The following is a 56587-nucleotide window of genomic DNA, read 5'->3' as shown; positions in this document are numbered from 1 at the left end:
AGGCCCAGCCTTCCAACTTTGAGACAATTCCCTCTTGCCAAAGAATGTCGTCTTCGCGCGCATCCGGCCAGCTGTCTTCAACCAACAGAGGGAAACCTAAGTGCTTCAGGACGCCAACAATAAATGTTGCACACGTAAAACCCTGCCCGATGGGCGGCGCGACGAAGTCGCTGGTTTCTTCGACGTACGGACTGCCATCAGTCCGAAAACCGTATGGAATCAAATCCGGATTGGCTCGACGGTCATCGAGCCATGAGGCTACGACCAACCGATTCGACTCGTCCAAGTTTATCTCGCTCCAAAGGTAGGAGTCGTCCGGTTCATCGTCACGTTGTATTTCGTGCCAAGCAAAATGAGCAACACGTGGCTGATTATCCTCTAGTTGATAGAGGAAGCCCACATGAATGCCGAATTCATGTCCCTCGTAAATTGGATCAACCTTCTTGGCGACGATGCCAAGAAAGTTCACTTCTGCAAACGGATGCTCGGCATTCGAACGCAGGGGCATATTTGTCAGATCAAGCCAACGAGAATCTTCTTGGCCGGAAGTCCGCGCGCATCGAGCTCTGCTCTCACCTTCGTGAGGAGCGCGTACCAAGTTGGAATCCGCTCTTTCACTTGAAACGTTGTTCTAAGCAGGGCCAACATAATCTCGGGCGAGAGTACTTTCGGCGGAATCACGCCATATATACGACTAATGTCGTCGAACCTTCTGTCTTTTAGAAGCTTGTTTACGCCTGCGATGGCGGCCTTCACTTGAGTAGTATTGCTACGTTCCGGTCCGGCCACGATAGCGTCGCTGAGCCATGACAGATCGAGCGGCTTCTTTCTTTGGGTTTGCCAGATCTCTGGCAATGATGGGCGCGCCCAACGGCCGCTGTAATTTACGCGCCAGTTTTTGCAAATAGACGTAGCCAAACGAAGTGTGTCCTCATGGGCGAGGACTAGTCGCGAAGGTTCGTCTGTATGGTCGCAAATCCACATTCCGACGACCATACACTCGTCTTCCGCAAGCCTCCGCGGCTCAGGAAACTGGTCGAGGATTGAGGGCGTCATGTAGCCGTGGCCGGATACACCACTGAAATACGCAGCCGCTTTCGGCATTGAAAGCGCTGAGACGATCGAGGCTTTGTTGTTCATCGGCGTCAATTGCTTTCGCAGAGAGGAAAAGATTATCAATCAGGAAACGTTGCTTCTCTTCGGGTTCGTCAGGCGTAGCAGTACCTACTGCGATTCTGACCGTGCCCTCAGCGATCGGAAAATTTATCACAGAGGCGTAGCTCTCAACTTCGGCTTCGGGAATGTCCTCCCGAGCAAAAGGCCCGATCAACTCTGGTGCTATCAGTTCGCGCCACGGCACGCCCTCGAGTCCAAGTTTGCTCCGCTCGACGGAGTTCACGTAATTTAGCGAGAGCCGAGTGAACACCTTTGGCGAGTAGTGCTTCAGCAACGTCGATACCGCCAGACGAATATGGTCTCGGAATTTTTCCCAGCGTTCGTATTCGAGGACTCGAATGCCCACGAAATCTGCTCCAAGCGCGATCGTAACGTTTCGATCGGAAGAGTAGAATTCGTATATCGTCGAACGCGGCGCCTTCTCTTCCGCACGCTCCGTAGCGCCTGTCACAATTGGCGCTTCCTGCGTTTCGAGGAAAGGAAACGCCTCAATCAAGTCTTGTTGAAAGCCGACCGGCAGTTCGTGATCAATCGCCAGTATTCGAGGGAATGAGACGTTGCAGACGACTTGGATGAGCGGGTTAGGGTCATAAAGCACCCTGTCCCTAGCTGGAAACTTCATCGCCAAGCCCTTTGCATCCCCGAATCGGCACCCTAGGAGGTCGGTGCCGGTTCGTCCAGCGGTTTAGCTGTACGGCCGCCACAACGACAGGCGTAGTTACGAGGCAAACTCAGCCTCAGGTATGATCCCAGATAATCGTTGATGGTCGCTTTCGATCCTTCTGGACTGCTTGGGCGTGCAAGACGCGTTTTTGCGAGTCCGAGCGGCGCAGCGCCGCCCTGGGCGCAGAGAGCCGGGAAGCTTTTCCGGCGACAAGCGCAGCCTCAACTTACCCCAAGCTTACCCGAGGCAGTTTTCGACAGATTGGAATTGGATCTAAGTACTGGTGCCGCAAGAGGGATTCGAACCCCCGACCCCGTCATTACGAATGACGTGCTCTACCGACTGAGCTATTGCGGCGAACCCTGCCGGAGCCCGAACGGATGTTGGCTCCAATACGCGGGCCCCTGATATCGGGCATGGCCCGAATTGGCAAGAACAAGCGGCGGCCGAAATGCGCCTCACGCGCCCCAGCGGGACCAGAATCCGCGCCAGCCGCCGGCCTGAGCCTTGGGCGTGCCGATTTGTTCCGTAAATTCATCGCTCGGGCCCTCGTCATCAATCCCGGGATCATCCGGCGCGCGGACGATCGGGATCACGGCGGGGATTGGGGCCGGTCCGGGCTTGCCGAGATCGGCACGGCTTCGGAACACCGGCGTGGCCGGCGGCGGCGATGATTCGGCCGGCGCCGGTGCCGGATCGGCCGGATCGGCGGGCGTGACCGCCGGCTCTTCTGTGGCAGCTTCGTTGGCGGCTTTGGGGGCTTCCTTGGCGGCCTCTTTGGCCTGTGGGGGCGAATTGTCCTGAGCGGCCGGGGCTGGGGCCGGAGCCGCCACCGGCGGTTCCATCGGAGCTTCGCTGGCTGCCGCCGTCACCCGCTTCGGGGGCGGGGCCGCCAGCATGGCTTCCTCGAACGCCGAGGACTCGATCGTGGTGCTCCTGTCCGAGGGCAGGCTTGCGACCGGGGTCTGCCATTGGAAGGCGTCGAGGCGCCCGGTGACCGGGGAGACCGGCCGCCAGCCGTCGCTGACATAGCCGTCCGCCGTCCAGGCGGGATCGTGGCGGGCGCGTACCGCGCGCAAGGTCCAGGCACGGGCACGGCCGCCGTCGCCATGCTCGGTGCGCTCGATCTCGGCCATCAGCAGCGCGACGCGCTGCGTCGGGTCCTTGAGATATGGCGCGAGCACCTCGCGCGCGCGGGCGAACTCGGAGGCATCGATCGCGGCGCGCGCGATCGCGAGCTGGCCCTCGACATGACCGGGCTTGTCGGCCGGTGTCTTGGCCGCGAGCGTCTCGACCCGCTGCAGGCGGTGCCACGCGGTATCGCCGAGCTTCACGTGGGCATAGGCATCGGCAAGATCGGGATGCGGGTTTGCGAGCCAGGCGGCCTCGACCAGCTTCATGGCGCGGCGCACCTGATGCGCCTCGCTCTCGAATTTCGCGGCGAGCACCGCGGCTGGCACCAGGGTCGGTGCGAGCTTGACCGCCTCCATCGCGCTCTCGCGCGCGACGTCGCGGTCCATGGTTTCCAATTCCAGCGCACGCGCGGTGAGCAGGACGCCGCGTTGGCGGCGATAGGTCGGCTTGTCGATCTGCCCCGCAGACAGATTGGAATCGAGGATCGCGAGCGCACCGCTCCAGTCGCCGCGCGCGCAGCGGAAGCCGAGCACCGCATGCGAAGCCCAGGCCGAGGACGGCGACAGCTTGATCGCTTCTTCGGCGATCATCACGGCGCCGACCGCATCGTCGGCGCGCTGCGCCTCGATGAACAGGCCGCGCAGGCCGAGCAGGCGCGTGTCCTCGCGCTCGGCCATGGCGCGGAAGGCGCGCTGCGCCTCATCGCGATTGCCGTCGAGCTGCGCCGACTGCGCATGCAGCAGCAGCGCGAGCGGATCGTTCGGCGCATGCCGCCGCGCCGCCACCGCGTGCCGACGGGCAAGCGCGGTGTCACCGTGACCGATCGCGAGCAGGCCGTGGGTGATGGCGTGGCGGCCGCGCGCATGGCGTTTCTCGTGACGACGGCGGCGCAAACGCCCCGGCGTGCGCCAGATCATGGTCACGATGCTCCAGAGCAGGACGACAGCAACGGCGAAGATGCCGAGAAGGAGCACGAACACTGGAATGGTTGGCGAGGCCCGCCAACCGCCCCAGGTCAGGACCACTTCGCCGGGCTGGTCGGCAACCCAGGCGCCGCCGGCCGCCGCCAGCGCGATCAGAATGAGAAAGAGCACGATGCGAAGCATGACAGTCCCTATACGCGCTGATTGTTGCGCGAACCTTATTGAGCGGGCTTGACTGAATCGGATTTGGCGAGATCCGCCATGGCATCGTCGGCGAATTTGCGAGATGCGGCGAGCGCGGCATCGCGGGCATCGGCCTTGTCGAGCCAAGCCCGCGCCGCGGTGCGATCGGCCTCCGGCAGCGATTTCAACTCGCGACGCGCCTCGACGAAATCGTTGCGCAGCGCCGCCGCCGTGACGCGCGCCACGATCGCACCGCGGTCATTGCCGACGCCGTCGGTGCGCTCGATGCGGACGAGCTTCGATGCGCCCGCCTGGAGACGCTCGACGATACCGGCGCCACCGGCCTGGGCTTCCGCCGGCGGCGACAGCTTCGGAACGATGGTGAGCAGCTCGCGGCTCAGCGCGACCGGCGTCGGAATGCCCGATGATGCGAACGTATCGAGCGGCTTCAGCGTATCGGGCTTGGCCGCCAGCGACCGCGCCGCCGCCAACTGCTGCTGATAGGGATCGCCATGGCGAACCGCGACGTCGAGCAGAGCGGCGGCCACCACGTGGCGCAGCGGCCTGTCGTCCATTGCCTTGACGTCGGCAATCTTCTCGCCCTGCTGCGCGATCTCGGCCCGTTCGGCCTTGCTGGCGCGTTCGAGCTGCGCGATGCGGTCGTTGAGCGCGGAAAGATCGGGCGCGGGCTTCACGTCATTCAGTGCGCTCGCTGTCTTGTCGGATTGCGCGCGCAGATTGGCGAGGTCGCTACGCAGGCTGCCGACGGTTTTCTCCAGCGCATCGATTCGCGCCGCCGTCGCCGGATCGGCGACGGGCTTGCCCGCCTTGGCTTCGACTGCGCTGACACGCCCGCTGAGCGCGTCGACCGTCGCGCTCGTGACTTGTGGTGCGGCAGGCGGCGCCTGCACCGCGGGCCAGCCCAGCATCCAGCCGACCGCGATCACGACGGCCGCGGCCGCAGCGCCGGAGAACGGCGCGATCACCCAAGGCGAAATCGGCGGCGACACGGCGGCAGCCGCGATGGCGGCTTCCGCCTCATTGCGCTCCGGCCCGGGGTCGGCGTGCTCGGGCTGAAGCTCTTCGGGCTGAACCTCTTCGGACTTGGCCTGCTCGGATTGTGGTTGCGCGGTCTCGGCGAGCTCTAGCGGCGGCTGAGCTGCGGGCTCGCCCGCCGCCTCCTGCGGCTGGGTCGAGACTTCGGTCGCCTCGAGGTCGATGGTGGGCGGGGTGCGCTTGGCACGACCGGCGTCGGGGGCCAATCCTGCGTCTTCAGGCTTGTCGTCGGCCATCGTGACGGTTCCTCACATTTCCATACCTTGCACGGATCCTTTGGGAGGATCCGATTGTGTCGGATTCGGGCCGACCTCTTACGCCAAACGGGTGCGCAAAGCACGCTCCAAGGTGTCGAACAGGGCATTTTCGTCCGGCGTGGCCGCGACCAGAACCTGCGACGCGCCGGCCTCGCGGAGCACGCCAGCAACCGTCTCGGACAGGCAGCATTGCGGTATCGCCAGCGCCGAGATTTCAACACCTTCCTCCCGCGCCGCGTCCAGGAACGCCCGTGCGCTGCGCCGGGAGTAATGCAGCACCGCCTCGATGCCGTGGGCAGCGAAGCCATCGCACACCTCGCGCGGCAGCACCTTGACGGGCGCCATGCGATAGGTGGTCTGCGTGACCACGTTGAATCCTTCGGCGCCGAGCTCACCGCCGAGATCGCGCGACAGATCCGCGCCCGCCAGGTAAAGCAGCGTGCAGTTCTTCTTCAGCACCTTGTCGCGTGCACCCTGCACCACCTTGCCGCGCAGCGCCGCCGCATCGCCGCCGGCTACGGTCACGTCGGCAAAGCCGGCGTCGCGTGCCGCGGCGGCCGTGTGCTCGCCGACCGCAAACAGCGGCAGGTGCGCCAGACCAAGGTCCGGCAGTTGCGGCGCGATGCCGCGAATCGCATTGGCTGATGTGACGACGATGCCGTCATAGCTCGTCTCTCTCTCGGCGTGAAAAGCGACCGGCTCGAACTTGAGCACAGGCGCAAGCAACACCGCGTACCCCCGCGCGCGCAAATTCTCTGCCGTCGCCTCATTGTCGGGATGCGGCCGTGTGACAAGAATGGACATCGCTGCTGTTCCCGAACCAATTGGCGGCGCATGGACGAGGACGACCGCGCGTGGCGATTGCGCAAGCCATCCCCGGAATGCTACCGGACGTACCAGAACTCGGCTTTCCGGATGAGCGCAAGGGCGCAAATTGGATAACAATTCGCCAATGCTGGTATTGGGCATCGAAACCACCTGCGACGAAACCGCCGCGGCCGTGATCGAGCGCGCACCCGACGGCAGCGGCAGGATCCTGTCCAACATCGTGCGGTCGCAGGTCGAAGAGCACGCCCGCTTCGGCGGCGTGGTGCCGGAGATCGCAGCCCGCGCCCATGTCGATCTGCTCGACGGCATCATCGACCGCGCGATGCGCGAGGCCGGCATCGGCTTCGCCCAGCTCGGCGGCGTCGCGGCGGCCGCAGGGCCGGGGCTGATCGGCGGTGTCATCGTCGGGCTCACCACCGCCAAGGCGATCGCGATGGTGCACGACACGCCGCTGGTCGCGGTGAACCATCTGGAGGCGCATGCGCTGACGCCGCGCCTTACCGATGGCATCGAATTTCCCTATTGCCTGTTCCTTGCCTCGGGCGGACACACCCAGATCGTGGCAGTGACCGGCGTCGGCCAATATGTGCGGCTCGGCACCACGGTCGACGACGCCATCGGCGAGGCCTTCGACAAGGTCGCCAAGATGCTGGGCCTGCCCTATCCCGGCGGTCCGCAGGTCGAGCGTGCTGCCGCAAGCGGCGACGCCGCACGCTTCGCCTTCCCCCGGCCGATGCAGGGCCGTCCCGATGCCAATTTCTCGCTGTCGGGCTTGAAGACAGCGGTACGTACCGAAGCGAGCCGGATCGCTGAGCTCACGCCGCAGGACGTCAGCGATCTCTGCGCCAGCTTCCAGGCCGCCGTGCTGGACTCGACGGCGGACCGGCTGAGCGTCGGCCTGAAGCTTTTCCGCGAGCAGTTCGGCGCACCGCGTGCGCTCGTGGCCGCCGGCGGCGTGGCCGCCAATCAGGCGATCCGTGGCGCCCTGCACGACGTCGCGCAGCGGGCCGGGACAGAGCTGATCATGCCGCCGCCGGCGCTCTGCACCGACAACGGCGCGATGATCGCCTGGGCCGGCGCCGAGCGTCTCGCGCTCGGCATGACCGACACGATGGACGCGCAGCCCCGCGCGCGCTGGCTGCTCGATGCCAACGCGACGGCACCGGCGGGTTACGGCAAGACGCGGGCGGGATATTAGCCATGACCGCGTTCCAGTCCGTCGCGGTGATCGGAGCGGGTGCCTGGGGCACCGCGCTGGCCACCGTGGCGGCGCGGGCAGGACGGAATGTGACGCTGTGGGCGCGCAATGCCGAGCATGCGGACCGGATTGCCGCAACGCGCGACAATCCACGGCTGCCCCGCGTGCCGATCGCTCCGGAGATCGTCGTGACGAGCGATCTGGCCCTCGCTGCGCGCGCCGACATGCTGTTGATCGCGACGCCCGCGCAACACCTGCGCGGCGCGGTCAACCTGCTGGCTTCCCACATGGCAAAGCCGGTGCCGGTCGTCGCCTGCGCCAAGGGCATTGAGCACGGCACCCATAAATTCATGACCGACGTGATCACCGAAGCGGCGCCGCATGCGCTGCCCGCGATCCTGTCGGGCCCGAGTTTCGCCGACGACGTCGCGCGCGGCCTGCCGACCGCGGTGACGCTGGCCGCGAAGGAAGAGGCGCTGGCAAGTAACCTGGTGCAGGCGCTGGGCTCGCCGACATTCAGACCGTATCACACGACCGACATCCGTGGCGTCGAGATCGGCGGCGCCGCCAAGAACGTGCTGGCGATCGCGGTCGGCATCGCGGTCGGGCGCAAGCTCGGCGCCTCCGCGCAAGCTGCGCTGACCACACGCGGATTTGCCGAGTTGACGCGTCTCGGCCGTGCCCTCGGCGCACGCGGCGAGACGCTCACGGGCCTGTCCGGCCTCGGCGACCTCATTTTGACTTGCTCGAGCCCGCAATCGCGTAATTTCGCACTCGGCCTCGCGCTCGGCCGCGGCGAGCAGCCGGCTGCGGGCAAGCTCGCGGAAGGCGAGTCCACCGCACCGGTGTTGATCGAACTCGCGGCTTCGCAAAACATCGAGATGCCGGTATCGAACGCGGTCGCGTCGATCCTGAGCGGCCGGAGCACGATCGACACTGCGATCTCGGCACTGATGACGCGCCCCTTCAAGGCAGAGGAATGACATCCTCTGTCATGCCCGCGCTTGTCGCGGGCATCCACGTCTTGATATTGAATTGGTTGCAGAGACGTGGATGGCCGGGACAAGCCCGGCCATGACGAATGGATAGGGCGTGCGATGAACTACTGGCTGGTGAAATCCGAACCGTCGGTGTGGTCCTGGGACCAGCAGGTCGCGAAGGGCGCCAAGGGCGAGGCCTGGACCGGCGTGCGCAACTACACCGCGCGCCAGAATCTCGTTGCCATGAAGAAGGGCGACAAGGCGTTCTTCTATCATTCCAACGAGGGCAAGGAGATTGTCGGCATCGCGGAGATCATCAAGGAGGCCTATCCGGACCCGACCGACAAGACCGAAAAATTCGTCTGCGTCGACATCAAGGCCGACAAGCCCTTGAAGACGCCGGTGACCATGGCCGCGATCAAGGCCGAGACCAAGCTCAAAGACATGGCGCTGGTGAAATATTCGCGGCTGTCGGTGCAGCCGGTGACGGCGGAGGAGTGGAAGCTCGTCTGCAAGATGGGTGGGGTTTAGGCTTATCCAGCCTCAGAGTTGTAGGGTGGGCAAAGCGCAGCGTGCCCACTATTCAAGATGAAAGCTCGCGGCTGGATGGTGGGCACGGCGCGCGAAGAGCGCGCCTTTGCCCACCCTACGGCTCCGCAGCTCGGGCCTCCGGCAATGCGAAGACTTGGCACGGCGAAGCAATGCCGCGCAGCGGATGCGATCCGAGCGCGATGAGGGGCGTCTCCGTTTCCGCGGCGAGCGCGCCCGACACCAGCACGGTCCGCCCCAACGGCTTGCACAATCCCTCGAGACGACTCGCCAGATTGACGGCGGGACCGATCGCCGTGAAGTCGAGCCGGTTGGCAGCGCCGATATTACCCCAGAGCATCTCGCCGAGATGAAGCGCGGCGCCGAACGCGAGTGGCGGCAGGCCCTGGCCGCGGCGCTCTTTGTTGAGAAAGGCCATTCCGGCTTCGGCCGCGCCGGCCGCGCGCAGAGCGGCCTCGCAGGCATGGCGCGGTGACGCCTCGACCACCGGAAAGATTGCCAGCACGCCGTCGCCGATGAATTTCAGCACCTCGCCGCCAAAGGCGTGAACCGCACCGGCGATGCGATCGAACCAGGCATCGAGCGCCGCAATGACATCGGCCGGCGGATTGGTTTCCGACAGGAGCGTGAAGTTGCGCAAGTCGGCATAGAGCAGCGCGGCCTGAATGGTCTCGCCGAGATCGCGCCGCAACGGTGCCGCGAGCACCCGTTCCGCGCTGCGCTTGCCGAGATAAGCATCCAGCGCCGCCCGCAACGTGGCACGCCCGGCGAGCACCGCGAGGGGCGTTGCGGCAAATCGCGCCGCCTGACGCAACTGCTCGATCTCGCTTGCGGTGAACGGCCTCGGCCCGATCCAGCCGAGCTGCGGCCCATCAGGTCGTCCGACGATATCTTCGTGCACCTCGCCGCCCGCAATGTCGCGCAACCAACGACGGCCAGCATCGTCGGGCGGATCGGGCGCGAGGCCACCCGGTGCAAAGCCGAGCGCTTCGATCACCCGACCGTTATCGGCACGCCACAACCAGGTCCGCTTTGCGATCAGCGGGTGCGGCACCTCCAGTGTCAAGGCGCCCGCCGCGAGCGGCACGCCGTCGGCGACCAGATGTGCGCCGAGTTCCGCAAGCAGGCGGTCCGCCCCAGGACTGTCTGAGGCAGCATCGACAAGCCAGGCTAGCGTCGGGGAGAGCTGCATCGCCCGATCATGACGAAGGCACGCCGCCTTTGTCACGGGCAATCCTTGACGGGCAGCGTCACCACCGCCATGTCCGGGTGTCTGTCCAGGGATGATCGCCCAAGGATCGCAAATGACCGAACCCTTCATAGTGCGGCGCGAGACCCAGATCGCGGCCCCGCGCGCCACCGTCTTCGCCTATCTGACCGACCCAGATAAAATCCTGAGCTGGATGGGCTCCGATGCGACCACGGAGCCGCATCCCGGCGGGCTCTACCTGCTCAAGGGCGTTGGCCCGCGCGGCCGCATCGCCCGCGGTGCTTTCCGCGAAGTCGTGCCGGTGCATCGTCTGGCCTACACGTTCGGCTGGGAAGATGGCCAGGAAGTGCCGCCCGGCTCCAGCCTGATCGAGATCGACCTGATCGAGCGCGACGGCGGCACGCTGCTGCGCATGACCCATAGCGGCCTGCCGACCGAGGAACAGGCCGCTGCGCATGCAAAGGGATGGGCGCATTATCTGGAACGGCTCACGAGCGCAGCCGCCGGCGGCGATCCCGGTCCCGACAGGGGCTTGTCAGAAAAGCCGTAGCAACGGCAGATCACACTGCCGCGGTCGCCACCACCTGCGCCAGCAGCTGCTCGCGCCGCGCCTGCGAGCGCTGGCCCTTCATGGTCGCGGCGAAGCGTTCGAGGATGCCGTCCTCGAAGGCGGTGACGATGGTGTCGTGGACGTAGCTCTTGCGGCAGATCGCCGGCGTATTGGAGAGCTGGTCGGCGGCGGCACGGATCGCGTCCAGCACCTGCTTCTTGCGGCCGCGCTGGCTGGTCGCCGGCGTGATCCGCGACAGCGATTCCACGACCACGGCGGACGCCATCAGCGTGCGAAAATCCTTCAGCGAGATCTTAATGCCGGCGATCTCGCGCAAGAACGCATTCACCTGCGTGGTGTTGACCGCGCGCACGATGCCGTAGGCGTCGCGATATTGGAACATGCGCTTGCCGGGCACGCCCTGCAAAATGCCGATTGCGCGCACCAGCTTGGCGGCGTCGCACTCCTTCCGCACGGCCTTGCCGCCCTTAGCCTTGAAGGTCAGCACGAAGCAATCGTCTTCCAGCGTCACGTTGGACTTGAGCAGCGTGGTGGCGCCGCGGGTGCCGTTGAGACGAGCATATGATTCATTGCCGGGACGGATCGCCGTGCGGGCGATCAGCTCGATCACGGCCGAGAGCGCGAATTCACGCGTGGGCTTGTCGCCCGACAGGAATGCCGAGACCTTGCGCCGAATCTTCGGCAGAGCGCCCACGAGCTTCTCCAGGCGATGCGCCTTGCGATGCTCGCGGACCTTCTCCCAATCGGCATGATAGCGATATTGCAGCCGGCCCGCGGCATCGCGTCCCACGGCCTGCAGATGCGAGCTCGGATCGGCGGAGTAGCGCACCTCGCGATAGGCCGGCGGCACCGCCATGGCGTGCAGCCGGCGGATGGTGCGGGCGTCGCGGATATGAGCGCCGTTGGGTCGCACGAAGGAATAGCCCTTGCCGCGCCTGATGCGGCGAATGGTCAGCTCGTTCTGATCGCCGAGCCGTAGGCCGAGCTCCTTGGCGAGCGCTTCGACCGTCGCCGGCGCCCCGTCGAAGGTTTTTTTGGGGCTAGAACGCCTGAAACCGGCCGGCTTGGGCCATTGTCCGAGGGCTTTGGCGAGGGCAATGGCCGCAGGATCGGCTGAAGCGGGCCGCATCGTCCCGAGATTCTGCTGATCCATCATAGTCTTATGCCTAGCCCTGTCTGTTACCGTTCAATGCCGCTGTTCTAATTTTTGTTCCAAGAGGTCTCTCCGAACCCGGGTTGGCCATTTAGGGTGTTCCGAACCGCATTGCGAGTCCCGAATCGGTGAGGAAAGGTCTCTAAATACCTCCATTCGCCGCATGGCGCTCTGCGCAAGCCTGTTCCGGTCGATTGGGTAAAGCCCCGGAAGCCGGAGCGCCGGCCTGTTTCAGATCTGCGACAATCGCACCAAGCGGGCTTGATCCGCCGCATGGCCGGCAGCCCGCCGAAGGTCCAGCTTGTGCTCCTTGTCGGGTCCGGTTAGCCCGACGCATAATCGTTCAACGATCAAGTCGGTACACCAGAAGCCTGTGCCTGGCTTGCCGTATGTGGAGGGAAACATGTCCGAGAAGATCTACGACGTACCCGCAGAGTGGGCGAAGCGCGCTTGGGTCGACCAGGCCAAGTACAAGGACATGTACGCGCGCTCGATCTCGGACCCGAACGGTTTCTGGGCGGAGCAGGCCAAGCGCATCGACTGGATGAAGGCCGCCACCAAGATCGAGAACGTCTCGTTCGCGCCCGGCAACATTTCGATCAAATGGTTCGAGGACGGCGTCCTCAACGTCGCCCACAACTGCATCGACCGGCATCTCGCCAAGCGCGCCAACCAGACCGCGATCATCTGGGAGGGCGACGATCCCTCGCAGTCCAAGCACATCACCTACAAGGAACTGCACGACGAAGTGTGCCGGATGGCCAACATCCTGCGCACCCGCAACGTCAAGAAGGGTGACCGAGTCACCATCTACCTGCCGATGATCCCGGAAGCGGCCTACGCGATGCTGGCCTGCGCGCGGATCGGCGCGATCCACTCCGTGGTGTTCGCCGGCTTCTCGCCCGACAGCCTCGCCCAGCGCATCAACGACTGCCAATCCAAGGTGATCATCACCGCGGACGAAGGGCTGCGCGGGGGCAAGAAGGTGCCGCTGAAGGCCAATGTCGACGCGGCGCTCGCCAAGGCCGACGGCGTCGACTGGGTCGTTGTGGTCAAGCGCACCGGCGGCACGGTCGATATGAATCCGTCACGCGACCTCTGGTATCACGACGCCGCCAAGATGGTGACGACCGAATGCCCGGTCGAGCACATGCATGCCGAGGATCCGCTGTTCATCCTCTATACCTCGGGCTCCACCGGCCAGCCCAAGGGCGTGCTCCACACCTCCGGCGGTTATCTCGTGTTCGCCGCGATGACGCATCAATACGTCTTCGACTATCACGACGGTGACATCTACTGGTGCACCGCCGACGTCGGCTGGGTCACCGGTCACAGCTACATCCTGTACGGACCGCTGGCGAACGGCGCGACCACCCTGATGTTCGAAGGCGTGCCGAATTACCCTGATAATTCGCGGTTCTGGAACGTCATCGACAAGCACAAGGTCAACATCTTCTACACCGCGCCGACCGCGATCCGTGCGCTGATGCAGGCGGGCGACGATCCCGTGAAGAAGACCTCGCGCGCCTCGCTCCGCCTGCTCGGCTCCGTCGGCGAGCCGATCAACCCTGAGGCCTGGGAGTGGTATCACCGCGTCGTCGGCGACGCCCGCTGCCCGATCGTCGACACCTGGTGGCAGACCGAGACCGGCGGCATCCTGATCACGCCGCTGCCGGGCGCGACCAAGCTGAAGCCGGGCTCGGCGACGCAGCCGTTCTTCGGCGTCGTCCCTGAAATCGTCGACGCCGACGGCAAGGTGCTGGAAGGCGAGACATCAGGCAATCTCTGTCTCACGCGCTCATGGCCGGGCCAGATGCGCACGGTCTATGGCGATCACGCCCGCTTCGAGCAGACCTACTTCTCGACCTACAAGGGGAAGTACTTCACCGGCGACGGCTGCCGGCGCGACGCCGACGGTTATTACTGGATCACCGGCCGCGTCGACGACGTCATCAACGTCTCCGGCCACCGCATGGGTACCGCGGAAGTCGAGAGCGCGCTGGTTGCGCACGAGAAGGTGTCGGAGGCTGCGGTCGTCGGCTTCGCGCACGACATCAAGGGCCAGGGCATCTACGCCTATGTCACGCTGATGGCCGGCGTGCAGCCGACCGACGAGCTGCGCAAGGAGCTCGTGACCTGGGTGCGCAAGGAGATCGGTCCGATTGCCTCGCCCGACCAGATCCAGTTCGCCCCGGGCCTGCCCAAGACCCGCTCCGGCAAGATCATGCGCCGCATCCTGCGCAAGATCGCCGAGGACGAGCCGGGCAGCCTTGGCGATACCTCGACGCTGGCCGACCCCGCCGTAGTCGATGATCTCGTCAAGAACCGGCAGAACAAGAAGTCGGCGTAAGGCTCCGATCTCGTGCCCCGGACGCAGCGCAGCGCTACTTCCAGCGCGTCCGGGACATGAGATTGGATCCCGCGCCAGCGCTCCCCTCCAACCAAAACAACGGCCGTTCACATCCTCACGCGCTTGTCAGGGTGTGCCCGGTCGCGCCCGCATCTTTCCTTCCGAGTGTTGTTTTCAAGTCATTTACTTTATTTCGAACATTTTCTTTGTTCCGCCTGCTGGCGGGCCCTTGGCGGCCGTGCCTGGAAACCATCCGGTTAACAGGCGCGGTTAAGATTGTCTGGGCAAGCGGCAATTGCCGGTTTGCGTGAATTTGGACGATCCGTTCGAGGGCAGGGGTAGATTGATGGCGATGAGGATTGCTGTGGCGCTGGCCGCCACCATCGGGGCTGGGGTCTTGATGTCGACGGCCGCCGAGGCGCGGCCGGAGATGGTAGGTGCACATCTGGCCGATTATTCGCCGGGCACCATCGTGGTCAAAACCAGCGAGCGCCGCCTGTATCTCATCCTCGATAACGGCCATGCCGTGCGCTATCCGGTCGGCGTCGGCAAGTCCGGCAAGCAATGGGCCGGCACAACGAAGATCGACGGCAAATATCTCAACCCGGCCTGGGCACCACCCGCCGAGGTGAAGCGCGACAAGCCGAACATTCCCGACATGATTCCGGGGGGCTCGCCGCGCAACCCGATGGGCGTTGCGGCAATGACGCTATCAGGCGGTGAATATGCGATCCACGGCACCAACGTGCCGGGCTCGATCGGCGGCTTCGTCTCCTATGGCTGCATCCGCATGCTCAACGACGACATCACCGATCTCTATGGCCGCGTCTCCGTGGGCACGACGGTGGTCGTTACGCGCTGATCGCCGGGATCGCGAGGGGTGCGAAAGCCGCGTGTTGCCACGCGGCTTTTTTATTACCAAAAGCGCCAGCCGCGCGGGCACCAGCCGTCGCGATGGCCGCCATTGTAGCTGCGCACGTAACCGCCTGCGAGCAGCGTGGCCGCGACGTTGGGGGTGCGTTTGGTTGAAACGTCGGCAAGAACGCGGCCGTATTTGTCTTGACCAAGATTGTGTATCGTCACGCCTCCCTGGTTCAGCAAATTGTGCAAGGCATCGCCAGCGGCTTCGGCCTTCTCCAGCTCAGCCTGGCAGGATGCTTTCATCTCGGGCGCGTCGATGCCCCGCAGACGGATGCGCGCCACGAGGTCACGGCCGTCGCGCTGATGCACGCGAGCAAGGAACGTATCGCCGTCGACCGTGCGAACGACATCGACGGGTTGACGCACATCGGAATTGCCGGACTGCTGCAGGATGATTTCGGCATCGCGCGACTGCCCATCATCCGCATGCGGTATCGGCCAGTGGGTGCCGTGGCGAAAGCCGAGCACGATGGCCGTCACGACGCCGACCACGAATATCCATGGCAACAGGCCGGAGAAGCGACGGCCAAACGGCGATCCGCTGTAGGAAAACCGATGTGGCCGAGAGGGATGGCTTGGATCAAAGCGCGGCATCCCGCGCACGCTAGGGCTGAGTCGGCCGAACCTGCAAGAGAGCTTTAAAAGTCCGACGCGATGCCCTTGCGCTCCCAATCGCCGTAGCGGGTTGGCTCGGGCCCCTTTGGTCCCTGCAGTTCCCTGGGTGCCGCCTCGGCATGTGCTGCAGCCGTAGCCCGTCGCGCTTCGGCTTCAGCCAAGGCGCGTTGAGCGGCCGGCGGGAGCTGCTTGCGATCGGGAATAGTGGGCTGGTCACTCATGTCGGCGCTCCTAGCGCAAGATCATCCGTGGTGCGAGGTCCAATTTACGCATTGCTGAAATGGGCATGGCGGGCTGAAAACGCGAGAGCCCATTCTTACATTTGGCATATTCGCGTGCCACAGATGAGCTGGTTAAGGCATGCGCCCATCGCGGCGGAACTGCCGCTCGCTCAGAACCTTGCTTCCGCATGCCATCTCAACGTTTCGCTCCTCCATCCGAAGTGCCAGGTCTTGCGGCGCGCCGGATTGCCGCCGACATCGTCGACGGTGTGCTGCACAAGCACCGCACGCTTGACGATCAGCTCGACGGCGGCGGCGCCCATCCCGGATTGAAAACGCTGGCCGACCGCGACCGTGCGCTGATGCGTCGCCTGGTGGCGACCGTGCTGCGCCGGCTCGGCACGCTCGGCCATGTGCTATCCCGTCTGCTCGACAAGGGCATTCCCTCCGACGCGCCGCGCGCGCAGAGTGCGCTTCTGATCGGCGCTGCGCAGATCCTCTGGATGGACGTGCCCGATCACGCCGCCGTCGATCTCTCCGTTCGCCTCGTGCAATCCGACCGGCGCGCCGCGCGTTATGCCGGTCTCGTCAATGCCGTGCTGCGCCGCTGCGCGCGCGAGGGCAAGGCCTTGGTCGAGGAAGTCGCCACGCAAACGCTTGACCTGCCGCCATGGCTGCTCGCGCGCTGGAGCACGCATTATGGCGAGGCGACCGCAAGAGACATGGCGCTCGCGCTCGGCCACGAGCCGTCGCTCGACCTGACCGTGAAATCGGATGCCGCGCAATGGGCCAGCCGGCTGCATGGCGAGACGCTGCCGACCGGAACGGTGCGGATGCTGCTGCATGGCTCGGTGACGATGCTGCCGGGCTTCGCCGAGGGACAATGGTGGGTGCAGGATGCCGCCGCCGCGCTGCCCGCCCGGCTGTTTGGCGATATCAAAGGCAAGTCCATCGCCGATCTCTGCGCCGCCCCGGGCGGCAAGACCGCGCAGCTGGCGCTATCAGGCGCGCATGTCACGGCCATCGACCGCTCACCCGCCCGCGTGGCGCGACTGCGTGAAAACCTCGGGCGGTTGTCGCTCCAGGCCGAGACCGTCGTCGCTGACGCCGTGGAATGGCCCGGCCCTGCGGATGCCTTCGACGGCATCCTGATCGACGCGCCCTGCACCTCGACCGGCACGATCCGCCGTCATCCCGATGTGGCCTGGCTCCGGCAGGAATCCGACATCGCCGCCCTGACCGCGCTCCAGCAGCGGCTGCTGCAAAAATCCGTCTCGCTGCTCAAACCCGGAGGGACGCTGGTCTATTGCACCTGTTCGCTGGAACCCGAAGAGGGCGAGCACGCCATCGCCGCGCTGCTGGCCGCAGAGCCCGCGCTTCGCCGCGTCCCGATCGAGGCGTCGGAGGTCGCGGGTCTCGACGAAATCCTCACCGGAGAAGGCGATCTGCGTACTTTGCCCAGCCATCTGCCGAACGCCGATCCCAAGCTCGGCGGGCTCGACGGATTCTACGCGGCTCGGCTCGTTAAATCCTGATTTTGCACTGGATTTTGCAAGCGCGACGCTGATTCGCGCCGTTCAAGGTGGTGTCAGCCGTCCGATTTTGGGATTAATAAGGATTCGTCGGAATCCTCTCCCCCTCAAGGCAAGGCGTGTCGGTCGCTCAACGCAGACGTATCTCGACGCTGGTCATGAACCGCTTCGCGCGGAACATGCTCGCGCGCGCGAGCGGCGGGTCCATCGCGATGTCGCGGGTCTGGCCGAGCCGCACCGACCGGCTGATCATCGCGCCGCATGATTTGCGCACCGCGGATGCGACCCGCGCCGCCGAGATCTATGCCGGCCGCTTCGTCTTCGCCGGCAAGATCGTCAATTGCCACGGCCGCTCGATCTTCGATCTCGAACCGCCGTCGGAGGATTGGGAGGTCGCTCTGCTCGGCTTCGGCTGGCTACGGCATCTGCGTGCCGCCGACACCGCGCTGACGCGGGCCAATGCGCGTGCGCTGGTCGAGGACTGGATCTCGAACCCCGCCAACAAGCGCCGTCCGGTGGCGCGGCGCGCCGACGTGCTGGCACGGCGCGTGATCTCGCTGTTGTCGCAGGCACCTCTGGTGCTCAACGACACCGACAACAAGTTCTACCGCCGCTATTTGCGCGCGCTCGCACGCGAGATCCGCTTCCTGCGCTACACGATGGTCAACATTCCCGATGGCGTGCCGAAGCTGCAGGTGCTGATCGCGCTGTGCTACGCGGCGCTGTGCCTCGCCAACCAGGCGCGCCACATCCGCAGCGCCTCGAAGAAGCTTTCGGACGAATTGCAGCGACAGATCCTGCCCGACGGCGGGCACATCTCGCGCAACCCGGGCGCGCTAATCGACCTCCTGATCGACCTGTTGCCGCTGCGGCAGACCTTTGCCGCGCGCAACATCGCGCCGCCGCCGGCGCTGCTCAACGCGATCGACCGCATGATGCCGATGCTGCGCTTCTTCCGGCACGGCGACGGCAATTTCGCGCTGTTCAACGGCATGAGCGCGACGCCGTCCGACCTGCTCGCGACGCTGCTCGCCTATGACGACACCCATGGCTCGCCGATGGCGAACATGCCGCATACCGGCTTCCAGCGCCTCGACGCCGGCCAGACCACCGTGATTATCGACACCGGCCCGCCGCCGCCGGCCGGCATCAGCCACGACGCGCATGCCGGCTGCCTGTCGTTCGAGCTGTCCTCCGGCATCAGCCGCATCGTCACCAATTGCGGCATGCCGACCACGGGCCGCGACAATTGGCGACCCTTCGCGCGCGGCACCGCGGCGCATTCGACGCTGACCTATCACGAGACCTCCTCATGCCAGTTCGTGGAGATGTCGGCGATGAAGCGCCTGTTGCACGGCGCGCCCGTCACCAGCGGTCCGGTCGAGGTCGAGAGCTATCGCGAAATCGTGCAGAACGGCACGCTGCTGACGACCTCCCATGACGGCTATCTCGCCAAGTTCGGCGCGATCCATCGCCGCGTGCTGATGATCGCCAATGACGGCGCGCGCATCGACGGCGAGGACACACTGTCGCCGCCGCAGGGCGGGCGCTTCAAGGGCGCGGATGCCGATTTCGCTCTGCGCTTCCATCTGCATCCGGCGGTGAAGGCGAGCCGGCTGTCGGATGCCCGCGGTGTCATGCTGGTGCTGCCGAACCGCGACGTCTGGACCTTCGAAGCCTTGGACGACAAGGTCGACCTCGAGGACAGCGTGTTCCTGGCCGGCAATGACGGGCCGCGCCGCACCGCGCAGATCGTGATCCGGCAGGACGCGCGGCAGGCGCCCTCGATCCGCTGGAGCTTCGTGCGGTCCACGGCCTCGCCGGCCGTCACCAATGCCCGGCGAAATGCGCGGCGGGAGCCGGAACTGCCGCTGTAACGCGCGTCCACCAGTCCTGTCCGGCGTTGTGAAACCGGCCGAAAGCTGCTATCGAGCACGCGCTCGCGCGACTGGCGACCTTGGATGGAGCACCATCGGGAAGCGCGACACATATCCGCCGCGCGCCTGGGCATAGACACTCCCTTAGCAGAGGATCTTGCTCATGACTGACCATCCCCGCCGCGTCACCCGCGCCCTGCTTTCCGTTTCCGACAAGACCGGCCTGATCGAGTTCGCCAAGGCACTGGCCGCGCATGATGTCGAGCTGGTCTCGACTGGCGGCACCGCGAAAGCGATTGCCGCGGCCGGCCTCAAGGTGAAGGACGTCTCCGACCTCACCGGCTTCCCCGAGATGATGGACGGCCGCGTCAAGACGCTGCATCCCAAGGTGCATGGCGGGCTGCTCGCGATCCGCGACAACAAGGAGCATGCCGAGGCGATGAAGGCGCACGGCATCGCGCCGATCGACCTGCTCGTCGTCAACCTCTATCCGTTCGAGGCGACCGTCGACAAAGGCGCCGGCTTCGAGGACTGCATCGAGAACATCGACATCGGCGGCCCCGCGATGATCCGCGCCGCCGCCAAGAACCATGACGACGTCGCCGTCGTGGTCGAGGCAGAGGACTACAAGGCCGTGCTCGACGAGCTCGCCGCCAACAACGGCGCGACCACGCTGCAGCTGCGCCGGCGCCTTGCCGCAAAGGCCTATGCGCGCACCGCGGCCTATGACGCCGCGATCTCGAACTGGTTCAACCGCCAGCTCGTGATCGACGCGCCCGATTTCCGCGCCTTCGGCGGCCGGCTGATCCAATCGCTGCGGTACGGTGAGAACCCGCACCAGACCGCGGCGTTCTATGCGACGCCGGACAAGCGCCCGGGCGTCTCCACCGCGCGGCAGCTGCAGGGCAAGGAGCTTTCCTACAACAACATCAACGACACCGACGCGGCCTATGAATGCATCGGCGAGTTCGATGCCACGCGCACCGCAGCCTGCGTCATCGTCAAGCACGCGAATCCCTGCGGCGTGGCAGAGGGCGCAAACCTCGTCGACGCCTATCGCAAGGCGCTCGCCTGCGATTCCACCTCCGCCTTCGGCGGGATCATCGCGATGAACCGCCCGCTCGACGCCGACACCGCGCGCGAGATCACGAAGATCTTCACCGAGGTGATCATTGCGCCCGAAGCCACCGAGGAGGCCATCGCCATCATCGGAGGAAAGAAGAACCTGCGCCTGCTGCTCGCCGGCAGCCTGCCCGATCCGCGCGCGCCCGGCCTCACCGCCAAGACCGTCGCCGGCGGCCTGCTGGTGCAGAGCCGCGACAATGCCGTGGTCGACGACATGACCTTCAAGGTCGTGACCAAGCGCTCGCCCACGGATGCCGAGATGCGCGACCTGAAGTTTGCGTTCCGGGTGGCCAAGCACGTCAAGTCCAACACCATCATCTACGCCAAGGATCTCGCCACGGTCGGCATCGGCGCGGGCCAGATGAGCCGGGTCGACTCAGCGCGTATCGCGGCGCGCAAGGCACAGGATGCGGCGGGTGAGCTGAAGCTCGCCGAGCCGCTGACCAAGGGCTCTGTCGTGGCGTCAGATGCGTTCTTCCCCTTTGCCGACGGCATGCTCGCCTGCATCGAGGCCGGCGCGACCGCCGTGGTCCAGCCCGGCGGCTCGATGCGCGATGATGAGGTGATCAAGGCTGCCGACGAGCACGGCATCGCCATGGTGTTCACGGGAACGCGGCACTTCAGGCATTAGAGCTTGGTGCACTGAACTCTCAAGCAGTCGTCCGGGCCCCCGCGCGCAATTGCGCGCTAGGCCGGGACGACGGCGGAGTTGGGCGCAACAGCGGAGGTCTATTCTCCCCGCACCCGCATCAACAGCCCCAATCCCGCGACGAAGAACACCACCAGCACAGCCATGCCGGCCTTCTGGCTCGCGGTTGCCGCGGTGATCATGCCGATCAGGAGCGGGCCGATGAAGGACGTCACCTTCCCCGTCAATGCGAACAGGCCAAAGTACTGCGCAATGCGGTCCTTCGGTGCCAGCCGGATCAACAGCGTGCGAGAGGCGGCTTGCAATGGGCCGCCGGCCGCGCCGATCAGGCAGCCCAGCACCAGATAGGCGCGCTCCGCGGCGCTCGAGAACAGGCCCGCACCCGGCTGCGGCGGCGCGACCTTGACGAACAGCACGCTGTCCTTGTCGACCAGCAGGATCGCCGCCACCGACAGCAGCAGGATCAGCAGGCTGCCGGCGATCACGCGCCGCGGCCCGAGACGATCGTCGATCTTGCCGCCGAGCCAGGCGCCGAACGCGCCGGCGATTGCGAGCATGATGCCGAACGTGCCGATCTGGATCGTGTGCCAGCCGAACGTGCCGGCGGCATAAATGCCGCCGAAGGCAAACAGCGACACCAGCCCGTCGGTGTAGATCATGTTGGCGAGCAGGAACGCCGCAAGCGACTTCTGCTTCGGCAGGCTCCTGATCGATTGCTTCAGCTCCGCCAGCCCTTTGCCCAGCGCCTCCCCCAGCGGACGTTTCGCCGGATAGTCGGGCGTGAATAGGAACATCGGTGTCACGAAGATGATGAACCAGAGCGCGGTCAACGGCCCGGCGGCACGATCGCCCTGACGCGTGATGGGATCGAGCCCGAACAGCGGCGTGAAGCCGAGCAGCGTGCGGCCGGTCTCGGGATTGGCAGCGAGCAGGCCGAGCACGATGATCAGGCTGACGATGCCCCCGATGTAACCCGTGGCCCAGCCGGTACCGGAGAGACGGCCGATCCGTTCCGGCGGGACCAGGGTCGGCATCATCGCATTGTTGAAGAGCGTGGCGAACTCCGCACCGACGCTGGCGAGCGCAACTGCGGTGAGCACCAGCGGAATGATGGTGACATCGCCGGGCTTGCCGATCCACAGCGTGGATGATGCCAGCACCAGCACGGCGCCGAAACCTGCGATCCACGGTTTCCTGCGACCCGAAGCGTCCGCGATGGCGCCGAGCACAGGCGACAACAGAGCGATCGCAAGGCCCGCGGCCGCCATCGCAAAGCCCCACAAGGATTGACCGGTCGCGGGATTTGGCGCGATGGCTGTCGCGAAATAGGGCGCGAACACGAAGGTCGTGATCAGCGTGAAATATGGCTGCGCGGCCCAATCGAAAAAGATCCAGCTGACGACGGCGGCGCGCGGCGGATAGGTCCGCGCCACGCCGGCCATGCGCGCATCCGGGGCGATCGTCGTCATCAAGCAGTCCTCATCACGAACAGTTTTGCCTCTCTCGGAGCAAACCGTATAGCATTGCCATGACGGGTGTGAACTGCCCCAAGGGACTGCCTGAAAAAGGCACGACGGAAATTTTGAAATGTCGTCATATTCGACACGGCGGACATTGTTGGCCGTCATCGCCACGGTGGCGCTCGGTCTCGTGCCCGCGACGGCCCAGGATGCGCGGCGGGGCTATGTCCCGCCCGCGCGCGACGCAGTGCGTGCCGTCGCCGCCGAGCACGGCATGGTGGTGGCGCAGGAGAAGATTTCCGCGCAGGTCGGCGCCGACATCCTGCGACGCGGCGGCAATGCCGTCGACGCCGCCGTCGCCACCGGCTTTGCAATGGCCGTGACCTATCCGCGAGCTGGCAATATCGGCGGCGGCGGCTTCATGGTGATCCATTCCGCCGATCGCAATGAAGACATCACGATCGACTATCGCGAGACCGCGCCGGCTGCGACCACGCCGCAAATTTTCCTCGGCCCCGATGGCAAGCCTGACGTGACGAAGTCGCGGGATTCCGCGCTCGGCATCGGCGTGCCCGGCACCGTCGCAGGTCTCGCGCTCGCACTGGAAAAATACGGTTCTGGCCGGTTCACGCTGACGCAACTGCTCGAGCCCGCAGTCGTGCTCGCCCGCGACGGCTTCGTCGTCAACGACGACATCGCCGATACGCTACCGGGCTGGCACCGGCGGCTGGCGCGCTGGCCGTCCTCGGCCAAGATCTTCTCGCGCCCCGACGGCACGCCGCTTGGCCAAGGTGACAGGCTGGTGCAGAGCGATCTCGCCGCAACGTTGTCGGCCGTCGCCGCACAGGGGCCGCGCGGCTTCTACGAGGGACCGGTTGCGGAAAAGCTCGCCAAGGCCGTGACTGACGCCGGCGGCATCATGACCCCGGCCGACCTCAAGACTTATCAAGCGGTGATCCGTGCACCGGTGCGCGGCACCTATCGCGGCTACGACATCGTGTCGATGCCGCTGCCCTCGTCCGGCGGCGTGGTGCTGGTGGAGACGCTCAACATCCTCGAAGGCTTTCAGCTCGCCGATCTCAAGCAGGGATCGGCGGCCTCGCTACATCTTTTGATCGAGGCCATGAAGCGCGCCTATGCGGACCGCGCGCGCTATCTCGGCGATCCCGCCTTCGTCAATGCACCAATCGAGACGCTGACCGCGAAGAACTATGCCGCCAAGCTGCGCGCAGGCATCTCCACCGATCGCGCCACGCCGTCGAAGGAGCTCGTATCTGCCGCCACCACGCCGCGCGAAGGCAGCAACACCACGCATTTCTCCGTCGTCGACGGCCGCGGCAATGCCGTCAGCAACACCTACACATTGAACTTCAGCTATGGCGTCGGCCTCGTCGCGGACGGCACCGGCGTTCTGCTCAACAACGAGCTCGACGATTTCACAGCGGCGGTCGGCGCGTCCAATGCCTACGGCCTCGTCGGCTTCGAGGCCAATCTGCCCGGACCCGGAAAACGCCCGCTGTCCTCGATGTCGCCGACCATCGTGCTGCGGGACGGCAAGCCGGTGCTGGTGACGGGCTCTCCCGGTGGGAGCCGCATCATCTCCACCGTGCTCCAGGTGATCGTGAACGTCCTCGACTACAGGATGGACGTCGCGGCTGCCGTCGCCACACCGCGGCTGCATCACCAATGGCTACCGGACGAGGTGCGGGTCGAGAACGGTTTTCCCAGCGACGTGCTGGGTGAGCTGAAGGCGATGGGTCACATCATCGTCGAGCCGATGGGGCAGACCTCGGCCAATTCGATCCTCGTGACGTCTAACGGGCCGCTCGGCGCGGCCGATCCCCGGACGCGCGGCGCGGAGGCCGCGGGGCAATAGCCTCCTTAGTTTGCATGGCACGGGAGCGCGGGCACGCTAGCTCTCGCCGCCACGCGTGCTACCAACGCCCGCATAAGAAACTGCCGGAAAAACACATGACCACAGCCGACCCGAACCAGCGCATCGAGCGCGCGGAGATCGAGGACACCAGTCTTCTCGCATTCTATCGCGACATGAACATGCCGGAGCGCCGGACGTTCTGGGCCTGCGCGGCGGGCTGGGCGCTCGACGGCATGGATTTCATGATCTACCCGCTGGTGATCGGCACGATCATCGCGCTGTGGAAGGTCGATGCCGCCTCAGCCGGCCTCGCCGGCACCGTGACGCTGCTGGCCTCGGCAATCGGCGGCTGGCTCGGCGGCTATCTCTCCGACCATATCGGGCGGGTCCGGACGCTGCAGATCACGATCATCTGGTTCTCGTTCTTCTCGCTGGTCTGCGCAGTCGTGCAGAATTTCGACCAGCTCCTGATTGCGCGCGCCCTGCTCGGCCTCGGCTTTGGCGGCGAATGGGCTGCCGGCGCGGTCTTGATGGGCGAGGCGATCCGCCCGCAATATCGTGGGCGCGCCGTCGGCTCGGTGCAGTCGGGCTGGGCGGTCGGCTGGGGTCTCGCGGTGCTGTCGCAGGCGATCCTGTTCTCGGCCCTGCCGGCGGAATCGGCGTGGCGCTGGATGTTCGTGATCGGCGCATTGCCGGCATTGCTCGTATTCTACATCCGCCGCTCGGTCACCGAGCCGGAGATCTCCGCCCAGGCCCGCGCCAGGCAGGCCGCGAGCGGCGATCGTCCGGCGCTTTGGGAGATCTTCTCCGGCCCGATCCTGAAGACAACGATCCTGGCATCGCTGATGGCGACGGGCTGCCAGGGCGGCTATTACGCGGTCACGTTTTGGGTGCCGCAGTTCCTGACCAAGGAGCGGCACCTGTCGATCGTCGGCTCGACCGGCTATCTCGCGACGCTGATCATCGGCTCCTTCATCGGCTATCTCGTCGGCGCCTGGCTCGCCGACCGGATCGGCCGCCGCAATCTGTTCCTGATCTTCTCGATCGGCGCCATGGCGGTGGTGCTGCTGTATACGCAGCTGCCGCTCACCAACGAAATCCTTTGGGTGCTGGGCTTCCCGCTCGGCTTCTTCGCTTCGGGCTATTTCTCGGGGATCGGCGCCTTCCTGACCGAGCTCTATCCGACGCGGCTGCGCGGCTCGGGCCAGGGCTTCTGCTACAATTTCGGGCGCGGCATCGGCGCGCTGTTTCCGTTCCTGGTCGGCGCGCTGTCGGCGACGACGTCGCTCGCAAACGCCATCGCGATCTTCGCCGTGGTGGCTTACGCCGTGTTCTTCATCGCAGCCTTCGCCCTGCCAGAGACACGCGGACGCGTGCTGCACGCGGACTGAGTCACCGTCCCACCTGATACGGCCCGCCCTTTTCGAGCGCTCTGGCATAGGCCGGGCGCGCGTGGATGCGCTCAAGAAATGCCATTGCCTTGGGATGGCCCTGCTCCAGCCCGCCGCGGGCCTGGGCTGCTTCCAGCGGAAAGCTCATCTGGATGTCGGCGGCGGTAAACTCGTTGCCGGCGAACCACGCGCTCTTCGCAAGCTCGCCTTCCCAATAGTCCATGTGCTGCTTGAGCTGCGGATTGACCAACGCCGTGAGAGCTTGGTTGCAGACCTTGCGCACCAGCGGCCGGAGCAGTGCGGGCGCCCGCTTCGGCATCAGTGTGAACAGCAGCTTGAGGAGCAGCGGCTGCATCGCCGAACCTTCCGCATAGTGCAGCCAATAGGTGTAGCGCAGACGCTCCGGCGTGTTTTGCGGCGGGATCAGTCGGCCGTTGCCGTAGGTTGCGATGAGATATTCGATGATCGCGCCCGACTCGGCGATGGTGTTGCCGTTGTCGGTGATCACGGGCGACTTGCCGAGCGGGTGGATCGCGCGCAGCTCCCTCGGCGCGCGCATGTCCGCCTGGCGCTGATAGCGCACGATCTCATAGGGCACGCCCAACTCTTCGAGCAGCCACAGCACGCGCTGCGAGCGGGAATTGTTGAGGTGATGAACGGTCAGCATTGGTAGATCCCCAGATAGGCTTGGCCAGCCGCGCGTTGGTGCCAGCCCGGGAACGCAATGTCGAGCCATCGGTGCAGATATTTTCACCCGGGTATATTGACGGTCGGAATTCATCCGGGTATTAATGACCCCGACAATCACTAAATATGGCAATGATTTCAATGCAACGAACTTTTACTGCCTTCCAGGGACAGCGTCGGCTCGTGTCCGGGGCAGCCGGCGAGGTCGCGCTGATCGTCAAGCGGGTGGCGCCACGATCGGACGAAGCGATCATCATCTTTGAGGACGCCACGGGTCGATCGATCGACTTCGATCTGCGCGGCGGCGATCGCGAGGTGCTGGCGCGCGTGGCTGCGCTTGTCCCGCCCCCGGTTGAAGAGAGCACGCTGCCGAGTGAGCCGCGCGGCCGCGGCCGGCCGAAGCTCGGCGTGGTCGCGCGTGAGGTGACCTTGCTGCCGCGGCATTGGGAGTGGCTCAACGCCCAGGCCGGCGGCGCCTCGGTGGCGCTGCGCAAGCTGGTCGATGAAGCCAGGCGCGCGAGCGGCGACAAGGACCGTGAGCGGCAGGCGCGCGATGCGGCCTATCACTTCATGTCGACCATGGCCGGCAATCTGCCGCAGTTCGAGGAAGCCTCGCGGGCGCTGTTCGCAGACGACAGGCGGCGCTTCACCGGGCTGATCGCGGACTGGCCGACCGACATCCGCGATCACATCGTCAAGCTCGCCTACAGCGACCGCGCCTAGGCGCGTCTTCCAATCCCCATCGACGGCCCAAGCCGCGCATTGCGCGGCAACGGCTTCGCACGCCCTGATGAAAGGCAAGTCCATGTCCGCCACGCCACCGTTCTGGACGACATTCCTCCGTTTCCTCGCACCGCTGATGCTGGGCAACGCCCTGCAATCGCTGTTCGGCACAGTCAGCAACGTCTATCTCGGGCAGATGATCGGCGTCGAGGCGCTCGCCGCGGTCTCGGCCTTCTTCCCGGTGATGTTCTTCTTGTTTGCCTTCGTCATGGGTCTGAGCACTGGCGCCACCGTGCTGATCGGCCAAGCTTTCGGTGCAGGTGAGCATGACAGGATCAAGCTCGTCGTCGGCACGACGCTGGCGATCGGCCTGGTGTTCTCGATTGCGATTGCACTGATCGGCGGCATCTTCAGCCGCCCATTGATGATGGCGCTCGCGACGCCCGCCGACATCCTCGATCAGGCCAGCGCCTATGCGCGCATCATGCTGCTGACCATGCCGCTCGGCTTCGTCTTCCTGCTGATGACGGCGATGATCCGCGGCGTCGGCGACACCGTGACGCCGCTGCTGGCACTGGCATTGTCGACTGCGATCGGCCTGATCCTGACGCCGCTGCTGATCCGCGGCTCTTTCGGATTGCCGGCGGCTGGCATCACCAGCTCTGCCTGGGCAGCTGCGATCGCCAACGCTGTGACGTTGATCGTGCTGGCCCTCTACTTGCTGCGGAAAAGGCATGCATTGGCGCCTGACGCAGCACTGCTGCGTCAGCTGCGGCTCAATGGGACCGTGCTCGGAAAGATTCTCGGCATCGGGTTGCCGAGCGCCATCGGCATGGTGGTGATGGCGATTGCCGAACTGGTGCTGCTGGGGCTCGTCAACGGCTTCGGCTCGAACGCCACGGCCGCTTACGGCGCCGTCAATCAGGTGATGGGCTACACGCAGTTCACGGCGATGTCGATTTCGATCGCGGTCTCGATCCTTGGTGCGCAGGCGATCGGCGGTGGCGACCGGGCGCGGCTCGACGGCATCGTTCGCGCCGGCATCGCGTTCAACCTGGTGCTGACCGGCGGGCTGGTGGCGCTGATCTATCTGGCCCCTCGCGCCGTGCTCGGCATCTTCATCACCGACGGCACCGTGCTCGATCTGGCGAAGGACCTGCTTTACATCGCCTTGTGGAGCTCGGTGCCGTTCGGCCTCGCCACCGTGTTCTCCGGCGCCATGCGCGCCGCAGGCGTCGCCTTGACGCCGATGCTGCTGTCGATCGTCGCCATCGTCGCGATCGAGCTGCCGGCGGCGATATTCCTGAGCCGCACGGTCGGCCTGGAAGGTGTATGGGCGGCCTATCCGATCGTGTTCTGCGCCATGTTCGTTTTGCAGATGGGCTATTACCTCCTGGTGTGGCGCAAGCAGACGATCCGGCGCTTGATCTGACCGTCAGAGTATTATGACCGTCATTAAACGGTGGACCTATGACGCGCGCTGCGCCACAATAAGTGAAAAGCGCCGCAAGGGAGATCCAACTTGACCCGCACCGCCCCGCAATTCCTGTTCGATTTCGGCAGCCCGAATGCCTATCTCAGCCATCTGGCGATCCCGGCAATCGAGCAGCGCATCGGCGTCAAGTTCGACTATGTGCCGATCCTGCTCGGCGGCATCTTCAAATCCACCAACAACAAGTCGCCGGCCGAGTCGCTCGCCGGCATCAAGAACAAGCGCGAATTCCAGCAGATCGAGACCGAGCGCTTCATCAAACGCTTCAAGGTTCAGCCCTATGTCTGGAACCCGCACTTCCCGGTCAACACGCTGAACCTGATGCGCACGGCAGTCGCTGCGCAGCTCGAGGGCGTGTTCGAGACATACGTCGAGGCCGCCTTCCATCACATGTGGCGCGAGCCGAAGAAGATGGACGATCCCGAGATCGCGGCAAAGGCGCTGGCCTCCTCCGGACTCGATGCACAAAAGCTGTTCGCCCGCGCGCAGGAACCAGAGGTGAAGGGCAAGCTGATCAAGAACACAGAGGAGGCGGTGGCACGCGGCGCCTTTGGCTCGCCGACCTTCTTCGTTGGCGACGAGATATTCTTCGGCAAGGAGCAATTGCGCGACGTCGAGGAAATGGTGTCGGGAAAGTGAAGCGCGCGAATGGCGAGTAGCGAATAGCGAGTGGAAATCGGGCTTACTATTCGCTACTCCCTATTCGCCATTCGCCAAGAATAGAACGGAGTTCTTCATGCGTATCCTCGTGGTCGGCGCCGGTGCCATCGGCGGCTATTTTGGTGGCAGGCTGTTGCAGGCCGGCCGCGACGTCACCTTCCTGGTCCGGCCGCGACGCGCCGGCGAGCTCGCCAGCGCCGGCCTCGTCATCAAGAGCCCGAACGGCGATGTGACCTTGAAGAATCCGCCGACGGTTCAGGCCGACGCGATCAAGGACAAGTTCGACGTCGTGCTGCTCAGCTGCAAGGCGTTCGACCTCGACGACGCCATCAAATCGTTCGCAGCCGCGGTCGGGCCAAACACCGCGATCATCCCGATGCTGAACGGCATGAAGCATCTCGATACGCTGGACGCCAAATTCGGCAAGGAGCGCGTGCTCGGCGGGCTCTGCGCCATCGCCGCGACACTGAACGAGCAGCGCGAGGTGGTGCAGCTGCAACCGATGCAGTCGATCAATTACGGCGAGCGCGACGGCAAGCTGTCGGACCGCGTCAAGGCCATCGATGAGGCCTTCAAGAGCGGGATCAATGGCGCCACCGCCAGCCAGAACATCATGCAGGACATGTGGGAGAAATGGGTCTTCCTGTCCTCGCTTGCGGCCAGCACCAGCCTGATGCGCACCTCGGTCGGCAACATCCTCGCAGCGCCCGGCGGCCGGGATTTCCTGCTCGGCATGCTGGACGAGACCAGCGCGGTCGCGGCTGCGTCGGGCTATCCGCCAGGCGGGCCGTTCTTCGAGCGGGTGAAGGGCAATCTGACCGCCGAGGGTTCGCCGATGACGGCGTCGATGTTCCGCGACATCAAAGCGGGCCTGCCGGTCGAAGCCGATCACGTCATCGGCGATCTCATCGCACGTGCGGACGCTGCCAAGGTGCCGGTGCCGAAGCTGCGCATCGCCTATACGCATCTGAAGGCGTATGAGAAGCAGCGGGTGGGATAGCGGCCAGCTACACTCTCAGCTGTCGTCCCGGGGCGCGCACAGCACGGCGCGCTACTTCAGATGCGCGAGATAGTGCGAGACGGCGGTGATTTCCTCCTCGCTCATGTGATAGGCGACATCGGCCATCGCGGCGACGCCGCCGCCGACGCGTTGGCCGGCCTTGTAGTCGCGCAGCGCCTTGACAAGGTATTCCTCGCGCTGGCCCGCGAGCCGTGCAACCGCCTTGGTGCCGGCATAATTGTCCAAATGGCATGACGCGCATCGGCGGCCGGCGGCAACCTGCGCGCCTTTCTTCGACAGATCAGGATCGTTGTCCTCTGAACTCTTCGGCGGCGCCAACGAGGCGAAGTAGGCCCCGAAGCTGCGGATGTCGTCGTTGGTGATCCCTTCGACGATCGGCTGCATCTGGTCGTTCTTGCGCGAGCCGGCGCGAAAGAACACGAGCTGCCATTGCAGGAATTGATCGGGCTGGCCGGCCAGCGATGGAATGTTCTCGGTCTGCGAGACGCCGTTCTCGCCGTGACAGCCGGAGCAGACGGAAGCCTTTTCCTTGATCGCGGCATTGTCGGCGGCCGTAGCAGCCGGCGCAAGCAGGAGCACCGCAGACAGAATTCCAAACCGAACGACCCGCATGGCTCAATCTCTCCGACCGTCATCGCCGGCTTGACCCGCCTGCGAGGCCGAAGCCTCTTCGGCGGGGCGTCGGCCCGGCAATCCATCCCTTTTACAAAAGAGTTTCTCGTTTGATGGATGCCCGGATCAAGTCCGGGCATGACGAACGTGTTCCATCGCAAGCCTGTCACAAGCAAAAGAGGCTGCGGCCGTCGCCCGGTCGCAGCCTCTTCGTTACGTCGTGTTACTTCTTGCTGTAGCTGATGCGATAGATCGCGCCGGCCCAGTCGTCGGCAACGAGGATCGATCCGTCCTTGTCGAGCAGGATGTCGTTGGGACGACCGAGATAACCTTGGTCGCCTTCGAGCCAGCCGGAGGCGAAGACCTCCCGCTTGGGATTTTTGCCGTCGGGCCCGACGATCACGCGCACGATGCGCGCGCCCTGGTACTTGTGACGATTCCAGGAGCCGTGCTCGGCGATCAGGATGTTGTTCTTGTAATCGGCGGGGAATTGGTTGCCGGTGTAGAACTTCATGCCGAGCGGAGCGACGTGCGCGCCGAGATTCAGCACGGGCGGCGTGAACTCGGAGCATTTGTGGCCCATGGCGAACTTGTCGTCCGGCAGGTTGCCCTGATGGCAATAGGGATAGCCGAAATGCTCGCCGATTCGGTTGATCATGTTCAGCTTGTCCGAGGGCAGGTCATCGCTGATCCAGTCGCGGGCATTCTCGGTGAACCAGAGCTTGCCGGTGCGTGGATCGACGTCGCCACCGACCGAGTTTCGAACGCCGAGCGCCCAGATTTCGGCGTTGCCGGTCTTGGGATCAACGCGCCTGATCTGCGACACGCTGGTCGGCGGAATGCCGATGTTGAAGGGCGGTCCGAACGGCAGGAAGAACCAGCCTTCCTTGTCGACCGCGATATACTTCCAGCCATGCGCGGCGTAGGACGGCATGTCGTCATAGACGACCTTGCCATCGCCAAGCTTGTCGAGGTTGGCTTCGGCGTTGTCGTAGCGGATCAGCTTGTCGACGGCGATGACGTAGAGCGCGCCGTCCCTGAAGGCGAGACCGGTGGGCATGTTGAGGCCCTTGAGGACGGTCTTGACCTCTTTCTTTCCGTTGTTGTCCTTGATGGCATAGACGTTGCCGAGGCCGAACGAGCCCACGAACAACGTGCCCTTGTCACCCCAGGCCATCTGCCGCGCGGCCAGCACGCCGGAGGCATAGACCTCGATCTTGAAGCCCTGGGGCAGTTTGATCTTCTTGACGATGTTGGCGAGCTCGGCGTCGGAAGCGCCGGTCGGCGGGCCCGAGGGCGGCGCCAGGCCCTTCTGCGCCTCGGTCTCGTCGCCGAGGAACCAGTCGTCCGGCGGATGGGTCCAGAACTCCTTGGTGCTGGAGTCGTACTTCTTCAGCGGCTTGCTCTTGTCCTGCTGTTGCGCATGGCTGACGCTGGTGCCTGCGAAAAGGGCTACGGCTGCAAGCGCCAGGGCCGATTGAAAGACGGATCGATGGAATTTCATCGCGTCACTCCCCTAAGGCAGCCGTCAGGGCTGCGATTTCTTTTATTTTGGTAGTCGAGAGGCGAAGTTGGATATCCGTCGGGACGACGGACGCAGAAAGGTTAGCACATCCGCGCACCGTGAGAAGCGCGCCGCGTCCGCCGAAATTGGGCTCAGTAAAAATTGAGACGGAATGTCAACGGGCGAACGCCGTCACCACCAGGCTCTCGCTGCAGCGCGGAATCAAATTCGCGCGTGAATCGGTTTGGACGGCATGGGGCTCCAAACCAAAATGCGAAAACAACCCCATGCACAGTAGAACGGCTCTGACCGGGTCGCGCGCGGCAACGCCGGGCAGGCATTTGATGCATTGAGCAAAATGACCGGAGTGGCGCTTAACGAGCGACGGGGTAGGGCCCGTCGTCGAATGTCGTGTCGTGATAGCCTTTGGAGCCGACCTCGCGCGCCAGGGTGCTGCGGAAATCACGGCCGCCGCGAAGGCAAGTCAGCACATGCGCGAAGTCGAATTCGGGGCGCCAGCCCAGCTCGCGCCGCGCCCGATCATTGACATAGACACGGTCGACCGCAGGCAAGAGGCGCCAGCCGCGCGCCGCGTAGAGCTGCGCACAATCCGGATAGAGCTCGCGCACGACACCGGCGGCATCGCGCGCGAGCGCCGCCAGATGGCGCTGCTCGAACGGGCTCGTGGCCGAGACGATGTAGCGGGCGAACCCGATTCCGGGCGCGCGCTCGGCGGCGACCAGATGGGCGCTCACCGCGTCTGCGACGTCCAGCCGGCGATACAGCAGCTCGTTGGCCTGCGCGTTGTCCAGTGTGTAAGCGGACCGCATCACGGGATCATCGTCATCCTCGGGAAAGAAGCGCGAGGTTCGCAAGATAACGACAGGCAGCCCGCGCTCGCGAAAGAACACCTCGCAGAGCGTCTCGGCCATCAGCTTGGTCGTGCCGTAGATGTTCTTCGGCACCGGCGACAGCTCCTCCGTGACCCAGACGGCCGCCTGTCCCGCCTCGGGGCGAAGCTGCGAGCCGAATGCGCTGGTCGTGCTGGTGAAGACGAAGCTCTTCACGCCGGCGGAAGCTGCCGCCTCGAGCAGATTGAGCGTGCCCGAAACGTTGGTGTCGACGAAGTCCTGCTTGGCATGGGTCGCCACATGCGGCTTGTGCAGCGTCGCGGTGTGGATCACGGCCGAGACGTCCTCCATCTGGAGCCGCACGAAACCGGGATCGACGATGGAGCCGACGGCGTCGGTGAAGGGCGAGGCCTTCAGATCGACCCCGCGGACCGGCGACCCGCGACCACGCAGGGTGCGGATGATGGCTTCACCGAGATGGCCGGCGCTGCCGGTGACCAGGATTGTCATTGCAGACCCAGTAGAGGAGACGCGAACCAGCCGCCAGCGGCGTGGAAAACCACAGACCGACCCGGTTTGGCTGGATGCTCTGGGAAAAATTGGAGCGGGCGAAGGGGCTCGAACCCTCGACCCCGACCTTGGCAAGGTCGTGCTCTACCACTGAGCTACACCCGCATCCTGTGTCGGTCGCGTGACGCGCCGGCAACGGCTGTCGTATGCCAAAAGCGGGAGGGGAATGCAACAGCTACCGGCAGCATCAATTCGCATTCGGAGGCCCCATATAGACCCTGAATGCGACCAAATCGCCCGAAACGGCCCCGGAACAGGCGAATCGACCCTGATGGATTGAAATTCGGCCCATTCGGCCCAATTTAGGAGCCGACACCAAGCATAGGCGGCGGCGACGTGCTAAAGAGCCGCCATTCCAGACATGACGAGGGGATCCCGTGACGATCATCGACCAGGGTAACGGAGCAGCGGGCCCGGCCGCCGCCGATCTGATCAAGGACACCACCACCCAGTCCTTCATGAAGGACGTCATCGAGGAATCGAAGCGCCAGCCGGTGCTGATCGACTTCTGGGCGGAATGGTGCGGACCCTGCAAGCAGCTCACCCCGATCCTTGAAAAGGCGGTCAAGGCCGCCAAGGGCAAGGTCAAGCTGGTCAAGATGAACATCGACCAGCACCCGGCGATCCCGGGCCAGATGGGCATCCAGTCGATTCCCGCCGTGATCGCCTTCGTCAACGGCCAGCCGGCCGACGGCTTCATGGGCGCGGTGCCGGAGAGCCAGCTCAATGCATTCATCGAAAAGCTGACCAAGGGCGTGACCGCGCCGGGCGAGCCCAACCTCGCCGAGATCCTGCAAGAGGCCGAGGCGGTGCTCGCCGAGGGCGATCCGGCTGCGGCCGCGCAGATCTATGCCGAGGTGCTCCAGCACGATTCGACCAACACCGCGGCGCTGGCGGGCCTTGCGAAGTGCTATGCCGTCTCCGGCGCGATGGAGCAGGCCAAGAAGACGCTGGCCATGGTGCCGGAATCCAAGCGCAACGATCCCGCGGTGAAAGCCGTGCAGACCGCGATCGACCTCTCCGAGCAAGCGGAGGCGTTGGGACCGGTGGCCGAGCTGGAACAGAAAGTCGCCGCAAACCCGCTCGATCATCAGGCCCGATTCGACCTTGCCACCGCGCTCAACGCGCAAGGCAACCGCGCCGCAGCCACCGAGCAGCTGCTCGAGATCGTCAAGCGCGACCGCAAGTGGAACGACGATGGCGCCCGCAAGCAGCTGGTGCAGTTCTTCGAAGCCTGGGGCGGCACCGATGATGCAACCGTCGAGGGCCGCAAGCGTTTGTCGACGATCCTGTTTTCGTAAGGCCCTCTTTTGAGCATGATCTGTTCGGAAGATCGCTTCAGACCTTTCGGGATCTTGCGCTAGCAAAGCCAGGGGGACCGGGCTGATGCCGATCAACATCGAATATCGCGGGCCCGCCGACCTGCCGGAGATCATTCCGGTGTTTCCGCTGCCGGGCGCGCTGCTGCTGCCCCGCGGCCAGATGCCGCTCAACATCTTCGAGCCGCGTTATCTGTCGATGGTCGACGATTCCTTCCGCGATGGCCATCGCCTGATCGGCATGATCCAGCCGGATGTGGCGCACTCGCCGAAGAATTCCGACAAGCCGGCGCTGTTCCGCGTCGGCTGCGTCGGCCGCATCACCCAGCTCGCCGAATCCGGCGACGGCCGCTACATCCTCGAGCTCACCGGCGTCTCGCGCTTCAAGGTGGTCGAGGAGCTCGAGGTCCTCACCGCCTACCGGCAATGCAAGGTGGATTTCTTCGCCTTTGTCGACGATTTCACTGCGCGCATGGGCGAAGACCAGGTCGACCGCGAGGCGTTGCTGGCGGTGCTGGCGGACTTCCTGAAAGCCAACAATCTCAAGGTCGACTGGGAGGGCGTCGAGAGTGCGCCCAACGAGGCGCTGGTCAACGCGCTGGCGATGATGTCGCCCTATGGTCCCGCCGAGAAGCAGGCCATGCTGGAAGCGCCCGACTTGAAGACCCGCGCCGAGATCCTGATCGCGGTCACCGAGATGGATCTCGCCAAGAAACGCACCAGCGGCGATCCGCCGCTGCAGTAAATGTTCAAGCAGCACACACTTCGGCTTCAGCCTTCCGCTGCGCGCGTTGCGCGATACTGGAGGCCTGCATGGGCCGACTGAAATAGTAGCCCTGCGCCTCGACGCAGCCCTCTTCGCGCAAAATGGCCAGCTGCTCGGCGGTTTCCACGCCTTCGGCGGTCGTTATCTTGCCGAGGCTGACGGCGAAGGCCACCACGGCACGGGCGATCCGACGCGCCTCTTCCCTTTTGCTGGCGAGCTCACTGACGAAGCTGCGGTCGATCTTGACCTTGTCGAACGGAAATTTCTGCAAGAAGCTCAGCGACGAATAGCCCGTGCCGAAATCGTCGAGGGCAATCCGCACGCCGAGCTCGCGCAGCTGTCCGAGTGCTGCGAACACTGCTTCGCTGTCGTGCATGATGACCGTCTCGGTGACCTCGAGTTCGAGCCTGTGCGGCTCGATCCCTGACGTCGCCAGGGCGCCGACAATGATGGAGACGAGCTCCTTGCTCCTGAATTGAGCGGGCGACAGGTTGATCGCGATGGTCAGATCGGACGGCCACTTGGCGGCCTCGGCGCATGCTGCCCTCAAGACCCATTCGCCGATGGGCAGGATCAAGCCGGTTTCCTCCGCGAGCGGAATGAACTCGCCGGGCAGGACCAGTCCGCGCTCGGGGTGGTGCCACCGCAATAGCGCCTCATAGCCGCTGGTTCGTCCGCCTTCGACACGCACGATCGGCTGGAAGTGAAGTTCGAATTCCCCTCGCGCCAGCGCTTTGCGCATATCCTTTTCCAAGTTGCGGCGGACATGCATGAGCTGGTCCAGCTCCGGCTCGAAGAAACGGAATGCGCCGCGTCCGCCGCCCTTTGCCGCATAGAGGGCGAGATCGGCGCTCTTGAGGATGACGTCGGAATCGGCGCCATCGCGGGGGGCAATGGCAATGCCGATGCTGGCTCCCACCGTGACCTGGTGATCGCCGAGGTCGAAGGGCTCGCAGAGCGCAGCCTTGATCGTCTCGGCAAGCGACGCCGCTTCCGCGATCGGATCCGTCACGTAATCCACGACGGCGAACTCGTCGCCGCCCAAACGGGCGATCAAAGTCATGTCCTTGCCGCATTCGCGCAAGCGCAACGCGACCGCGCGCAGCAGCGCGTCGCCTGCTGGATGCCCAAGCGTGTCGTTGACCTCCTTGAAGCGATCGAGATCGAGCATGAGGACCGCCAGATGGAGAGCTCCATTGCGCGTATTGAGAAGGGCCTGATCCAGACGCGCCCTCAACAGCACGCGATTCGGCAGCTCCGTCAGCGCGTCGTGCTGTGCCATATAGGTGATCTTGGCTTCGGACCGGCGCTGCTCCGTGACGTCGAGATGCGTTGCCACCCAGCCGCCGCCAGCCATCGGCTGTCTCGTCACGCAGATCAGCCGACCATCGGCGAACTCGTCGATCCGGCTCGAAACCGCATCGACGGACAGGCCGTCCAGCTTCGCGATCAGCTGTTCGGCGGCCATGTCGCTGGTGTCGCCCTTGAGCGTTCCGCTTGTGACACGATGCCTGATGATCTCGCAGTGCGACGTGCCTGCGCGCAGCAGTTCCGGCGGCAGCCGATAGAGATTGGCGTAGCGCTCGTTGCATATGACGAGCCGCTTCTCGGCATCGAACATGCAAAGGCCCTCGACCATGTGGTTGATCGCCGTATCCAGCCGCAGCGTCTGCTCCTGCAATTCCTGCTGCGAACCTTCGAGCTGCCGCCTTGCATCCGAAAGCTGGCTGATGATCTCCTCGAACTTGGCGGTTCTGCTGGCCAGGCGGCGATCGGCCAGCACGCCGATCAGGCTCATCCCCAGCACGGACAGCGCGACACCTGCGATCGCAAGCGCGAGCACGGCCGGAGACAGCGACAGTGCGCCCGTTGCATGGGTTGGGTCGGGCGTGATCTGCACCGCACCCATCGCCGTGAAGTGGTGCGACACGATGGCAAGCGTCAGCAGCACAGCCGCCGTCAGCGTTCCGCGATAGGTCCGGTGCTTGATCGCGACGGACAGGGCGGCATAGCCGAAGCACATGCCGAGAAGGATCGAGACCAGCACGAGATCCAGCGACCAGGCGACGCGGCCCGGCACTTCCAGCGCCCACATTCCGAGATAGTGCATGCTGGCGATGCCGCCGCCGATGATGACGCCGCCTGCGCCCGCGCGCCACCGGCCGTAATCGCCGACCGCAATGGCGAAGCCGCCCGACGTCAGAAGCATTGCCGTCGTGAGCGAAAGCGCCGTCAGCACGATATCGTAGCCGGTTGTCACGCCGGGCTCGTAGGCGAGCATGGCGACGAAATGCGTCGCCCAGATTCCATATCCGATGGCAGCGCCGGCAATCGCGATCCAGATCGACCGCGTCCTTGCGCGCGCCGCGATGGCGCGATGGAAGATGCTGACCGCGACAATACTCGCGACGAAGCAGACCAGGCCAGCGAGCGGCACGAGCCGCCAATCGTGCTCGACAGTAAGGCAGGAAAAAACGCGGAACATGCAATAAAGCTCCATCGTCAATGTGGTCGATCGTGGACAGGCCAAGCGTTCTTCGCGTTAATTTCGCGCAACGCCTGATTGCATGCTTACCGGCGCCTTAACGCCGCCTGCGCAATTCAATTTTGGGAACATTTGCAGTCGAGGTCCCGACGGTGGCGCGAACAACGTCTGCCGTGATCAGTATCGTCTAGGACCGATTGCGAATGTGCTTGCGTCCCGTGAACATCGCGCGGATCAGATTCTCGCGCTGGAGAATCCCCATCAGCAGCACGCCGAGTATGTGCAGCACGACCAGGATGATGACCGCATCCGACGAATAATGGTGCGTGTCCTCGACCCACCAGACGCCGAAGAACGTGGTGGTGACCGACATCGCACCAGTGATGGTCGACACCGCGAGGGAGACCAGCAACGCCACCAGCATCAAGGTGCCGGCGGGGTTGAGCCCGATATAGCGGCCGGTGATGCCCCGGCGCAGGTTCCAGAGATAGTGTGGCGCAGCGCGCAGCCTGACGCCAACCATGCGGAAGCGCGCATATCGGCTTCCCATGAAGCCCCAGACCAGGCGGAAGGCGAGAAGGCCGATGACCGTATAGCCGACGATACGGTGAAGTCCGTCGTAGGTGGGCGGCGTGAACCAGGCGATCAGAACTGAGATCGCGAGCAGCCAGTGCCACAGGCGTAGCGGGAGGTCCCAGACTGCGACGGTCCGCGAAACCTTAGGGTTCGCGGGGCTCCTGTCGGACGCCCCGCGCGTTTGTCGCACTGCTTGTTCCATCAAGCCCGTTTCGCCTTGGCGCTCGCTCGCCGCAGCTTGGGTGCCGCAGTCACCTGGAGCGGTTTACTTGGCGATCGTGTGCTTCAGGCTGAGGTCTTCGGGGCTGTAGAACAGCTCGTAGAGCTTGCCTTCCTTGACGCCGTAGACCTCGTAGCACGAGCCTTCGATCTTGGAGCGCCGCACCTCATAGCCAGCCGCCTTGGCCTTGGCTTCGGCTTCGCTGGCCGGCTTCCACGACGCCTTGTCGAGCTTGGTGCAGTTCTTGAAACCGTCGGCCAGGGCCGTCGATCCCATGCCAATCCCGATCGTCAGTGCCATGGCAACAACACGAATGACCTTCACGAACGTCTCCTCCTCTGTCGTGTGCGCTGTGTGCTCAGCGCAAAGCGCAGCCGAAGGAAGCAAAGGCGGGGGTTAAGTCAATCCGCTGTGGGGGCGACAATTTTTAGATTCGTTCTAAGAGGCGATAAGAAATCAGTGCTGCCGGTACGCAGCACAGATTTGGAGCGCGGCTGCAGCGCCTGAGAACGAGCTCCTGCGGATGCTCTCCGCTTGAACCTGCGATGGGCGCCCCCGATTTTCTATGCTAGAGGCAAGTCGATTGCCGGAGACCCCAATGAACGCGCCTACCGAACGTCCCGAAGCCAGCGTCGATCCCAAGCTGCTGGAGATTCTGGTCTGCCCGCTGACCAAAGGCCCGCTGGAGTTCGATTCCGCAAAGCAGGAGCTGATCTCGCGTAGCGCCAAGCTCGCTTATCCGATCCGCGACGGCATTCCGATCATGCTGCCGGAAGAGGCCCGCAAGATCGATTGATTCTGGCGAATAGGGAGCGGCGAATAGCGAATGGACAACACTCGCCATTCGCCACTCTCCACTCGCTCCTACAACGCCTCGCCCTTCAGCAGCCGCGGCACCTCGCCGGTCAATCCAGCAGCCTGGCGGATGAAGAGGTTCTTCAGCGGCGGGGCGCGGTCGACGAGGCCGAGGCCGATGTCGCGCACCGTGCGCAGCAGCGTCGATTCGTTGGAGAACAGGAAGTTCAGCGAGTTGGTGGCAACGCCCATCGCCATGGTGTCGAACCGGCGCCAGCGCTGGTAGCGTTCGAGCACGTCGGCGCCACCGAGATCCATGCCGAGCCGCGCGGCATCGACGACGACCTCGGCCAATGCGGCGACATCCTTCAGCCCCATGTTGAGACCCTGGCCGGCAATGGGGTGGATGACATGGGCGGAATCGCCGACCAGCGCGAGGCGCTCGGCAATGAACGAGCGTGCGACGAAATAGGACAGCGGAAATGCGCGCGGCTTGTCGAGCGCCTTGACCTCGCCGAGATGCAGGCCGAAGCGCCGCTCCAGCTCGCCGTGAAATTCTTCGTCGCTGAGCGCGACGATGCGCGCGGCCTCAGCTCGGCGCTCGGTCCACACCAGCGACGAGCGCTTGCCCGAGAGCGGCAGGATCGCAAAGGGACCTGCGGGCAGAAAATGCTCTTCGGCGCGGCCCTCGTGATCGCGCTCGTGACCGACGGTGACGACGATACCGGACTGGTCATATTCCCAGCCATGGGTGGCAATGCCGGCACGTTCGCGCAGCTTCGACCTCGCGCCATCGGCAGCAACCAACAAGCTCGCGGCCACCACGCTGCCGTCGCCGAGCGTGACGTCGATGCCCTCGGGACGCGCGTCGTAGGACGACACGATGGTGGCGCGAAGATCGATGCCCTCGGCTTCGGCACGCGCGACCAGCGCATCGATCAGGCGGCGGTTCTCGACCATATGCGCGAAGGGCTCACCCGGCGCGACATCGCCGGCAAAATTCAGGAACACCGGGCGCGTGGCGTCCTCCAGCCTGGAATCGGTGACGACCATGTCGAGGATCGGCTGCGCCTCGCCCCTGACGTCGTCCCAGGCGCCGATCGCCTCGAATAGGCGACGGCAGGCGGCCACGATCGCGGTGGCACGCGGGTCGCGGCTTGGACGCGTGCTGAGCGCGGGATCGGCGACGATGACGGGAATCTCGGGTCCGAGCCCCTGGCGCAGCGCGAGCGCCAGCGCCAGCCCCGCAAACGCGCCGCCACCGATGACAATGCTACCCTGTACCGACATACCCGACTTTCCGGCCAACGCTTCGCCTTTTCTTGGTCTTGCTAGCAGACTTGAGGTGGGCGAAACAGTGCGGTGAAACAAGGGCGGAACGGTTTCGTTCCGTCATGCGAAAGCACCATCATGTCCAAAAGCCTGATCGACCTCATTGCGATCCTCGACCTCGAGCAGCTCGAGGTGAACCTGTTCCGCGGCAACAGCCCGAAGACAAGCTGGCAGCGGGTCTTTGGCGGCCAGGTGATCGGGCAGGCGATGGTTGCGGCCTGCCGCACCGTCGAGGGCCGGCTGCCGCATTCGCTGCACTGCTATTTCATCCTGCCGGGCGACCCGCAGATCCCGATCATCTACCAGGTCGAGCGCCTGCGCGACGGCAAGAGCTATTCGACGCGCCGGGTCACCGCGATCCAGCACGGCAACGCGATCTTCTCGATCATGGTGTCGTTCCACACCGAGGAAGAGAGCGCGTTCGACCATCAGGACAAGATGCCCGACGTGCCGCCGCCGGAAAAGCTCACCGCGGAGGAGGTGGCGAAGCAGCCGATGTTCAAGGAGATGCCGGAGTTCATCCGCCGCTACTATGAATCAGACCGTCCGATCGAATTGCGCCCGGTCGAGCTCGGCCGTTATTTCGGCCAGAAGATCGACGACGGCCGCATCCATGTCTGGATCAAGACTGCGGCGACGCTGCCGGACGATCCGGCGCTGCACATGTGCGCGCTCGCCTACGCCTCGGACTTCTCGCTGCTGGATGCGATCATGGCGCGCTATGGCCGCACGCTGTTCGACAAGCGCATGATGCCGGCGAGCCTCGACCACGCGATGTGGTTTCACCGCCCGTTCCGCGCCGACGAATGGCTGCTCTATGCGCAGGATTCGCCGAGCGCACGCGGCGGCCGCGGCCTGACCCGCGGCTCGATCTTCAAGCCGGACGGCACCCTGGTCGCTTCCGTCGCGCAAGAAGGCTCGGTGCGCGAGCGGAGGTCTTAGGCGCGTCCTGCCGCGCTGCGCTCGATTAGGCCGAACTGCGACGTGGTCCATGCGAAGTACCAGCGCAGCAGCCACGGGATCGGAATGATCAGCAGACATCCCAGGCCGAAGGCCACGGTTCGCCACAGCAGCTGAAGGCCCGTGCCGACGAAGATCATCTCGCGTCGCGTGCCGCCGATGTTTCGGCAAATCCAGCGCATCCATGCGGCCATGACCCAGGCCCAGCCGATGATCGTGAACATGGAGACGAACATCAGCAGCTGCCAACCAATGAAGGCCCAGACGCTGCCATTGAACGCCATCGGAATCGGCTGACCATTCGAGCTGAGATTGGCGATCACCCAGCGCATGATCATCCAGGACAGGGCGGCCTGGAGCGGAATCGTCGCGAGCTGGAAGATATCGTCGATGAAACCCGCGTAGCCCGTCAGTCCCATTCCGACGAAGACGTACCAGATGTCGCCGGCCTGACCGGTGAAGGTGATGTTCGGCCGCTGAGGAACGTGAATGCGCGGGAAGAGCCAGCGATAGTAGCCTGTCGCCATCCAGGGCGCCGGGATCACCAGCAAATTGCCGATCACCAGCAGAATGCACCATCCCAGGAACGACCATAGCGGCAGGTCCACCGATAGCGGGCCTCCGCTGTAGCCGCTGCCATCGGACAGCAGGGACGGCGGCGCGGCGCCGCCGGCTATGAGTCCTGGCACCTCGCCGGCCTTCTGCCAGCCTGCCATCCCTTCCGTCCAGACCAGCGTATCGGCGCGCACCGTTGTCCTGGCGATCAGCTCACGGAATTGCGCCTCCGGAAACGGACCTTTCTGCTGGCCTTCGGATGCGTAGAACCAGATCCGATTCGCCATCTTGTTCGCTCGCGACCCGAGGTCAGCGGCCCGTCACATGGCCGCCTGCGACCCGCGCGGCGCGAGCTCGGTCTGCGACGCGAACCAGTTCATGATCCAGCGATACACCCACGGGATCGGGATGATGAGCGTGCACAGGATCGCAGCCACGATGCCGCGCCAGAGGATGTCGAGGCCGCTGCCCCTGAACACGATCTCGCGCCGCGTGCCTTCGACGTTGCGGCAGAACCAGCGCATCTGCGCCGCGGCAACCCAAGCCCAACCGATGATGGTGATGATCGAGATCGCGAACAGCAGATTCCAGCCGATATAGGCCCACACCGAACCCGTGAAGCTCAGGCCCAGCGGCTGATCGTTGGAGGCGAGGTTCGCAATCATCCATTTGATCAGGAGCCAGTAGAGAACGATCTGCACGATGAAAAGCAGATTGCTCAGGATCTCGCTGCCGACAAAGCCGAGCGCGATCGCCAGGACGATGAAGCCGAAAAACCAGGGCACCAGCGTCATCGCGCTGCCGGTGAAGCTAAGATTGGGGCGCCCGGGGACCTTGATGCAGGGCACGATCCATTTGGTGTACCAGACGAACAGCCATGGCACCGGGATGATGAAGCACGAGCCGATGATGAGGACGAGCGTGCGCCAGGTGAATTCGAGGATGCTGAAATCGACCGAGAGCGATCCGCCGCTTCCGGCCGCAGCATAACCGCCGGCGTTGCCATAACCACTTCCGCCCATCATCGGCGGGCCGCCCGCCGGAATCACCGGCGGCGCGCCGCCGCCGATCAGACCGGGGATTTCGGCGGCCTTTTGCCAGCCGGCCATGCCCTCGGTCCAGACCAGGGTATCCGGACGCACGACGCCTTGGGCGACGAGATCGCGAAATTGTCCCTCCGGAAAGGGCCCCTGCTGCTTGCCCTCGGATGCGTAGAACCAACTCGCCATGTAGCGCCCCCCTCAACATACTTATGTACCGGCCGGGATGCCTGGGTTCACCGCATCCATGCCAAAAATGCATTGTGAAGGATGAACAGCTGCCCTGTACAGAGGCGGCCGTTCACATGGCCTCCCTTGGCCAAACGTTTTTCCGCTTCAATCTGCAAGTTTTTTGTGCCATTTGCCCGGAATGATGCCAGATTGACGCTGCGTCGGGGACATACGGCGCGGCGCATCCCGGGGAATAGGTCTGACCATGAAACTCGTCGTCGCGATCATCAAACCCTTCAAGCTCGATGAGGTCCGCCAGGCCCTGACGGCGATCGGCATCCACGGCATGACGGTGACCGAGGTGAAGGGCTATGGCCGTCAGAAGGGCCACACCGAGATCTATCGCGGCGCCGAATATGTCGTGAACTTCCTGCCGAAGCTGCGCATCGAAATCGCGGTCGCGTCCGACATCGCCGACAAGGCGGTCAGCGTGATCACCGCGACCGCGCGCACCGGCCAGATCGGCGACGGCAAGATCTTCGTCACGCCGATCGACCACGCACTGCGCATCCGCACCGGCGAGACCGACAGCGACGCGCTCTAAAATACTTTCTTCGATCGCACCGGGCAACGACGCCACAGCGTGCGACGTAACTAACGTGCTGGGGGAAATGAGATGGCGGGATGTTTGCGCCGCGCAGCTGCCATGGCTGCGCCGATCGGATTTGCGTCGCTCATTGCTGCGCCGGCGCACGCCGCAGGCTCCGAGATCAACACCGCCGATACCGCCTGGATGATCGTCGCCACCGCGCTGGTGCTGATGATGACGATCCCGGGACTTGCGCTGTTCTACTCCGGCATGGTGCGCAAGAAGAACGTGCTGGCGACCATGGCGCAGAGCCTCGCCGCGGTGACGCTGATCTCGATCCTCTGGGTCGCGTTCGGCTATTCGCTGTGCTTCGTCGGCGACGGCCCCTGGATCGGCACGCTCGACCGCTGGTTCCTCGCCGGCATGACCATGGACAGCGTCAACCCGGCGGCCAAGACGATCCCCGAAGCGCTGTTCATGCTGTACCAGATGACGTTTGCGATCATCACCGTGGCGCTGGTCGCGGGCGCGGTTGCCGACCGCATGCGGTTCTCAGCCTATCTCCTGTTCTCCGTCGGCTGGTTCATCTTCGTCTACATTCCGCTGGCGCATTGGGTGTGGGGCGGCGGCTTCCTCGCCAGCATGGGGGTCCTGGATTTCGCCGGCGGTCTCGTGGTGCATCTGTCGGCCGGCACCGCCGGCCTCGTCGCGGCCAAGGTGATGGGTAGCCGCCACGGCTACGGCAGCGAAAATCTCTCGCCGTTCGATCTGTCGCTCGCGGTAATGGGCACCGGCCTGTTGTGGGTCGGCTGGTTCGGCTTCAACGGAGGCTCGGCCGGCGCGGCCAATTCGCGTGCGGTAATGGCGATCATCGCGACCCATCTCGCCGCCTGCGCCGGTGCGCTGACCTGGGCCGCGATCGAATGGTCGACGCGGCGCAAGCCCTCGGTGCTCGGCATGATCTCCGGCGCGGTCGCCGGCCTCGGCACCATCACACCGGCCTCCGGCTTCGTGGCGCCCTGGCACGGCATCGTCATCGGCATCATCGCCGGTGCCGTCTGCTATTGGGCCTGCACCTGGCTGAAGCACCGTTTCAAATATGACGATTCCCTCGACGTGTTCGGCGTCCACGGCATCGGCGGGCTGACCGGCACCCTGCTCGCCGGCGTGTTCGCCACCAGCGCGATTGGCGGCACCGCCGGCCTGATCGAGGGGCATCCGCAGCAGCTGCTGATCCAGCTCTACGGGATCGCCGTCACCTTCGTCTGGGCCGCAGGGGTGAGCTTCATTCTGCTGAAGCTGGTCGGCCTGTTCGTGCCTCTGCGCGTATCGCGTGAGCACGAGCTGGAAGGGTTGGATATTTCGCAGCATGGCGAAGCGCTGCAATAGGGCTTGCGCTACTTAATTACCTCCGGGTTGCCCGACACATGAGCAACATTGTGTCGGCAGCCTGTCGTGCCTGCGTTTTGATCAGGCGTGACCATGTTTTGAGCGCGACGTATTAGCGCACTGCAGCGCAACACCCGTCAAACGCGAAAACACCCTTTTTCATAGTCCGTTAGGCAACACGCCCGATCTGGCACGGCATTTGATTCTACGGGTCCCGGCTGTGCCCGCGTAGTGAACTTCTCCCTCGTGGCGAACCAGTCGAGAACGCCCGGCCACGTCCGGACCGGGCCCAAGCGGGGATAGGACCCATGAAAATTGTTATGGCGATCATTAAGCCATTCAAGCTGGAAGAAGTCCGTGACGCCCTGACCGCCATCGGCGTTCACGGTCTCACGGTGACGGAAGTCAAGGGATATGGCCGCCAGAAGGGCCATACGGAAATCTACCGCGGCGCCGAATATGCCGTGAGCTTCCTGCCCAAGATCAAGATCGAAGTCGCTGTCGCCACCGACCAGGTCGACAAGACCATCGACGCCATCACGTCTGCCGCGAAGACCGGCCAGATTGGCGACGGCAAGATCTTCGTCATCAACCTCGACCATGCGGTGCGCATCCGCACCGGCGAGGCCGACGCCGCGGCCCTTTGATTTCGCGCTCAACCTTTATCCAATCAGGAGTGAATACAATGACGTTTAAGCGTCCCTATGGCGCGGGACTGGCGGCTCTCGCAGTCGGCCTGTTCGCTGCGACCGCAGCCTATGCCGAGCCAACGGTCAACAAGGGAGACAACGCCTGGATGCTGACATCGACAGTGCTGGTGCTGTTGATGACGATCCCCGGCCTCGCGCTGTTCTACGGCGGTCTCGTCCGTTCCAAGAACATGCTCTCGGTCCTGATGCAGGTGTTCTACACCGTCTGCGTCGTCTGCGTGATCTGGGCCGTGTACGGCTACAGCCTCACCTTCACCGGCGGCTCCGACTTCATCGGCGGCTTCTCCAAAGCCTTCATGATGGGCGTCACCACCGACACGAAGGCCGCAACCTTCTCGGTCGACGCCAACATCTCGGAGCTGATCTATGTCTGCTTCCAGATGACTTTCGCGGCGATCACGCCCGCGCTCATCGTCGGCGCCTTCGCCGAACGCATGAAGTTCGCGGCGATCGCGCTGTTCGTCCCGCTCTGGGTCACGCTGGTCTATTTCCCGATCGCGCACATGGTCTGGTACTGGCAGGGTCCGGACCTGATCCAGGATGCGGCCAAGGCGCTTGCTGCTGCGACTGACGCGGCGGCAAAGACCGCGGCGCAGGCCAAGCTCGACGAGCTCAATGCCGACGCCGGCTGGATCTTCAAGATGGGCGCGATCGATTTCGCGGGCGGCACCGTCGTGCACATCAACGCCGGCATCGCGGGCCTCGTCGGCGCTCTCCTGATCGGCAAGCGCGTCGGCTACGGCAAGGAGCTGATGGCCCCGCACTCGCTGACCATGTCGATGATCGGCGCTTCGCTGCTCTGGGTCGGCTGGTTCGGCTTCAACGCCGGCTCCAACCTCGAAGCCAGCGGCGGCGCTGCGCTCGCCATGACCAACTCCTTCGTCGCCACCGCAGCCGCCGCGCTGTCGTGGATGTTCGCGGAGTGGATCATCAAGGGCCATCCGTCGGTGCTCGGCGTCATCTCCGGCGCTGTCGCGGGCCTCGTGGCCGTTACGCCTGCCGCCGGCTTCTCCGGCGTGATGGGTGCGATCGTCCTCGGCCTCGTCGTCGGCGTGGTCTGCCTGTTCTTCTGCACCGTCGTGAAGAACGCGCTCGGCTACGATGACTCGCTCGACGTGTTCGGCGTGCATTGCGTCGGCGGCATCGTCGGCGCCATCGGCACCGGCATTCTCGTCAACCCCGCCCTCGGCGGCGCCGGCATCGTCGACTACACCGCGATCCCGCCGAAGGTCGCCGATTACGACTTCGCCGTGCAGATGCTGGCCCAGATCAAGGCCGTCGCCACCACGCTGGTGTGGTCGGGCATCGGTTCGGCGATCCTCTACAAGGTCGTCGATGTGATCGTTGGTCTGCGTACCAATGTCGAGAGCGAGCGTGAAGGTCTCGACATCACCGAGCACACCGAGCGCGCCTACAACATGTAACCTCTCCTCCCGGCCGCGGTGTCTTCGGAGACCGCGTCCAGAACTACGGTTCGGGCACATACCCGGCAATGCCCCGACCGTTAAGGGGCTCCAGCGCAAGTTGGAGCCCCTTTCTTTTTGGCGCGCCGCATCGTCGCAGCGGCTGGGCCTGCATCAAGCCCAAATTGCATTGTCCCGAGACTGGTGAATATCATGCTCCCGTCCGGAGCACGGTTTCATGCGCCTGTTGCGTTACGTGACCTTGTGTTTGCTGTCGCTCGCCTTGTCTGCCCTCGACGCCAAGGCTGACAAGCGCGTCGCGCTGGTCATCGGCAACGGTGCCTACCGGAACGTTCCCACCCTCGCCAATCCGACCAATGATGCGGCCGACGTCGGCGCGGCCCTGAAGCGATCGGGATTCGAACCTCTGGTCGTGACCGATCTCGATCAGGCCGCCATGCAGGAAACCGTTCTTCGCTTTGCGCGCGCGGCTCGCGGCGCCGACGTGGCTCTGTTCTATTACAGCGGACACGCGCTTCAATTCGCAGGCGTCAACTATCTGGTGCCCATCGATGCTGTCGTGCGCGACGAGGTCGATCTGCGGCGCCTGGTGCGCGCCGACGAGATCCTGGCGGATCTGCAACAGGCCAAGAACCTGCGCATCCTCGTGCTCGACGCCTGCCGCGACAATCCATTTGCTGACGAGCTTCGGCGCAACATCGGACAGGGCCGCGGCGTGGCCGTCGGCCGCGGGCTGGCCAAGATGGAGAGCCCGGAAGGCACCATCATCTCCTATGCGACCCAGGCCGGTCGCACAGCCGACGACGGCAACGGCCGCAACAGTCCCTATACCGGTGCGTTCCTTGAGCACATCGGCGATAGGGACAACATCAACACGGTGTTCCAGACGATCGGCGCCGACGTCTATCAGCGCACCAGGGGATCACAGGTCCCGGAGCTGTCACTGTCGTTCTTCGGCGAGTTTTACCTCAATGGCAAAGCCGAAACCGCAGCACTGACGCCATCGTCACCCCGGACTAACCCTTGTACAGAGGCCGCCGACCATTGGCGCGGCGCGGACGCGCTCGGCACCGTCGCGGCATTCAGGGATCATCTGCTTCGCTTCCCGTCCTGTGCCTTCGCAGACCTCGCGAAATACCGCATCGAGCTGTTGTCGAGACCCGTCGAAAGCGCAAAGCGCCCGACGACTTTCGACGGGGCCTGGATCGCCAGCGAAAGTTGCGAAAGCAAGCCGCCTTTTCCGGAAGCGCATCGCCGATATGTGTTTCGCATCAAGGACGGAGTGTTGCACACCGTATTGGGGGACGCGGGCAAGCCCGGCTCTGTGATCTATGACGGCAAGATCGAACCGGACGGCAGCAGTACCATCTCCGTCAACGGTATCATTGGCGACAAGGATCCGCTGAACCGCACTCGCGGATCGCCCCATCAGTACAAGATCGTGATCGAACTGAAGGATTCCAAAGGGGCAGGGGTCAGCACTGAAACCTCTTGGCCGTGTCGCTACGACTTTTCGAAGGTATCAGCGCCGAGCGCAGAAGCCGATCGGAGGCAGCCCGATCCGAAGCGCGCCGCAAAGCGCAATGACAATGCGGCTGCTTCACCTTCCGATCGGCGCGAGGGCGGACAGGCTGCGCCGGGCGGCAACGTGATGAGTTGCTCCATCATGCGCAGAAATTGCGCGGTGGCTTGCGTCAGCTTTGGCGGTCATCCGAATTGCGGCTCAACATTTTGCGTGCAAAAGGAAGCGGAATGCATGAGCAATGGGTGCTGGAGAAGTCGAGCTTTCAACGGCTGCGGCCTCGCCAAGCGATAGGAGCACGGCAAAGCTGTCCGAAAAGTCGGCGCCATGGACGAGCCGCCCCGGTTCCAGCCACAGATGGCGATCTACGCCTGTGACACTTAGGAGTTCCATGCGATCCCGCGGCCATGAAGACATTTCCCGCTCTGGACGGGCCGGGCGGTCGATGGTTAATCGCGTCTTAACCTCGCCCTATCTATGGTGAACTGAACCGCTTCCCGCCGGTGCCTTCGCGCGACCGGCTGTTCCGAGAGTGCTGGCGCCCAGAATGGTCATGACCGCTTCATCCCGTGCGCCGCAAGCCAGTGGAAGCTCCAGCAACGCGCGCTCGCCTTTCGTCCGGCTGAACGAGCTGCTGGCGCCGCATCAGCCCGGCAAGCCATTGATTTCGCTTGCGGTCGGCGAACCTCAGCATCCCGTGCCCGATTTCGTCGGCCCGGTGCTGGCCAAGCACATCGCCGATTTCGGCCGTTACCCGATGAACCAGGGCACCGACCCGTTCCGCCAGGCCGCGAGCGCCTGGCTGTCGTCGCGCTTCAGCCTGCCGCGGCCGCTCGACCCCCGAAGCGAAATTCTCGTTCTCAATGGCAGCCGCGAGGGGCTGTTCCTCGCCGCGATCGCGGCCGCGCGCTATGTCGGTCCGCGCCCCGGCAAGCCCGCAATCCTGATGCCGAACCCGTTCTATCCGGTCTATGGCGCCGGTGCCCTCGCCGCAGCCTGCGAGCCGGTCTATCTGCCGACCACCGTCGAGAACGGCTTCCTGCCCGATCTCGACGCCATCGACGAGGCGACGCTGGCGCGCACCGTGGCGTTCTATCTGGCCTCGCCGGCCAATCCGCAGGGGTCGGTCGCCTCGCGCGACTACTTCACGCGCCTGAAGAGCCTCGCCGATCGCTACGGCTTCATGATCCTCAGCGACGAATGCTATTCGGAGATCTACACCCGCGAAGCACCGGGCAGTGCCCTCGAATGTGCGGGGGCGGATTTCACCCGCGTGGCCGCGTTCCAATCGTTGTCGAAGCGCTCGAACCTTCCGGGCCTGCGCGTCGGCTTCGCCGCCGGCGACAAGACGTTCATCGGCATGTTCCTGGAGCTGCGCAACATCGCAGCGCCGCAGGTGCCGGTGCCGCTCCAGCATGTCGCGACGTTCGCCTATGGCGATGAGGCGCATGTCGAGGAGAATCGCAGGCTCTACCGGATCAAGTTCGATCTCGCCGACCAGATCATCGGCAACCGCTACGGCTATCGCCGTCCCGACGCCGGCTTCTGCGTCTGGCTCAACACGTCCGAGATCGGCGACGACGTCTCGGTGACCTTGAAGCTCTTCAAGGAAGCCGGCGTGCGCGTGGTGCCCGGCAGCTTCCTGGCACGGCAGCAGCCTGACGGATTCAATCCCGGCGCGGGCTACATTCGCCTCGCGCTGGTGCAGGATAGCGAGACCACGGCGCAGGCGCTGCACCGGCTGGTCGAGACTCTGGGTTAGGCGGGGCCCATGAGCATGTCGGCAATCGAACGTGTCATTCCACTGGTCGGCCATCTGCCGCCCTCGATCCGCGAGGGACTGGCGCGCCGGATGCGCGAACTCACCGGGCTCGGCCTGATCGGGCTGTCGGGCGTCGCCACGGCGGGGCTGATGACCTGGTCGGTGCAGGATCCCAGCCTCAGCCACGCCACCTCGCGGCCGATCCGCAACATCCTCGGTTACGCCGGCGCGATCGGCGCCGACCTTGCGATGCAGATCCTCGGGCTCGGCGCGATCATGCTGGTCCTGACCGTCGCAGTCTGGGGCTGGCGCATGATGACGCATCGCCCGTTCGATCGCGAAGCGCTGCGGCTGGGCTCCTGGATTCTCTGCACGGTGATCGCGGCGGGCTTCGTCAGCTGCTTTCAGCATGGCGGCGCCTGGCCGTTGCCGACCGGCCTCGGCGGCGTGGTCGGCGATGCCCTGGTGCGCGCGCCTGCCGTCATCTTCGGGCCAGCCGGCACGATCTATCGCATCGTGCTCGGCACGATCCTGTTCGCCGCGATGGCTGCGACCTTCCTGATCGCCTGCGGTCTCGGCGCACGCGAGCACGATGAAGAACTCGCGGCCATCGAGGACGACGACAAGCCGCTCGACGAAGACGAGGAGGGCGATCGTGGTTCGGTGTCGCTGGGCTGGCTGTTCCATGCGCTGATGAGCACCAAGGCGCGGCTGGGTTGGCTGCTTGGCGCCGCCTACCGCTCGCTGGTCTCGAGCGGCCCCAAGACCAAGGCCGCCGCATTCAGCCGCCAGGAGCCGAATCTCGGCAGCGGCCGCACCGCGCCTCCGATCTCGCCGCAAGCGGAAGACGAGGACTACGAAGACGAGCACGAGGAAGAAGAGGCCGAGGAGGAAGAGGAAGAGGAGGAGCCGGCCGCGCGCGCGCCGCGCAAGAAGGCTGCGCCGAAAACTCCTGCCAAGAAATCCTCCGACAAGTTCGATCTTCCCTCCGTGTCGATGCTGGCCGCGCCGAAGGCCGGCGACCGCCAGCCGCTCAGCAAGGCCGAGCTGGAGACGAATTCGCGTTCGCTCGAGGGCGTGCTGCAGGATTTCGGCGTGCGCGGCGAGATCGTCAAAGCCAATCCGGGTCCGGTGGTCACGCTGTACGAGCTGGAGCCGGCGCCCGGCATCAAGTCCTCGCGCGTGATCGGACTTGCCGACGACATCGCCCGCTCGATGAGCGCGCTGTCGGCGCGCGTCGCGGTCGTGCCCGGCCGCAACGCCATCGGCATCGAATTGCCGAACGCACATCGCGAAAAGGTTTATCTGCGCGAGCTGCTGGTGGCGAAGGAAGCGACCGACACCGTCGCCAAGCTGCCGCTCTGCCTCGGCAAGACCATCGGCGGCGACCCCGTCATCATCGATCTCGCCCGCACGCCCCATATGCTGATCGCCGGTACGACCGGCTCGGGCAAGTCGGTCGCGATCAACACCATGATCCTCAGCCTGGTCTACAGGCTGCGTCCGGATCAGTGCCGGCTGATCATGGTCGATCCGAAGATGCTCGAACTCTCCGTCTATGACGGCATTCCCCATCTGCTCACGCCGGTTGTGACCGATCCGAAGAAGGCAGTGGTCGCGCTGAAATGGGCCGTGCGCGAGATGGAAGAGCGCTACAAGAACATGGCCAAGCTCGGCGTACGCAACATCGACGGCTACAACACGCGCCTGCTCGAACTGAAAGCCAAGGGCGAGGAGCCGACGCGAACGGTGCATACCGGCTTCGACAAGGAGACTGGCAAGGCCATCTACGAGGAAGAGAAGCTCTCGCTGGATCCGCTGCCCTACATCGTCATCATCGTCGACGAAATGGCCGACCTGATGATGGTCGCCGGCAAGGACATCGAGGGCGCGGTGCAGCGCCTCGCGCAGATGGCGCGCGCCGCCGGCCTGCACGTGATCCTGGCGACGCAGCGTCCGTCGGTCGACGTCATCACCGGCACCATCAAGGCGAACTTCCCGACCCGCATTGCCTTCCAGGTCACGTCGAAGATCGACAGCCGCACCATCCTCGGCGAAATGGGCGCCGAGCAGCTGCTCGGCCAGGGCGACATGCTCTACATGGCGGGCGGCGGCCGCATCAGCCGCGTGCACGGACCGTTCGCCTCCGACGAGGAGGTCGAAAAGGTGGTACGCCACCTAAAGACGCAGGGGCAGCCGGAATATCTCGAAGCCGTCACCGCCGAGGAGCCGACCGAGGACGAGGACGGCGCGGTGTTCGACGCGACCGGCATGGGCGCCGACGGCGGCGGCGATCTGTTCGCGCAGGCCGTTGCGATCGTCAAACGCGACCGCAAGGCCTCGACCAGCTACATCCAGCGCCGTCTGCAGATCGGCTATAACCGCGCCGCATCGCTGATGGAGCGGATGGAACTGGAGGGCATCGTCGGCCCCGCCAACCACGCCGGCAAGCGCGAGATTCTGGTCGAGGAAGAAGACAGCCATATGTGAGGCAGGGAGCCTCCAAACATTATTTCACGCAGAATCGATATCTGCTTTTGCCCGAAATCACGCTAAAAGACGCCAGCCCCGTTAGGAAGACGCGTTGATCAGACAACCGGACATTCGATTCGCTGCCACCATCGCTGCGCGAAGCGCGCGCGTGGCCGGCGTGCTTCTCGTCACCGCCGCGATAGTGACCACTGCGTCGCTGGCGCAGAACGTGCCCGTGCCGAAGCCTGCGCCGAAGGGCCGCGAAGGCGGTCCGGCCCCGGGCGGACCCGCGATCACGGGCGCGACGCAGACGCCGCCCAATCCAATCATTCCGGATCCACGCCGCAACGTTCCGAGCAGCATCTTCCAGACCTTCGATGCCAACCAGAAGGCGCAGGCGGCCAAAGTCAGCGCCTATCTGTCGTCGCTGCAGACGCTGGTCGGGAATTTCGTCCAGGTCGGGCCCGACGGCAGCAAGACGCAGGGCGATTTCTACATCCAGAAGCCGGGCAAGGTGCGCTTCGAATACAACGCACCGAGTCCGATCGACATCGTCGCCGACGGTTCGTCACTCGTGGTGCGCGACCGCAAGCTTGCGACCCAGGACGTCTATCCGCTGTCACAGACGCCGCTGCGCTTCCTGCTGTCCGACCGCATCGACCTGATGAAGGACACCAATGTCGTCAACGTCTCGGCCGACGACGTCTTCATCAGCGTCACCATAGAGGAGAAGCAGGCGCTGGTCGGCACCAGCCGTCTTCTCCTGATGTTCGGCGCCAAGGACGGCCAGCTGAAGCAATGGACCGTCACCGACCCGCAGGGCTACGACACCACGATCGCGGTCTACAATCTGGATTCGAGCAAGAAGCTCGATCCCAGCATGTTCAAGATCGATTTCACCAATTACGGCCCATCGCCGGGTTGAGCTCTCGTGTCCCGGACAAGCGCAGCGAAGCGGAGCGCAGAGCCGGGATCCAGAATGCCGCAACATGGGCCCCGGCTCTGCAGCGCGTCACTTCGTGCCGCGCAGCGTCCGGGGCACGCAACCGGTAACACCGCTCGCGCGCAAGCCTGAAAAGATGGTGGGCACTGCGCTCTGCGCCTTTGCCCACCCTAAGAGAGATTGCTAAGACGCATTTCCCATGCGTTTTTCCCTCACAACCTGGAACATCAATTCGGTGCGGCTGCGCATCGATTTGGTCGCGAAATTCCTCAAGAGCGCGCGGCCGGACGTGCTGTGTCTGCAGGAAACCAAGTGCATCGACGACGCCTTTCCGCTGAAGCGCTTCAAGCGGCTCGGCTATGAGCATGTCGCGCTGAACGGGCAGAAGGGCTATCACGGCGTCGCCATCGTCTCGAAGATTCCGTTCGAATCGAAGGACATCCGAACCTTCTGCGACAAGGTGGATTCGCGCCATATCTCGGTGTCGTTTGGCGAGAAGGCGCAGATCGCAAAGCCGCTGGTGCTGCATAATTTCTACGTGCCGGCCGGCGGCGACATTCCCGATCCCGCGCTGAACGAGAAATTCGACCACAAGCTTCGCTTCCTCGACGAGATGAAAGCGTGCGAGCCGCTGCATCCGCGCGGTGATGACAGGCACATCCTGGTCGGCGACCTCAATGTCGCGCCGCACGAGAACGACGTGTGGTCGCACAAGCAGCTCTTGAAGGTGGTCTCGCACACGCCTGTCGAAACCGAGAAGCTGAAGGCCGCGCTTGCGGCCGGCGAATGGATCGATGTCGCGCGCGAGCGCATCCCGATGTCGGAGAAGGTCTATACGTGGTGGAGCTACCGCTCCGCCGACTGGACCGTCGGCGATCGCGGCCGCAGGCTCGACCACATCTGGGTCTCGCGCGCACTGAAGGACGCGGTCCAGGATTTCAGGATCCTGCGCGATGCGCGGAGTTGGGAGCGGCCGTCGGACCATGTGCCTGTGACGGTGACATTGGACGTCTAATCTCGGAAAGTTCGTAGCCCGGATGGAGCGCAGCGAAATCCGGAACAATCTTTCCGTAGGCGCGATTCTCGGATTGCGCTTCGCTCATCCGGGCTACCGGCTACGACCGCTCACGACGTCAGCTTGGCTCCGGCCATCAAGATATCGCTGGCGAGCTGGCTGGAGCGCACCGCGAATTCGTCGCGAAGGCGCACCGCGGCGGCGGGATCGCTTTCGAGCACGCGCTGGAACAGGCTGCGTGCGACGCGGATGACGGAGGCGTGCTCCAGCGCGACCGCGCTCGAGGGCCGCTTCATCGGCACCACCAGCGCGAGCTCGCCGATCAGCGCGCCGGGACCGGCAATCATCTCCGCGCCGGCACCGTCCTCGACCCGGAAGGCGCCACGCTGGACCACGAAGCCGGCATCGGCATCGTCGCCGAGATTGAACAGGACGTCGCCCCGGACGAAGTTGCGCTGCTCGGAGCCGATCGCCAGCATGCGCAACGAGGCGTCTCCCAACAGGCGCAATGTCGGGACACGCT

General features: G+C 64.6%; 50 protein-coding genes, 2 tRNA genes and 1 riboswitch (2 of these 53 only partly in view). Of the genes, 28 read left to right on the top strand and 24 right to left on the bottom strand.

Features of this window, described 5'->3' with window-relative positions; translation table 11 throughout:
* The 7 genes from BCCGELA001_RS01305 to BCCGELA001_RS01275 all read right to left on the bottom strand — a co-directional run.
* On the bottom strand, positions 1-508 hold the 5' portion of the coding sequence (locus tag BCCGELA001_RS01305; RefSeq protein ID WP_008539347.1) for a hypothetical protein. 188 nt of this gene lie to the left of the window's left edge; 508 of the gene's 696 nt are visible here — the first part of the coding sequence; its start codon is at positions 506-508; its stop codon lies off the left edge, out of view.
* 5 nt (positions 509-513) lie between these two features.
* Positions 514-918, bottom strand: coding sequence for a hypothetical protein (locus tag BCCGELA001_RS36685; protein WP_144441088.1), 405 nt, complete (start codon positions 916-918; stop codon positions 514-516).
* A 106-nt stretch (positions 919-1024) separates the two neighbouring features.
* A complete protein-coding gene (locus BCCGELA001_RS01295) occupies positions 1025-1798 on the bottom strand; it encodes a TIGR04255 family protein (RefSeq protein WP_008539352.1) in 774 nt (257 codons plus the stop codon).
* Positions 1799-2121: 323 nt separating this feature from the next.
* A tRNA-Thr gene (locus tag BCCGELA001_RS01290) sits at positions 2122-2197 on the bottom strand.
* 101 nt (positions 2198-2298) lie between these two features.
* The gene (locus BCCGELA001_RS01285) at positions 2299-4080 is read right to left on the bottom strand and encodes a heme biosynthesis protein HemY (protein WP_060734437.1); all 1782 of its coding nucleotides are present in this window, start codon (positions 4078-4080) and stop codon (positions 2299-2301) included.
* Positions 4081-4115: 35 nt separating this feature from the next.
* A complete protein-coding gene (locus BCCGELA001_RS01280) occupies positions 4116-5372 on the bottom strand; it encodes a COG4223 family protein (RefSeq protein WP_008539368.1) in 1257 nt (418 codons plus the stop codon).
* 78 nt (positions 5373-5450) lie between these two features.
* Positions 5451-6197, bottom strand: a complete 747-nt coding sequence (locus BCCGELA001_RS01275; protein WP_060734436.1) for a uroporphyrinogen-III synthase — start codon at positions 6195-6197, stop codon at positions 5451-5453.
* Between the two features lie 148 nt (positions 6198-6345).
* Here BCCGELA001_RS01275 and tsaD point away from each other — a divergent pair, with 148 nt between their 5' ends.
* From tsaD to BCCGELA001_RS01260, 3 genes are all read left to right on the top strand, one after another.
* Entirely contained in the window at positions 6346-7419 is a 1074-nt protein-coding gene (gene tsaD, locus BCCGELA001_RS01270) for a tRNA (adenosine(37)-N6)-threonylcarbamoyltransferase complex transferase subunit TsaD (RefSeq protein ID WP_060734435.1), read from the top strand.
* 2 nt (positions 7420-7421) lie between these two features.
* A complete protein-coding gene (locus BCCGELA001_RS01265) occupies positions 7422-8402 on the top strand; it encodes an NAD(P)H-dependent glycerol-3-phosphate dehydrogenase (RefSeq protein WP_060734434.1) in 981 nt (326 codons plus the stop codon).
* 114 nt (positions 8403-8516) lie between these two features.
* The gene (locus BCCGELA001_RS01260; protein WP_060734433.1) at positions 8517-8930 is read left to right on the top strand and encodes an EVE domain-containing protein; all 414 of its coding nucleotides are present in this window, start codon (positions 8517-8519) and stop codon (positions 8928-8930) included.
* Between the two features lie 115 nt (positions 8931-9045).
* On the opposite strand, the gene BCCGELA001_RS01255 is transcribed toward BCCGELA001_RS01260, so the two are convergent.
* Positions 9046-10140, bottom strand: a complete 1095-nt coding sequence (locus tag BCCGELA001_RS01255; protein ID WP_008539392.1) for an adenylate/guanylate cyclase domain-containing protein — start codon at positions 10138-10140, stop codon at positions 9046-9048.
* Between the two features lie 112 nt (positions 10141-10252).
* Here BCCGELA001_RS01255 and BCCGELA001_RS01250 point away from each other — a divergent pair, with 112 nt between their 5' ends.
* The gene (locus BCCGELA001_RS01250) at positions 10253-10708 is read left to right on the top strand and encodes an SRPBCC family protein (RefSeq protein ID WP_008539394.1); all 456 of its coding nucleotides are present in this window, start codon (positions 10253-10255) and stop codon (positions 10706-10708) included.
* A gap of 10 nt (positions 10709-10718) precedes the next feature.
* On the opposite strand, the gene BCCGELA001_RS01245 is transcribed toward BCCGELA001_RS01250, so the two are convergent.
* The gene (locus BCCGELA001_RS01245; protein WP_060734432.1) at positions 10719-11885 is read right to left on the bottom strand and encodes a DNA topoisomerase IB; all 1167 of its coding nucleotides are present in this window, start codon (positions 11883-11885) and stop codon (positions 10719-10721) included.
* Positions 11886-12285: 400 nt separating this feature from the next.
* On the opposite strand from BCCGELA001_RS01245, the gene acs reads away from it, so the two are divergent.
* Together acs and BCCGELA001_RS01235 are read left to right on the top strand one after the other, a co-directional pair.
* Entirely contained in the window at positions 12286-14232 is a 1947-nt protein-coding gene (acs, locus tag BCCGELA001_RS01240; protein WP_060734431.1) for an acetate--CoA ligase, read from the top strand.
* A 346-nt stretch (positions 14233-14578) separates the two neighbouring features.
* Positions 14579-15094 carry a L,D-transpeptidase gene (locus BCCGELA001_RS01235; protein WP_008539418.1) on the top strand — a complete coding sequence of 172 codons (516 nt, stop codon included), beginning with the start codon at positions 14579-14581 and terminating at the stop codon, positions 15092-15094.
* A gap of 53 nt (positions 15095-15147) precedes the next feature.
* Here BCCGELA001_RS01235 and BCCGELA001_RS01230 read toward each other — a convergent pair whose 3' ends face one another.
* Positions 15148-15747: a thermonuclease family protein gene (locus BCCGELA001_RS01230; protein ID WP_060734430.1), complete on the bottom strand. Its 600-nt coding sequence runs from the start codon at positions 15745-15747 to the stop codon at positions 15148-15150.
* Between the two features lie 44 nt (positions 15748-15791).
* Entirely contained in the window at positions 15792-15989 is a 198-nt protein-coding gene (locus tag BCCGELA001_RS01225) for a DUF1674 domain-containing protein (protein WP_060734429.1), read from the bottom strand.
* 188 nt (positions 15990-16177) lie between these two features.
* Between BCCGELA001_RS01225 and BCCGELA001_RS01220 the strand changes: the two genes are divergently transcribed.
* The 3 genes from BCCGELA001_RS01220 (at position 16178) to purH (ending at position 21154) form a co-directional block, all read left to right on the top strand.
* The gene (locus BCCGELA001_RS01220) at positions 16178-17524 is read left to right on the top strand and encodes an RsmB/NOP family class I SAM-dependent RNA methyltransferase (protein WP_060734428.1); all 1347 of its coding nucleotides are present in this window, start codon (positions 16178-16180) and stop codon (positions 17522-17524) included.
* Between the two features lie 155 nt (positions 17525-17679).
* Positions 17680-19398 (top strand): heparinase II/III family protein, encoded by a 1719-nt coding sequence (locus tag BCCGELA001_RS01215; protein WP_060737435.1) that lies wholly within the window; start codon positions 17680-17682, stop codon positions 19396-19398.
* Between the two features lie 57 nt (positions 19399-19455).
* Positions 19456-19537: riboswitch (ZMP/ZTP riboswitch) on the top strand.
* Positions 19538-19561: 24 nt separating this feature from the next.
* Positions 19562-21154 (top strand): bifunctional phosphoribosylaminoimidazolecarboxamide formyltransferase/IMP cyclohydrolase, encoded by a 1593-nt coding sequence (gene purH, locus BCCGELA001_RS01210; protein ID WP_060734427.1) that lies wholly within the window; start codon positions 19562-19564, stop codon positions 21152-21154.
* Between the two features lie 98 nt (positions 21155-21252).
* On the opposite strand, the gene BCCGELA001_RS01205 is transcribed toward purH, so the two are convergent.
* Positions 21253-22641 carry an MFS transporter gene (locus tag BCCGELA001_RS01205; RefSeq protein ID WP_060734426.1) on the bottom strand — a complete coding sequence of 463 codons (1389 nt, stop codon included), beginning with the start codon at positions 22639-22641 and terminating at the stop codon, positions 21253-21255.
* Between the two features lie 118 nt (positions 22642-22759).
* Here BCCGELA001_RS01205 and ggt point away from each other — a divergent pair, with 118 nt between their 5' ends.
* Both ggt and BCCGELA001_RS01195 read left to right on the top strand, forming a co-directional pair.
* On the top strand, positions 22760-24508 hold the full coding sequence (gene ggt, locus BCCGELA001_RS01200; RefSeq protein WP_060734425.1) for a gamma-glutamyltransferase: 1749 nt from the start codon (positions 22760-22762) through the stop codon (positions 24506-24508).
* A gap of 95 nt (positions 24509-24603) precedes the next feature.
* A complete protein-coding gene (locus BCCGELA001_RS01195) occupies positions 24604-25899 on the top strand; it encodes an MFS transporter (protein WP_060734424.1) in 1296 nt (431 codons plus the stop codon).
* A 1-nt stretch (position 25900) separates the two neighbouring features.
* Here BCCGELA001_RS01195 and BCCGELA001_RS01190 read toward each other — a convergent pair whose 3' ends face one another.
* Positions 25901-26566, bottom strand: a complete 666-nt coding sequence (locus BCCGELA001_RS01190) for a glutathione S-transferase family protein (RefSeq protein ID WP_008539478.1) — start codon at positions 26564-26566, stop codon at positions 25901-25903.
* A gap of 146 nt (positions 26567-26712) precedes the next feature.
* On the opposite strand from BCCGELA001_RS01190, the gene BCCGELA001_RS01185 reads away from it, so the two are divergent.
* The 4 genes from BCCGELA001_RS01185 (at position 26713) to panE (ending at position 30461) form a co-directional block, all read left to right on the top strand.
* Positions 26713-27309: a DUF2239 family protein gene (locus tag BCCGELA001_RS01185; protein WP_144441085.1), complete on the top strand. Its 597-nt coding sequence runs from the start codon at positions 26713-26715 to the stop codon at positions 27307-27309.
* 82 nt (positions 27310-27391) lie between these two features.
* The gene (locus BCCGELA001_RS01180; protein WP_236840809.1) at positions 27392-28741 is read left to right on the top strand and encodes an MATE family efflux transporter; all 1350 of its coding nucleotides are present in this window, start codon (positions 27392-27394) and stop codon (positions 28739-28741) included.
* A gap of 90 nt (positions 28742-28831) precedes the next feature.
* The gene (locus tag BCCGELA001_RS01175) at positions 28832-29440 is read left to right on the top strand and encodes a 2-hydroxychromene-2-carboxylate isomerase (RefSeq protein WP_008539484.1); all 609 of its coding nucleotides are present in this window, start codon (positions 28832-28834) and stop codon (positions 29438-29440) included.
* A gap of 97 nt (positions 29441-29537) precedes the next feature.
* Complete coding sequence (panE, locus tag BCCGELA001_RS01170) at positions 29538-30461, top strand: 2-dehydropantoate 2-reductase (RefSeq protein WP_008539485.1); 924 nt, start codon at positions 29538-29540, stop codon at positions 30459-30461.
* 51 nt (positions 30462-30512) lie between these two features.
* Here the strand turns inward: panE and BCCGELA001_RS01165 are convergent, their stop codons facing one another.
* From BCCGELA001_RS01165 to BCCGELA001_RS01150, 4 genes are all read right to left on the bottom strand, one after another.
* A complete protein-coding gene (locus tag BCCGELA001_RS01165; protein ID WP_008539487.1) occupies positions 30513-31094 on the bottom strand; it encodes a c-type cytochrome in 582 nt (193 codons plus the stop codon).
* Between the two features lie 223 nt (positions 31095-31317).
* Positions 31318-32598, bottom strand: a complete 1281-nt coding sequence (locus BCCGELA001_RS01160; RefSeq protein WP_060734422.1) for a PQQ-dependent sugar dehydrogenase — start codon at positions 32596-32598, stop codon at positions 31318-31320.
* Between the two features lie 374 nt (positions 32599-32972).
* The gene (locus BCCGELA001_RS01155; protein WP_008539502.1) at positions 32973-33959 is read right to left on the bottom strand and encodes an NAD-dependent epimerase/dehydratase family protein; all 987 of its coding nucleotides are present in this window, start codon (positions 33957-33959) and stop codon (positions 32973-32975) included.
* Between the two features lie 90 nt (positions 33960-34049).
* Positions 34050-34124: transfer RNA gene (locus BCCGELA001_RS01150), tRNA-Gly, on the bottom strand.
* Between the two features lie 272 nt (positions 34125-34396).
* Between BCCGELA001_RS01150 and trxA the strand changes: the two genes are divergently transcribed.
* Both trxA and BCCGELA001_RS01140 read left to right on the top strand, forming a co-directional pair.
* A complete protein-coding gene (gene trxA / locus BCCGELA001_RS01145; protein ID WP_008539504.1) occupies positions 34397-35320 on the top strand; it encodes a thioredoxin in 924 nt (307 codons plus the stop codon).
* A gap of 85 nt (positions 35321-35405) precedes the next feature.
* Positions 35406-36083 (top strand): LON peptidase substrate-binding domain-containing protein, encoded by a 678-nt coding sequence (locus tag BCCGELA001_RS01140; protein ID WP_008539506.1) that lies wholly within the window; start codon positions 35406-35408, stop codon positions 36081-36083.
* A 4-nt stretch (positions 36084-36087) separates the two neighbouring features.
* Here BCCGELA001_RS01140 and BCCGELA001_RS01135 read toward each other — a convergent pair whose 3' ends face one another.
* The 3 genes from BCCGELA001_RS01135 to BCCGELA001_RS01125 all read right to left on the bottom strand — a co-directional run bounded on the left by BCCGELA001_RS01135 (position 36088) and on the right by BCCGELA001_RS01125 (position 39709).
* Positions 36088-38589 (bottom strand): EAL domain-containing protein, encoded by a 2502-nt coding sequence (locus tag BCCGELA001_RS01135; RefSeq protein WP_060737434.1) that lies wholly within the window; start codon positions 38587-38589, stop codon positions 36088-36090.
* A 187-nt stretch (positions 38590-38776) separates the two neighbouring features.
* A complete protein-coding gene (locus tag BCCGELA001_RS01130; RefSeq protein WP_083543280.1) occupies positions 38777-39367 on the bottom strand; it encodes a cytochrome b/b6 domain-containing protein in 591 nt (196 codons plus the stop codon).
* Positions 39368-39430: 63 nt separating this feature from the next.
* Positions 39431-39709, bottom strand: coding sequence for a PepSY domain-containing protein (locus tag BCCGELA001_RS01125; protein WP_060734420.1), 279 nt, complete (start codon positions 39707-39709; stop codon positions 39431-39433).
* Between the two features lie 274 nt (positions 39710-39983).
* Here BCCGELA001_RS01125 and BCCGELA001_RS01120 point away from each other — a divergent pair, with 274 nt between their 5' ends.
* The gene (locus BCCGELA001_RS01120; protein ID WP_007598651.1) at positions 39984-40181 is read left to right on the top strand and encodes a Trm112 family protein; all 198 of its coding nucleotides are present in this window, start codon (positions 39984-39986) and stop codon (positions 40179-40181) included.
* 68 nt (positions 40182-40249) lie between these two features.
* Here the strand turns inward: BCCGELA001_RS01120 and BCCGELA001_RS01115 are convergent, their stop codons facing one another.
* Positions 40250-41470, bottom strand: a complete 1221-nt coding sequence (locus BCCGELA001_RS01115; RefSeq protein WP_008539512.1) for a ubiquinone biosynthesis hydroxylase — start codon at positions 41468-41470, stop codon at positions 40250-40252.
* A 120-nt stretch (positions 41471-41590) separates the two neighbouring features.
* Between BCCGELA001_RS01115 and tesB the strand changes: the two genes are divergently transcribed.
* Positions 41591-42454, top strand: a complete 864-nt coding sequence (tesB, locus tag BCCGELA001_RS01110; protein WP_008539513.1) for an acyl-CoA thioesterase II — start codon at positions 41591-41593, stop codon at positions 42452-42454.
* Here tesB and BCCGELA001_RS01105 read toward each other — a convergent pair.
* The gene (locus BCCGELA001_RS01105) at positions 42451-43314 is read right to left on the bottom strand and encodes a DUF4339 domain-containing protein (RefSeq protein ID WP_008539514.1); all 864 of its coding nucleotides are present in this window, start codon (positions 43312-43314) and stop codon (positions 42451-42453) included. The genes tesB and BCCGELA001_RS01105 overlap by 4 nt on opposite strands.
* A gap of 33 nt (positions 43315-43347) precedes the next feature.
* Positions 43348-44256: a DUF4339 domain-containing protein gene (locus BCCGELA001_RS01100; protein ID WP_008539515.1), complete on the bottom strand. Its 909-nt coding sequence runs from the start codon at positions 44254-44256 to the stop codon at positions 43348-43350.
* Between the two features lie 247 nt (positions 44257-44503).
* On the opposite strand from BCCGELA001_RS01100, the gene BCCGELA001_RS01095 reads away from it, so the two are divergent.
* The 9 genes from BCCGELA001_RS01095 to xth all read left to right on the top strand — a co-directional run bounded on the left by BCCGELA001_RS01095 (position 44504) and on the right by xth (position 56064).
* Positions 44504-44842, top strand: coding sequence for a P-II family nitrogen regulator (locus tag BCCGELA001_RS01095; protein ID WP_060734419.1), 339 nt, complete (start codon positions 44504-44506; stop codon positions 44840-44842).
* Between the two features lie 72 nt (positions 44843-44914).
* Positions 44915-46216, top strand: coding sequence for an ammonium transporter (locus BCCGELA001_RS01090; RefSeq protein WP_060734418.1), 1302 nt, complete (start codon positions 44915-44917; stop codon positions 46214-46216).
* A 308-nt stretch (positions 46217-46524) separates the two neighbouring features.
* Positions 46525-46863, top strand: coding sequence for a P-II family nitrogen regulator (locus BCCGELA001_RS01085; RefSeq protein WP_008539518.1), 339 nt, complete (start codon positions 46525-46527; stop codon positions 46861-46863).
* 38 nt (positions 46864-46901) lie between these two features.
* The gene (locus BCCGELA001_RS01080) at positions 46902-48350 is read left to right on the top strand and encodes an ammonium transporter (protein ID WP_060734417.1); all 1449 of its coding nucleotides are present in this window, start codon (positions 46902-46904) and stop codon (positions 48348-48350) included.
* Positions 48351-48567: 217 nt separating this feature from the next.
* The gene (locus tag BCCGELA001_RS01075) at positions 48568-50166 is read left to right on the top strand and encodes a caspase family protein (protein ID WP_008539530.1); all 1599 of its coding nucleotides are present in this window, start codon (positions 48568-48570) and stop codon (positions 50164-50166) included.
* A gap of 253 nt (positions 50167-50419) precedes the next feature.
* On the top strand, positions 50420-51634 hold the full coding sequence (locus BCCGELA001_RS01070) for an aminotransferase class I/II-fold pyridoxal phosphate-dependent enzyme (protein WP_060734416.1): 1215 nt from the start codon (positions 50420-50422) through the stop codon (positions 51632-51634).
* Positions 51635-51643: 9 nt separating this feature from the next.
* Entirely contained in the window at positions 51644-54124 is a 2481-nt protein-coding gene (locus BCCGELA001_RS01065; RefSeq protein WP_008539544.1) for a DNA translocase FtsK, read from the top strand.
* 151 nt (positions 54125-54275) lie between these two features.
* Positions 54276-55031: an outer membrane lipoprotein carrier protein LolA gene (locus tag BCCGELA001_RS01060; protein WP_008539546.1), complete on the top strand. Its 756-nt coding sequence runs from the start codon at positions 54276-54278 to the stop codon at positions 55029-55031.
* 217 nt (positions 55032-55248) lie between these two features.
* Entirely contained in the window at positions 55249-56064 is an 816-nt protein-coding gene (gene xth / locus BCCGELA001_RS01055) for an exodeoxyribonuclease III (protein WP_060734415.1), read from the top strand.
* 110 nt (positions 56065-56174) lie between these two features.
* On the opposite strand, the gene BCCGELA001_RS01050 is transcribed toward xth, so the two are convergent.
* Positions 56175-56587: the 3' portion of a cyclic nucleotide-binding domain-containing protein gene (locus BCCGELA001_RS01050; protein WP_060734414.1), read on the bottom strand. It continues 31 nt past the right edge of the window; 413 of the gene's 444 nt are visible here — the last part of the coding sequence; the start codon falls outside the window, past its right edge; its stop codon occupies positions 56175-56177.

This window comes from Bradyrhizobium sp. CCGE-LA001, assembly GCF_000296215.2.
Taxonomy (GTDB): Bacteria; Pseudomonadota; Alphaproteobacteria; order Rhizobiales; family Xanthobacteraceae; genus Bradyrhizobium.
Note: the sequence above shows the minus strand (reverse complement) of the source record. Positions and strands in the feature narration are given on the sequence as shown.

Coding starts and splice junctions, on each gene's coding strand:
- acs (WP_060734431.1), top strand. CDS start 12,286: ATGTCCGAGAAGATCTACGACGTACCCGCAGAGTGGGCGAAGCGCGCT.
- BCCGELA001_RS01255 (WP_008539392.1), bottom strand. CDS start 10,140: ATGCAGCTCTCCCCGACGCTAGCCTGGCTTGTCGATGCTGCCTCAGAC.
- purH (WP_060734427.1), top strand. CDS start 19,562: ATGACTGACCATCCCCGCCGCGTCACCCGCGCCCTGCTTTCCGTTTCC.
- BCCGELA001_RS01285 (WP_060734437.1), bottom strand. CDS start 4,080: ATGCTTCGCATCGTGCTCTTTCTCATTCTGATCGCGCTGGCGGCGGCC.
- BCCGELA001_RS01080 (WP_060734417.1), top strand. CDS start 46,902: ATGACGTTTAAGCGTCCCTATGGCGCGGGACTGGCGGCTCTCGCAGTC.
- BCCGELA001_RS01135 (WP_060737434.1), bottom strand. CDS start 38,589: ATGTTCCGCGTTTTTTCCTGCCTTACTGTCGAGCACGATTGGCGGCTC.
- BCCGELA001_RS01260 (WP_060734433.1), top strand. CDS start 8,517: ATGAACTACTGGCTGGTGAAATCCGAACCGTCGGTGTGGTCCTGGGAC.
- xth (WP_060734415.1), top strand. CDS start 55,249: ATGCGTTTTTCCCTCACAACCTGGAACATCAATTCGGTGCGGCTGCGC.
- BCCGELA001_RS01165 (WP_008539487.1), bottom strand. CDS start 31,094: ATGCGGGTCGTTCGGTTTGGAATTCTGTCTGCGGTGCTCCTGCTTGCG.
- BCCGELA001_RS01075 (WP_008539530.1), top strand. CDS start 48,568: ATGCGCCTGTTGCGTTACGTGACCTTGTGTTTGCTGTCGCTCGCCTTG.
- BCCGELA001_RS01130 (WP_083543280.1), bottom strand. CDS start 39,367: ATGGAACAAGCAGTGCGACAAACGCGCGGGGCGTCCGACAGGAGCCCC.
- BCCGELA001_RS01225 (WP_060734429.1), bottom strand. CDS start 15,989: ATGAGTGACCAGCCCACTATTCCCGATCGCAAGCAGCTCCCGCCGGCC.
- BCCGELA001_RS01100 (WP_008539515.1), bottom strand. CDS start 44,256: ATGGCGAGTTGGTTCTACGCATCCGAGGGCAAGCAGCAGGGGCCCTTT.
- tesB (WP_008539513.1), top strand. CDS start 41,591: ATGTCCAAAAGCCTGATCGACCTCATTGCGATCCTCGACCTCGAGCAG.
- BCCGELA001_RS01195 (WP_060734424.1), top strand. CDS start 24,604: ATGACCACAGCCGACCCGAACCAGCGCATCGAGCGCGCGGAGATCGAG.
- BCCGELA001_RS01295 (WP_008539352.1), bottom strand. CDS start 1,798: ATGAAGTTTCCAGCTAGGGACAGGGTGCTTTATGACCCTAACCCGCTC.
- BCCGELA001_RS01120 (WP_007598651.1), top strand. CDS start 39,984: ATGAACGCGCCTACCGAACGTCCCGAAGCCAGCGTCGATCCCAAGCTG.
- BCCGELA001_RS01095 (WP_060734419.1), top strand. CDS start 44,504: ATGAAACTCGTCGTCGCGATCATCAAACCCTTCAAGCTCGATGAGGTC.
- BCCGELA001_RS01115 (WP_008539512.1), bottom strand. CDS start 41,470: ATGTCGGTACAGGGTAGCATTGTCATCGGTGGCGGCGCGTTTGCGGGG.
- BCCGELA001_RS01235 (WP_008539418.1), top strand. CDS start 14,579: ATGGCGATGAGGATTGCTGTGGCGCTGGCCGCCACCATCGGGGCTGGG.
- BCCGELA001_RS01185 (WP_144441085.1), top strand. CDS start 26,713: ATGGCAATGATTTCAATGCAACGAACTTTTACTGCCTTCCAGGGACAG.
- BCCGELA001_RS01140 (WP_008539506.1), top strand. CDS start 35,406: ATGCCGATCAACATCGAATATCGCGGGCCCGCCGACCTGCCGGAGATC.
- BCCGELA001_RS01065 (WP_008539544.1), top strand. CDS start 51,644: ATGAGCATGTCGGCAATCGAACGTGTCATTCCACTGGTCGGCCATCTG.
- ggt (WP_060734425.1), top strand. CDS start 22,760: ATGTCGTCATATTCGACACGGCGGACATTGTTGGCCGTCATCGCCACG.
- BCCGELA001_RS01250 (WP_008539394.1), top strand. CDS start 10,253: ATGACCGAACCCTTCATAGTGCGGCGCGAGACCCAGATCGCGGCCCCG.
- BCCGELA001_RS01190 (WP_008539478.1), bottom strand. CDS start 26,566: ATGCTGACCGTTCATCACCTCAACAATTCCCGCTCGCAGCGCGTGCTG.
- BCCGELA001_RS01220 (WP_060734428.1), top strand. CDS start 16,178: ATGCCATCTCAACGTTTCGCTCCTCCATCCGAAGTGCCAGGTCTTGCG.
- tsaD (WP_060734435.1), top strand. CDS start 6,346: ATGCTGGTATTGGGCATCGAAACCACCTGCGACGAAACCGCCGCGGCC.
- BCCGELA001_RS01105 (WP_008539514.1), bottom strand. CDS start 43,314: ATGGCGAATCGGATCTGGTTCTACGCATCCGAAGGCCAGCAGAAAGGT.
- BCCGELA001_RS01085 (WP_008539518.1), top strand. CDS start 46,525: ATGAAAATTGTTATGGCGATCATTAAGCCATTCAAGCTGGAAGAAGTC.
- BCCGELA001_RS01245 (WP_060734432.1), bottom strand. CDS start 11,885: ATGATGGATCAGCAGAATCTCGGGACGATGCGGCCCGCTTCAGCCGAT.
- BCCGELA001_RS01275 (WP_060734436.1), bottom strand. CDS start 6,197: ATGTCCATTCTTGTCACACGGCCGCATCCCGACAATGAGGCGACGGCA.
- BCCGELA001_RS01180 (WP_236840809.1), top strand. CDS start 27,392: ATGTCCGCCACGCCACCGTTCTGGACGACATTCCTCCGTTTCCTCGCA.
- BCCGELA001_RS01160 (WP_060734422.1), bottom strand. CDS start 32,598: ATGAAATTCCATCGATCCGTCTTTCAATCGGCCCTGGCGCTTGCAGCC.
- BCCGELA001_RS01265 (WP_060734434.1), top strand. CDS start 7,422: ATGACCGCGTTCCAGTCCGTCGCGGTGATCGGAGCGGGTGCCTGGGGC.
- BCCGELA001_RS01205 (WP_060734426.1), bottom strand. CDS start 22,641: ATGACGACGATCGCCCCGGATGCGCGCATGGCCGGCGTGGCGCGGACC.
- BCCGELA001_RS01215 (WP_060737435.1), top strand. CDS start 17,680: ATGAACCGCTTCGCGCGGAACATGCTCGCGCGCGCGAGCGGCGGGTCC.
- BCCGELA001_RS01155 (WP_008539502.1), bottom strand. CDS start 33,959: ATGACAATCCTGGTCACCGGCAGCGCCGGCCATCTCGGTGAAGCCATC.
- BCCGELA001_RS01230 (WP_060734430.1), bottom strand. CDS start 15,747: ATGCCGCGCTTTGATCCAAGCCATCCCTCTCGGCCACATCGGTTTTCC.
- BCCGELA001_RS01070 (WP_060734416.1), top strand. CDS start 50,420: ATGGTCATGACCGCTTCATCCCGTGCGCCGCAAGCCAGTGGAAGCTCC.
- panE (WP_008539485.1), top strand. CDS start 29,538: ATGCGTATCCTCGTGGTCGGCGCCGGTGCCATCGGCGGCTATTTTGGT.
- BCCGELA001_RS01090 (WP_060734418.1), top strand. CDS start 44,915: ATGGCGGGATGTTTGCGCCGCGCAGCTGCCATGGCTGCGCCGATCGGA.
- BCCGELA001_RS01280 (WP_008539368.1), bottom strand. CDS start 5,372: ATGGCCGACGACAAGCCTGAAGACGCAGGATTGGCCCCCGACGCCGGT.